This is a genomic window from Legionella cardiaca, assembly GCF_029026145.1.
In the GTDB taxonomy this organism is placed as follows: Bacteria; Pseudomonadota; Gammaproteobacteria; order Legionellales; family Legionellaceae; genus Tatlockia; species Tatlockia cardiaca.
The window spans coordinates 2,235,415-2,293,085 of record NZ_CP119078.1 but is presented as its reverse complement, the minus strand read 5'-3'; the positions used below and the strand labels follow the sequence as shown (position 1 = coordinate 2,293,085).

Genomic DNA, 57,671 nt, shown 5'->3' with positions numbered 1-57,671 from the left:
CGCATCTTCAATCTTTTTAATTAATTTACGCTCTCTGTCACGAGTTCTTAGTTCAAGACTAAATTCCTCTTCTTGACTAGCTCGGTCTGAAGGATCAGGAAAATTAGCCGCCTCGTCCTTCATATGAGTCACGGTTCTGTCGACTTCTTCCATAAGCGATTGGCGCCAGGCAAGCAAAATTTTCTCAATATGAGCAAGTTGCTTGTCATTCATATACTCTTCGCCATCGGTTTCCTGGTAAGGAGCGATTCCCATACTGCTAACGGCGTCATTTTTCACTTTTAATATACTCTCGTTGTTAGAATCGATTAATTGTCCTGGCATCTATGCCTCCTGCTATTGCATCCTCTCAACAAGCCGTTATGGCATGCGATCGAAAACCGCTAGGTATATCAAAAATCAAGCTGACCATCAACTAATTATTCGTCTACCACCAGTGACCCGGTCATTACCTTGCCAATCTTGCCAAGATTGAATCTCAACATACCCATAATGTTTAAGCATAGACGTAACTGCAGGTTTTTGATCAAAACCATGCTCTAATAATAATAGCCCGCCAGGCTTAAGCCTAGCAAGACTATGTTTAATAATATGTTTTAGCGCCGTAAGCCCGTCCTCACCACTGACTAAAGCAAGTACAGGTTCAAAGCGAACATCACCCTCGACTAAATGGGGATCATTAGCTGCAATATAAGGGGGATTAGCCACAATTGCATCAAAAACTTGTTGTGTAGTTATTTTTTCAAACCAATTAGAATGATAAAAACAAATATTTGTCATGGCTAATCGTGCTGCATTTTCTTCAGCAGTTTGTAAGGCATTTTGGCTGCAATCACAAGCTGTTATCTGCCATCGAGGGCGTTCTGATGCACAAGCAAGAGCAATAGCTCCACTACCCGTGCCCAAATCAAGAACATGCGCTCCTTCTTTATCGCTAAGCAGAGTCAAAGTTAATTCAACTAGTAGTTCGGTTTCGGGGCGAGGAATTAAGGTATCTTCGCAAACTTTTAAAGGTAAAGACCAAAACTCTTTCATGCCTGTTAAATAAGCAATGGGCACGCCTTGCACGCGTTGTGAAATGAGGCGTTGAAACGTTTGCCATTGAGCTTGAGTTAATATTACTTCTGGATGAGCATAAAGGAAGGTACGATTTTTCATTAACACATGGGCAAGTAAAATCTCTACATCCAGGCGGGCACTGCTACTATGTGGGGCAAGTTGTTTTAGGGCTTGCTCAAGAGCATCCTTAATCTCCATCATGTTGACCCAGTTCAGCAAGTAATTCTGCATGGTGTTCGCGCTGCAGTGCGTCAAGTACTGGCGCTAAGTGACCCTCCATGATATCAACAAGTTGATACAAGGTGAGATTGATTCGGTGATCCGTAAGGCGACCTTGAGGAAAATTGTAAGTGCGAATGCGTTCAGAACGATCACCAGTACCTACCAATAATTTACGGGTTTCCGCTTGCTGCTGGCGTTGTTTACTTTGTTCGGCATCTAGAAGTCTTGTTTTTAATAAAGCCATGGCTTTAGCGCGGTTTTTATGTTGTGACCGCTCATCCTGGCATTCTACAACAATACCAGTGGGTAGATGGGTGATACGAATAGCTGAGTCGGTCTTGTTAACGTGCTGACCACCAGCTCCGGACGAGCGATAGGTATCAATGCGTAATTCATCGCTACTGATTTCTACATCGTCAATTTCTTCTACTTCAGGTAAAACTGCGACAGTACAAGCCGACGTGTGTACCCGACCTTGCGATTCGGTTTCCGGGACTCGTTGTACCCGATGAGCACCTGATTCAAACTTTAATTGAGAATAAACGGCCTGCCCACTTATACGGGCGATAATTTCTTTATAACCGCCATGTTCTCCATAACTGGCACTGATAATTTCCACCTGCCAGCCCTGCGCTTCAGCATAACGGTGATACATACGAAATAAATCACCGGCAAAAATTGCCGCTTCGTCACCGCCGGTGCCTGCACGGATTTCTAGATAAACATTACAAGTGTCATCTGGATCTTTAGGAATCAAATGCCATTGTAATTCTTCATCCAGCTGCGCGACATTCTCTTTCGCGTTATCAATTTCTTCAGAAGCCATAGCGGCTAATTCTTTATCATCTCCAGCAAGTAATTCCTGTAGAGAATTCACATTGTCACGAGCCTGTATATAAGTGTTATAGCAATTGGCTATAGGCTCTAATTGTGCGTATTCTTTTGATAAATTTTTAAATTGATTTTGATCGGCAATGACAGAAGCTTCAGAAAGTAAGCGACTTACTTCTTGAAAGCGTTCAAGCATTTGCTCAAGTTTTAATTCAAGAGATTTTTTCATAAGAAGACTGGGTCAATAGAAGGATTAAACAAATATTGCGCTAAATCAAGCAATTCTTCACGACCATCCCAAGCGACTTGACGTAAGCCAACGGTAGGATGATGTGTTAATTTATTGACCAGGCGCGCGCAAAGCTCATTCAAGACTATGTCTTGACTATGACCGGCCCGCAATTTACCTTGAGCTCGCTCTAATTCCTGCTGAGCTAAATTCTGCATATAGTTGCGATAATCACATATTAAGTCTTTTGCACGCAGGGAGCGATGCCAACGGATAAAATTATCAAGCTCGCTTTCAATAAGTTGTTCGGCTTGAAGTGCGGCTTCACGACGCTCATCCATTCCCTTTTCAATCATTAATTGTAGATCATCAATGTTATACAGGTGTACGGCATCTAACTCGCCCACGTCAGCTTCAATATCTCTTGGAACGGCTAAGTCTAAAAAGAACATAGGCGCCCCCTCTCGTTTAGTTAACGCATGCTCTACTAAACTTTTATCAATAAATGGCAGTGGGCAGGCAGTGGCTGAAACGACAACATCAGCCTGAGAAAGATATTGAGGAATATCGCCAATAGCCAAGGCTCGACCGGCAAAAGCTGCTGCCAATTGTTTGGCATTTTCATTCGTGCGGCTGGCAATTAAAAAATCCTTAACACCTTGTTTATGTAGATATTTAGCTACTAAGGTGGAGGTTTCTCCTGATCCAATAATAAAAACCTTTAAGGTTTTGTAATCAGTAAATAATTTCCCAATGAGTTGTACGGCTGCATAGGCAATGGAAACAGGATTACTACCAATACCACTACGATTTCGTATGCGTTTACAAGCACTAAAAATATACTGAAACACATAGCGTAAATTGGTTTTTACTGTACCTAGTTTACAGGCGTGTTGATAGGCCTGTTTCATTTGCCCGAGAATTTGAGGTTCACCAAGCATCATTGAATCCAGGCCACTGGCTACACGCAAAGTATGACGGATGCCATGATGCCCATGGTGAACGTAAAGATAAGGTGAAAGTAATTCTGGAGCTAATTGATGTTGGTTAGCAAGCCATGGTGCCAGGCTTTCAGGTTCATCTGTATCGCAATAGATTTCAGTACGATTGCAGGTTGATAGAATAGCTGCTTCGTTGACTGTAGGCAGCTCCACGAGATTATGAAGCAAGGCCTCTTGCATAGAAAGAGGCAGCGCAACTTTTTCACGCACATCGAGTGGGGCAGTTTTATGATTTAGTCCGCAGGCAACAAACACCATAAAGTTTTTCAAATCGCAGCAAAATAATCATGGAATTGTAAACTATTCACGTTAAAATTTACAGGATTTACTAAAAACACTCCCCCGACAAAGCAAAAAAATCTGTTATGTAGCACAAACAGACAACCATCTATCAAAATTCACTACCATATCGGGCAGATCCCTCGCACAGATTAAGACAGATCGCTATCATCAGCTATACTGAAATTAGTTTTAATTGTTATAAAGATTCATAATTTATCATAGTCAGTGTGAGTTAAGTGGTTTTATGATTATTAAAACTCAAGTCCTTTTATTTTTAGCCGCTAATACTCACAGGCACTTTGCTCAGGAAAGATTATCCTGATAGGGATTTGCAAATGGATATCATTTTTCAAGGCCAACACAATAGTGAGGAAGCTGCTGAGAGTTTATTAACTGTGCTGCGCCTGTTCAAAGAGCGTTATAATATTGGTCAATTTCGAGAAATGCATCTAACTGTGACCTTAGTAGATGAGAATGGGGATGATGTGGAGCTTGTAGACAGCGAAACTTCTCGTGCTTATCGCACCTTTGAAGTTTATAGAAAAGGTTTTGAACTGGGTGGCAGAAAAGGACATCCTATGCTGCATTTGGTGGTTGATAATACACGCTAAAGGGAGTGTTTAATGTTATGGGCCTTGCTTGCAATTCTACTGACACTCATTTTGGTTGTTGGTATTCATGAAGCAGGTCATGCCTTTGCAGCAAAAATTTTTGGTGTAAAAATTCAGAAAATCTCAATCGGTTTTGGAAAACCCTTACTGACTTGGAGAACAAAGTCAGGCCTGCAGTTGGTGTGGTCTCTTTGGCCCCTAGGAGGCTATGTTCAATTGCTTAATTCCCGCATTCAGCCTGTTTCTCCTGAAGAATCTGCATTTTGTTTTGATAAAAAGCAAGTATGGATGCGCTGTATAATTTTAGCTTCAGGTGCACTGGCAAATTTAATTACAGCATGGTTGGCATTTACTTTAATGTTTATGATTGGTTATCAACAAACTCCTGCGCTGGTTCAGGCGGTAGAAGTTGAAAGTCTGGCTGCCAAGTCGGGGCTTAAAGCAGGCGATCGTTTTGTTAATTTGGGGGGACAAGAGGTTAATTCCTGGCAAGAAACCGGAATGCGCTTGATAATGGATCTTGGCAAAAAAGAGGTGCCAGCTTTAGTAAAAGACAGTAGCGAAAATATACATAAAATAAATTTGGATTTGAGTCAATGGCGCTATAAAAGAGGCGATCGTTCCTTGTTGCAGGGGCTAGGTATTGAACCAGAATCCTCAACTGAAAAAGAATGGGTGCAAGGCCAATCGGTAGGGGTAGCTTTTTATCATGCGGTAACGAAGTCATTACAACTTTTATCCTTCTTTTTAGTCATGTTAAAACAATTGCTGACAGGCATGATTCCTTTTGCTGTTCTCCTTGGTCCAATTGGTTTGTTTAGCGCTTCCGTAACCTCTTTCTTTCAGGGGGTGCCGGTGTTTTTGTATTTTATTGCTAATTTCAGTCTTGCAGTAGGACTCTTGAATTTATTTCCCGTTCCAGGCCTTGACGGAGGGTCTATTGTTTATGCCCTGATAGAAAAAATACGCGGTAAACCAGTTTCAATCGCGATGGAGGTTTTACTGCATCAATTAGCCGTAATTTTTTTCGTTATATTACTTGTGCAGCTAATCTTAAATGACGTACAACGTTATCTCCATTAATCTTTAATTTTCATGTTCTAAGTAGTCGCACGTGCACAACACCAGACGTCAACGTGAGCAACTCCTTGTTTTTTGAAAAGTGTGGCTAACTCGTTGACGGTATTGCCGGTAGTTAATAAATCATCTACTAGTGTAATATGTTGGTAGCTGTTTGCTTTTACTTCAAAAGCATGACGTAAGTTTCGGTGGCGTTCTTTCCTGTTTAAACTCATCTGTGAGGGCGTGTGTAAAATTTTCTTGCAAAGTGTAAGCTCGTAAGGAATTTGTAAATGTTTTGCAAGTCGCTTGGCAAGTTCTGCAGCCTGATTAAATCCACGTTCCTGTAGTTTTTTAGAATGTAGAGGTACAGGGACCAAGCATTCTGTTTTGAGCGCAGTTTGAGGTAAAGCATCAATCATTAATTTCACCAGGAAGCCACGAAGAAAAAGTGCCCCATTATATTTATATTCATGTAATAAAGTTCGTAGAGGTTCTTCAAAACGATACATTGTAAATGTACGATCAAAAGCCGGTTTGCTTTTGCTGCAGCGACCACAGACTAAAAAACTGTCATCAGATAATGGGAGAGCGCAATAGCTACAAGCTGGGCCAAGTTGCTGTAAAAGAGAAAAACAAGCGCGACAAGCAGCATAAGGATCGCGGTGATATTGATAACAAATAACGCAGACAGAAGGCAAACGTAACATTTGTGTTATACTGGCCAGTGTGTGACGCACGACGTTGGATTTCCTGTAATTTACTATTCCTTTTCCATGATGAGTCTGAAAGTAGAAATTTGCAACACCTTTAATAAACATGCAATCGAATACGAACAAGCAGCCAAAATTCAGAATGAAATTGGCCAGCGCTTATTTGAACGATTGGATTATTTGAAAATCAATCCGCGCTATATTCTTGATTTAGGTTGTGGAACAGGGCTTTTTACTCTGCAATTAAAAAAGAAGTACCCGAAAGCTGAAATCGTTGGTTTAGATTTGGCCAAAAATATGCTGTTTGAAGCGAAAAAAAAACAAGGGTGGTGGCGTAGCAGTAAATGGTCTTTGATTAATGGTGATATGACGTTATTGCCCTTTGCAACAGGAACTTTTGATCTGGTTTTTGCTAATCAAACAATTCATTGGGCACAGCCCCTGGATACGGTTATTCGCGAACTTAACCGTGTGATGAATAACCAGGGTTGTCTTATGTTTTCCACCCTGGGGCCTGATACGTTTAAGGAATTAAAACAAGCATGGTTGGTTGTAGATAACCATGCTCACACCAATGAATTTGCAGACATGCATGATGTTGGTGATTGCCTTTTAAAAGAGCGATTCCTTGATCCTGTAGTTGACATGGAGTTAATAACTGTACATTATGAAAATTTAAAGAAATTATTGCTTAATTTAAAAGCACAAGGGGTGCGAAATATTAATGAGAAGCGCAATGGGGGATTAACCGGAAAGGATTCCTGGCAAGCTTTTGAAAAGGCTTATCAGGTAGCGTGTACGAAGGAAGGTAAGTTCCCTCTTACTTATGAAGTTGTTTACGGGCACGCTTGGAAAGGTGCGCAGCGTCTTGTTGATAAAGGCACAGAAACGTTTATTCCTATTTCGCGTATTCAGCGACAGCCGGATGCAGATAAATAAAAAATTATAGAGAAGATCTCTTAACCCCCAGCAAAATATGTTTAAACTAACTGGGGTGTTTTTTGTGTTTTATAAAGCGCTATAATTTAATTGATCCAGATTTACTATCGACCAGTATCTAGGAGTTTTTATGGAATTTGTCAGCCGTTATGTTTCTCATCAACCCGATGCACAGGGTATGATAAATTATTCCGATGAGGAACATCGCATTTGGCAATTACTCTATGAACGTCAGATGAAAATTATTCCAGGCAGGGCCTGTGATGAGTTCGTACATGGATTATCAAGTCTTGGTTTATCGCCCAGTGGCATTCCACAATTACCGGATGTTAGTCGTCATCTCAAAGCATTAACAGGCTGGGAGGTGGCACCTGTTGCTGCATTAATCTCTGCACGTGAGTTTTTTCAATTATTGGCGGAAAGACGTTTTCCTGCGGCTACCTTTATTCGCTGTGAAGAAGAAATTGATTACGTCCAGGAACCAGATATTTTTCATGAGATATTTGGCCATTGTCCAATGTTAACGGATCCTGTTTACGCTGATTTTGTTTGCAACTATGCGCGTAGAGTACTTAGCTTACCTGAGGAGGAATGGCCTCTTCTTCAACGTCTTTTTTGGTTTACTGTCGAATTTGGATTGATTAAGACGTCCAAAGGTTTGCGTGCCTATGGTGGCGGTATCTTATCGTCAATTAGCGAAACTCCTTATAGTGTAGAAAGTGATGTGGCAATGCGTGTTCTTTTTGATCCCGTTGTTGCCTTTCGTATGCCTTATCGTATTGACATGTTACAGCCAGTGTATTTCGTGATTGATGATTATCAGATGCTTTACGATTTTGTCGAAGCGGATATTGTTCAGTTTATCGAACGAGCCAAAGCATTAGGAGAATATCCCCCTCTTTTTCCCGTGGATAAAAATAATCCTAATATTCATATTCTGGCTTGTTAGCTTAGAGCAGGAACTGTTAATTTCCTTTAATCGTCTATAATCAGGATAGACATTGCTATTCTTTGCTGTTTCATTGTTTTTTCGTAAAAACTCTAAGATTCAACAAGGTTTGGAAAATTAACAAGAAAACACGCTAATGAATGATTAAATCAGCACCAATTGTAATGCCTGATTAGTCTTGCTAATATCGATGCATGTTTTGTGTTCATTGGCTGTGGTCAAGGAGCATCGTTTGATAAAAGTTCTAATTGTTGATGACCATGCCCTGGTAAGAATGGGTATTCGACGATTACTTGAGGATCTGCCTGATGTAGAGGTAGTAGCGGATGCAGAAAGTGGTGAGCTTGCTTTGGCATTGGTAAAATCTCACAAACCCGATGTGGTATTGCTCGACATGAAAATGCCGGGAATTGACGGCTGGGAAGTGACAAGGCGTCTTAAAAAATCTAATCCTCAGGTTAAGGTAATTGCGGTAACAGCGATGTGTACCGAACCAATGCCTACCCGTGTTTTACAATTAGGCGCAATGGGCTACTTGACGAAAGAATCAGGTGCTGAGGAAATGGCCGCAGCTATTCGCAAAGTAGCCCGCGGTGAAAAATATTTAAGCGCTGAAATTGCTCAGAAGATGGCAATTAGCAGCCTGGAAGCCACTCAAGAATCTCCTTTTGATTTGTTATCTGAGCGTGAAATGCAGGTTATGTTGATGATTACCAGCGGTATGACAGTTCAGGATATAGCAGATCGATTGTTTTTAAGCTCTAAAACTATTAATGGTTACCGTTATAGAATGTTCGAAAAACTGGGAATAAAGAATGATGTAGAGCTTACTTTCTTGGCAATGAAGCATCGTGTTATTGAACAGCCTAACGATGCATTGCATGACGAGTAACTAATCTTTAGGAGCAGACCTCTTCAAGGAAGATACTCGAGAGGCTTATATTTTCTGTTGAACTCATATTGAATGTTGTCCGTGAATATGACTGCAAATGATTTAAGTGCATTTATAGCTAATCTTACCAGCGAGCCCGGGGTCTACCGAATGCTGGATGAGGAAGGCACTGTTTTATACGTGGGAAAAGCCAGCAATCTTAAAAAGCGGGTTAGTAGCTATTTCAATAAACAGAATGCAGGTGCTAAAACGCGTTCTCTGGTAAACCAGATAAAATCGATAGAAATCAGTATTACTCGAAGTGAAACAGAAGCATTGTTATTGGAAAGTAACTTAATTAAAACCCTGCGTCCCAAGTACAATGTGCTATTGCGTGATGATAAATCATATCCCTATATTCATGTCAGCAAGCATACTTTTCCACGTATGGAACTTTATCGCAGTAAGAAAAAGCCAAAAAAGGGTGAATTTTATGGTCCCTTTCCCAGTGTTGCTGCAGTGCGTGATACGCTCGGTACAATTCAGAAAACGTTTAAAATTAGAAATTGTAGTGACAGTTATTTTAATGTGCGTTCCCGCCCCTGCTTGCAGTATCAGATTAAACGTTGCAGTGCCCCGTGTACGGGTTATATTTCTCCGGAAGCGTATAAACAATCAATCCAGGATGCAACACGATTTTTACAGGGTAAATGCCAGCTTATTCTTGATGATTTAGAAAAACGCATGGAACAAGCAGTCGCTCGCTTAGCGTTTGAAGAAGCCGCTATTTTTCGTGATCAAATAAAAAGTTTGCGTTTGGTGCAGGAACAGCAAAGTGTCGTTCAGTTGCGTGGTGATGCTGATGTTATAGCCATTGAGGCACAGCCTGGGTTTGCCTGTGTTCAATGTGTGACGATACGCGATGGTCATGTTTTAGCGAGTCAAAGCTTTTTTCCCTCAGTGCCACAACGTACTTTTGTGGAAGAGGAAGAAGTAGAAAATGATTTGTGGCAGCAAGTGTTTGAAGCATTTATTGCTTTTTATTACATTGATAACCCAGAACGCATTCCTGCACTTATTATTACCAATCAACCACTTTCTGACAGTGAAGCATTACAAGGAATGTTAAGTGAGTTACGAGGAAAATCATGTCTAATTCAAACAAAGCCGCGTGGTGTAAAGGCTCGTTGGTTAGATTTTGCAATTAACAATTTGCGTTTGTCAGTTGCTGACCATGTGGCTTCTTCTGCAACGCTATCAAAGCGATATGATGCGCTTGCATCTCTGTTGCAACTGGAAGAAAAAATCACTCGGATGGAATGTTTTGATATTAGTCATACGCAAGGCAAAGAAACGGTGGCTTCTTGTGTGGTTTTTGATGCGGAGGGACCTCGTAAGAGCGATTATAGACGTTTTAATATTCAAGGTATCACTCCTGGAGATGACTATGCCGCGATGGAACAAGCTATTACTCGACGATTTAAACGATTGGTGCAAGAGCAACGTTTACCCAATATTTTGATTATTGATGGTGGTAAAGGCCAAGTTACCACAGCCCAACGAGTTTTTGATTCGTTACAAATTGATAATGTAATTTTAGTGGGTATTGCTAAAGGACCTGATAGAAAAGCAGGGTGGGAACGTTTAATTTTGGTGACTGAAGAAAAGGAAATTAGCTTGCCTGCTGACTCACCCGCCTTACATTTATTACAACATATTCGTGATGAAGCGCACCGCTTTGCAATTACAACTCATCGTAAAAAACGCCAGCATGCCAGTTTTGAATCCTCTCTTGAATCAATAGAAGGCGTGGGACCTAAACGTCGCCAGGCGCTCTTACGTCGTTTTGGAGGCCTACGTGAGTTAGCTCGCGCTCCTATTGATGAAATTGTTAAGGTTAGTGGTATTAACGCCGAACTTGCCAATCGAATTTACCAACATTTTCATTCTTAATTCAATCCTCAGTCGGTTATCTTTCAGGCAACTACGCCGTTTTCAGAATGACAGATTTCGTTGTTTTATTACTAAACTTATTCACTAGTTGACCGAAATAGCATCTAGAAGTAATGATTTTTGAAATTTAAGCATGCTTCTTGCATCACAAAAATTACTTGAAAGATTAGGGGATCACGATGAAAAAATTATTAGAAGTGATTGCACTGATGCTACCAGCATTCTTAGTCAATGCAAATACTTATTTTGGTACTGGACTTTGTGCATACCCACAATATGAATGTATTAAGATAACTAGCGGGCAAACATGGGAAAAGCTTTTTCCCGATGAGCAACAACGGGATATTGTTCAGCGTCTTAATCGCACCTATAACAATCTTTGGGCTGGTAAAGAAATTGTTGTGCCCCGTAATCTGGCTCAAAAAACGCTTTTTGATTTTTCTCCCTTTCCTTTAAAAATTGAGGCAGATGGTGAGAAACAGATTATTGTTGACCAGGATAAACTTGCTTGGGCAGCATATGATGCAGATGGACGCTTAGTTAAGTGGGGTCCAATTTCATCTGGTAGCGATAAATGTTCAGACAATAGTAGCCGTACTTGCAGAACTATTACTGGAATTTTCCACTTTTTTAGTAAGGAAAATGAGAAATGCCGTTCCAACGTTTTCCCTATTGGTCGAGGTGGAGCAAAAATGCCTTACTGCATGTATTTCCATAAAGGATTTGCATTGCACGGTGCTCAAGATATTCCAGGATATCGAGCCAGTCATGGTTGTGTCCGCATGTTCACTCGAGATGCTGAATGGATGAATCATAGTTTTGTTGAGTTATCCAATGAGAAAAATCATTTCATGGGTACAAAAGTTATCGTCCGCCCGATTATGGCTCCAAGTAAGTGAGGAAAGAAATGAAAACAAAAATTAAAAAAACGCTGAATGGTATCTTGTTAGTATCTTTCTTGTACTCAGGGGTTAATAGTGCATTTGCTGCGAAAGTGTCAAAGGAAGCAGAAGATACCAGAAATCCTCTTGGTTGCTATGATACAGGTTATCAATATGATCTTAAAACACTCCATCTGTATCCAGGAAAGTCAGGAGAGAGACAATCGATGTATTTTCTATTTAATACATTGAATCAAAAGGTTAATCTGTATCAAATGCGTGACGATGAAAGTTCGCGTTCGATGTATTTAAACCATGCAATCAATGCACGGCAATGGGCAGTTTTATCAACAAGCGAGAAAAAAGTTAAATATATTTGCACTGTCCCTGACGGCAAAGAAGAGTATGGCAAAATTGTGGATTGCGCGGATGCTGTTCGCGTCTGTGAATACACGAATGTACGCTATGGATTAAACAATCGCGGTAATTATTGGATAGTAAATAGTAATACAAGAGGTGGCGCAATAAATGAAGTAATCCATTATGGCATTATTCCAGCGCAATAAGCCGCTTTAAGCGGTAACAAAATAAAGAGGGGAATTACCATGAAATCATTCGTCCCATGGTTTTATCTGGTTGCAGCTACCGGTAGTCAAGCAGTGTATGCTGTTAGTGGTCTAGAAGCTTACCGTCAAGGCAATTATCCGTTAGCGGCGCAGACACTCATTAATCAACCAGATAAAGATCCCGTTGCCAATTATTATTTAGGCAGGATGCGCTTATATGGTTATGGTGAGTTAAAAAATAATACCCTGGCTTTACGTTATTTTGAACAGGCGGGCGAGAAGGGTGTTTTACCTGCACAATTACTCCTTGCCCGATATAACCTGATCCAGGCTAATGATCCTGAGAAAGCATTGTATTGGTTTAAAAAAGCTGCTGCTTTGGGGGATATGAATGCACAAATGTATTGTGCAGCGGCTTATTTATTTGGCTTTGGCACCAAAGAAAACTCGGATATGGGCAGACGTTATTTTATTGATGCTGCTAAACGTGGCAATGCGATTGCTCAAACCACATTGGGAGAATATTTCCTTGAAAGTCGTGATTCTAGAAATAAGAAACTAGGTGTTATTTGGTTGAATAAGGCCCTTGAACAAGGAAATCCCAGGGCCCAGTTGAAGCTTGCCGAATTATATCTGGCGGGTGGAATAGTGGCTCGAGACGATGTGAAAGCCCAGGATTTACTGGATAAATCGGCAGCACAAGGGTATTTACCCGCCATGATTAAATTGGGTGCATTGGCTGCACAACAAAATGATTTAGAGAAAGCAAAAGCCTGGTATACCAAAGCGGCAACAGCGAATGATACACAGGCAGAAATGGCATTAGCTAATTTATATTTGGATGCAAAGGGCAAACTTTATAATCCTAAAACCGGCTTTATGTGGATGCTGCAAGCCGCGCAAAATGGCTCTGCTCAAGCACAAGAGGCATTGGCGACCATGTACAAAGACGGCAATGGAGTAACTGCTGATGCTAAATTAGCAGAGTTGTGGCAGCAAAAAGCAAAAGAGACTGCAACTAAGAAGGGACAAGCAAATGCTGGTGTTGAGGTTTCACAGTGGCTAAGTAATGGTAAAGCAAGTGACTTTAATATTGAAGGTTATCGCTTAGGCGGTATCTACAATGGTTGGAAAAACCAACAAGCTTTAAAGGAAAACAATTATAATCCCGCACCTCAAATGGAAACCGTCACTCGGGCAGAGCTGTATAAACCTAATTTTGCGATGATCCAACCGAAAGAAATTGCAATTACCGATTACTTTGATGTGATTGCTCCAGCCTTGAATCCAGACCAAACGGCCAAAATTGAATTCCCTCGTTATCCATTAGACCCACAAATTGAAGCATTACAAAAAAATGAAGCATTAGCTCTAAAACATTCGCCAAGAGCGTCTATGGTTGATGAAGGATTGCCTTATCCTCTATCCGAAGAGCCCCAACCCTTTGACTATTTCGGACAAATGTTGCAAGGATGGCAACAACAGGCTAACTACCAGGCGGCCTTGAGTGAGCTTTATGGGAAAGCCATTTTAGGTGAGTCAGCAGCCCAATTTGAATTAGGGCAACTTTATCACTATGGGGTTGTTGTCGCTAAAAATATTCCTCAGGCAATCACTTATTATCAATTGGCAGCTTTACAGCAAGATGTTCGTGCTGAATACAATTTGGGCATTCTATATTTAAGTGGTTTAACGGATCCAATTGATTATAACCAGGGACTTAACTGGCTAACGGATGCGGCATTTAAAGGAAATGTGAATGCACAATTTGTGTTAGCTAACATTTATGAAAAAGGATTTAAAGATCCAGCAGGAAATATGGTTATTCAACCTAATCCTCAACAAGCAACAGCAATGTATTACCTTGCTTCCTCGAACCATTACGGTCCTGCCGAATACCGCTTGGCTGAGTACTTAGTGAAGCAACCAAAAGGAAGTTTAAGCGTTCTGGCACAACAAAATCGGACAAAACTTATTAAACGTCTCTACGAAGGTGCGGTGCATGAAGGCGTTGCGGAAGCGAACTTACCATTAGCTTTTTATTATGCGATGGATGATGATAGTAAAAAGCAACTTCGAGCGTTTGAGGTAGCCAAAAAAGAAGCGAAAGCAGGAAATAATTATGCAGCCCTTCTTTTAGGTATTATGTTTGAAAGAGGGATTGCCGTTCCCACTAATGATGTTGAATCCTTGTATTGGTATCAACAAGCAGGCTTAAACCCTGTTAATAACTTTATTTTAGGAACCTATTATACGCAGGGTAGTGGAGTTGCTAAAGACTTGCAAAAAGGTAAGGCACTATTACAGCAATCTGCCGATGCAGGTTTTTCATATGCGAATCTTAACCTTGCTGTGTTAAAACATGATTCAAATGAAGATTTTCTCCCTGAACTTGATAAAGCCAGGCAGCTGGGTAACAGTACAGCAGGTTTACTGCTTGCTGATTACTATTTAGCTCAGGCGAATGATCCAGAAAAAATTCAGCAAGCCAAAGACATTTATCAGTACTTTGCCGAGAAAGGAGATAAGGAAGGACAATTAAAACTTGCATTTCTTTATGACCAGGGTTTAGGAGGACAAGTCGATGCGGAACTCGCTGCGAAGTGGTATAACGCTTCTGCTGAGCAAGGCCAGCCTGTTGCTCAATTCTTACTTGGTCGCCTCTATCAACTGGGTAAAATAGGAGTTACACCTGATTATGAAGCGGCAAAAAAATGGTATTCAGCTTCACAATCAAATTACTCGCGTTCAGCAGTCGCTCTTGGATTCATTTACGATACTGTGGATGATGATTATCAAAATGCCTTAAAGAGCTATGAATTAGCAACCAAAAAAGATGATAAGGTAGGGCAATACAATTTAGCCTTGATTTATGAAGATGGTAAAGGGGTTCCCGTTGATAATACCAAAGCCAAGGTTCTTTATGCTAAAGCCGCGGAATTAGGACACAAGGAGGCAATGACCCAACTTGCTGAGTTCTATTTTAATGGTCTTGCAGGAAAACGCGATGAGCAACAGGCTTTACAGTGGTATAAAAAAGCAGCCGCTTTAGGTGATAGTGATGCGCTGTATCAGTTAGGTTTACTCTCTGAAACTGGTGTGGCAACCAAACTCAATTTCACGGATGCAGTTAATTATTATCAAGAGGCGGCAAAAAAGGGAAATGATAAGGCAAAACTTGCTCTCGCCCGTATGTATCAATATGGACTAGGTGTTGTGAAAGATAGCCAAAAAGCAGCGGAACTCTATATTGAGTTGGCTGCAAATAATAATGCGTATGCGCAATATCAGTTAGCCTTATTGTATCTTGATGGGGCACAAAAAACTGAAGAGGGCAAACGCTTATTGCAACAGGCAAGTGAGAATGGTAGTCAGCAGGCGCGTAAAGTTTTGCAATGGTTAGAAGCCCAACAACAAGAGCGATTGAGTTTTATTGAGCCAGTTGTGATTAATCAAGCGCCTGTTTTAGCGGGACAATCTGCAAACTTGATGTATTTCGATGCCTTGAGTGAATGGAATCGCGGGGACGAAACGTTATCACGCATGATTTTAGACAGGATAATGAATCAATTTCCGCAATATATTCCGGCTAAGCGTGCCTATGAGCAATTAAATCAGGAAATTATTACTACTTCACCTGTTAATTTAAGCGCTTCTGAGTAATAGCTTGTTTTGATAAAATGCTTACAGCGAACTGTAAGCATTTTACTTTTTAATAATTTTAAGGTGTGTCTCGAGTCGATCTATTTATGCAAATTATTATTTTAGAATGATTCATAATTTCTTAACTGCAAGAACTGAGGAAAATTTAATTGATGAAAAAAGTATTGATTCTACTTCTGGCAGGTTTGTTGGCAGGATGCTGGACGACAAAATCAGGCCAAAAGTCGGGTGTGATTGTTAAAGTAGCTAAAGAAGGAAAGTATTGGGGGACTTACGAAGGAGAACTGATCCGCGGCGGACTTGAGGATGCAAGTGGGGCTACTGGGCGTGAGTTTCACTTTACTCTGGGACAGTTTAAATCTGAACTGGTTGAGAAAGCTGAATTAGCCATGCAGAACAATAGCCATGTAATCATTTTTTATCATTGTGAAGAATTTGTCATGCCTTGGCGTGGTGAAACCAAATGCTTTGTGGACGATATTAAAATTTTGCAGACGAAGCCTAAGACAAGCAGCACAGAATAAACTTAGGCCCCCTTCCTGTAAAATCAGATTTATAGCTGCCTCATTGCAAAAAACTGGGATAAAAAATATCCCAGTTCAATAACTCAGGTTTAATTAATTAATAGATAATTTTGAACCCTCTATTAGTTCTGCTTCTTTTTCTTCAATTGCCTTAATAGCACTGGTTCTTCCCCAGGCGCCGGTAAAAATTGAATTATTGCGATGCTCGTAAAATAGAGGTAAGTTTTTAGCCTTACCTAATATCTCTAATTGAGTATGAGTGTCTGATGCATTTATTTCGCTGAATAATGTATTTAAAGCTAATTTTCTAAATTCTTCTACGGTAGCGCGCCAGGAAGCGGTATTTTTTATACCGAAAAAGCTGTCTAAGCGCGGATTGCGGTGAGTGTTTAAATCGTTAATATTTTTCACCACATCATAAAGCTCACTAAGCTCTGCTACCGGCAAATTTCTCCTTTTAATTTCGCGAAGAAGAATTTCTTGCTTTTCAGATTTTGTTATTCCCTCACCGATTGCTCTAACAATTTCATTTATCTGATTTTCCGTAGCATGTGCAGTAGTCTCCTTAAGGGTGCTGGTATTCTTAGTTGAGATGTTTTCTAATTGTTTTGAGGTCAAATAAACCACATAAAAATTATTATCAGCTCTTACAGTTTTTGCTTTTCTGTCTCTTGCCGTTATTCCCTTTGCGAGTAAGCCCCGGCTGAATTGATCTGCCGCATCTTTACTTTTAAACGATACTTTATAATTTTGACCTTGTGGGAAGAGCCATGGTGTTTCACTCAGTTCTAAGTGACTGGCTATTTTCTGGGCAGTATCTTTTAAATCAATTTTGGTTGCTCTTGTAGACGTTTTGGCTTCAGTAACTTTTAATGATGGTACCTGGCTTAGTTGTCTGGCGGTTAAAAAAACCACATAATAGTTGCTGTCTTTTTGCACGGCTTTAGGTTTACCGCCTCTTCCTTTGATATCATTATCGCTTAATAGTTGACTAAAATTTTGCGCAGCGTCTTCTTTTTTAAAGGATATCTTGTAATTTTCGCCAACCTGAGAAATCCAGGTGGTCTCTTTAATTTTTAAATGATTATTAATTTGAGCTGCTAAAGAACGTACATCGACTTGGGGAGATGGTTCTTCAGCTGATTTCTTAAAGCTACTTTCAGGTGGAATCTCTAATGTCGGTATTTGCTGCCATTGTTTGGCAGTTAGATAGATAACATGATATTGATTATCTTTTTGCACTGTTTTGGTTACCCCGTGCTTACCGACAATGCCATTTGCTGTTAAAATATCTTTGAATCTATTGGCCGTGTTTTTATCTTTAAAAGAAATTTTATAATTTCCTTGGCTTAAAAAGACCCAGGGGGTTTCCTGCAACTTTAAGCGCCCTTGAATGTGAGTTTTCGCAATAGTTCCCAAATCAACTTGGGGAGATAGTTCTTCAGCTGATTTCTTAAAGCTACTTTCAGGTGGAATCTCTAATGTCGGTATTTGCTGCCACTGTTTGGCAGTTAGATAGATAACATGATATTGATTTTCTTTTTGCACTGTTTTGGTCATTCCGTGCCTACCAACAATGCCATTTGCTGTTAAAATATCTTTGAATTTATTGGCCGTGTTTTCATTTTTAAAAGAAATTTTATAATTTCCTTGGCTTAAAAAGATCCAGGGAGTTTCCTGCATTTTTAAGCGTTCACCGATGTGAGTTTTCGCAATAGTTCCCAGATTGACTGTAGCATTAGTATCCGTAGTAAACTCTTTTTTTGCATCTAAAGAGGGTACTTGCATTAACTGCTTCTTTGTCAAATAGAGCACATGATATTGACGATCTTGGGTTATTGTTAATGGCATCCCATATCGATCTACAATGCCATTTGCCTTTAAAAGTTGGCTAAATCGTTGAGCATCTTGCTGCTTTTTAAACGAAATTTTAAAGTTATTTTTTTGTGCGGAAATCCAGGTGGTTTCTTTAATATTCAAGTGATCATTAATTTTCTCGGCAATAGATTTTAAATCAAGTGTATGCGAGGGAGAGACATTCTCAGTTACAGCATCTTTTGAAGAGGCGGTCCCTTGTCGTAATTTCTTGCGTTGAGAAAATTCTAATTGGAATTTCTTTACCATTGGTTGGTTAAATTCAGAATGTAAGAACACCAAATCTGATTGCTGAGCCATTTGCTCTTCAAGAGTTTTAGGATTTTCGTGGGTATAAAATCCCCCCACAGTGCGATCACTACCGGGGTTTAAAAGAATGACCTCTTCATGATGCACTTGCTGTCGCTCTTGGGCATAAAGCATCATATCTTCATGAACAATAGGTTCAATGAATGGGTTATTTTGTGAAAAGTTTTTAAATTTTTGTTCGGTGATAGCGGCATCGTGATCACCTGCCCATACAATCCAGTCAATTTTCATTTGATGACGAATAGCTGCTTCAGCAAAAGCTTTATACATTATCTCTCTTGCTTTTGTTTTTGATGCAAAATCAAGTGTCTTAATATAAACACCAATGCCAAAAGAAGGCATAATCAAGCGTTCTTGGCCACTTTTTTTGGCATTACCAACAATAAAGTCAGCGATTTTTTTGCATTCATTTTCATAGGGAATTACTTTTAATTGACGGTTGCTCACTCCACCTGTGGAAAACTCATCTAAATCAGCTTGCGAAGTGCCCATAAGATTTGGGGCGCACGCCGTGATAACTGGAATTGTTGTAGGTACTTCAAGTTGACTTCCTAAATAAAAATCAACGGGTCCATAGACTAGTCTATAACGACTTAAACGCCGATTTGCTGGTTTAATTTTATCTGCTTCTGGTGCAAAAAAGGCTAATTCTTCGGAGGTATAGTGAGCTGACTTTAAGGGTTTGTAACCGATACGCGTGGTCTCAAGTGCCTTGTCCTCTTCAATATCAAGAAATTCGTCAAGAAAGGAAATGGATTGCTGTGCTTGTAACTGCTTAATTCGCATTAAACGGGCTTGATCCTCAGGCTGAGGCTCATTTTTAATAAATCGATGAATAAAATTCATCTGTCTAGAATAGTATTCCAGATAAGCTAATTTTTTAGTCATATAGAATGTATAGTTTAATTAACTGATAGAAGAATAGTTCTAATACATTAAGGAACTATTAAAATTTTGTGATTTTGAGCAAATTTGTCTTGCACAAGATAATTTGCTCAAAAAAAAAAAGATATCAATTTGTAAGAGGAAGCGTTAATTGCGGCGCTTCTTGTGGATTATAAGTTCCTTTCATGGAAATAAACTGTTGAATAATCGATAATGTTAGCTTCGATCGCCTATCCGAATTTTTAACATAAAAGTAATAGTCCTTATAATAAACACTTACATACGCATCTTTAGGTGCTTGTTTTGAAGAACAGACGGTCATCATTGAGCTCAAGACTTTAGACCAATCAAATTCGCGTGAACCTCTATCTCTTGTTATTTCTACCCATCCTTTACGTTTGTGTTCTTCTGGAACTACAACACTATGAGATAACATAGAAATAATCCCTAAAACTGAACGGGTTTGGATAAAGACAGCATTACTTTGAGCCGGTGGAAATGTCTCTGTGAGAATTAGTTCTTGTGGTTGTCCTGGTATGTGAAGTAATTTGCGAATTTCTCTCGCTTCAGAGGAATGAAGACCTTCTGGTGTCAAATAGAAGGAATAGTGCTTATCCTTTTTGTGATTAACATAATAAAAACCGATTTGATTTTTTAAACGTAATGAACGAATCAAATAAATGATGCGTGAAAAATCCTTATACTGCGGGATTATTGTTGAATCCGGAAACGTTGCGTCTCCTACATTGAGAACATTACCCATACGCTTGATAACAAGTCGCATTAGTGCGCTGATCTCTTTGGTATCCCCATAGCTCATTAAATAAAGTTCATTAAGCGTAATTGGTTGTAATACTAATTTTACAAACCCGGAACTTTCTAACGGTATGTAGCTAATGGTTGGGGCATCTCTGTAACCTGCCGCAAGCTCAGACTGCAAAGTTTGGCTGCGATAAAGCAAATTATCGGAAAACCAGGAGCCGTTACCGACGGCATTAACCCCTATGGCATATTGGCCAGTAATATTACTTATCTTTAAAAAATAGTTAGATTCTAAATAGCGTGAACGGACAATATTAAACAAAATTTGTTTTGTATCAGAGAGTTGCAAGGTTTGATTATAATCCATTCGATCTTTGCCAATAACGTGTGGCCCTAAATGTGTGCAACCTACGATTAGCAATATGAAAAGGGCAATGAAAGGAAGTCTGAACAACATAATTCCATTTAACTCTGTTAACTATTTGTTATCCCTATAATAATTGGAATTTGACCTAAAATACTATGATCTTTTTAAAATTAGTATAATCAAGTGAAATTGTTATCCAATAAGGACTCTAATGGTGGCAATGTTTCAGGAAATGAGCAATGAAAATAATTGAGTATCTAGAAGCAGGTTGCTCCATCCGCAAACTTTAAATACAAGTATTCCTAACTATCAGGAAAGCAAAGGATGAATTTAATTTAAAAACCGAACCGGAAATTCCGGTTCGGAGTATTTACGGACTAGAGCGACGGAAAAGACAGAATTAAGCAGCCATTCCCTTAACACGGGCAATTAGGCGACTTTTAATACGAGCGGCTTTATTTTTGTGAATTAGGCCTTTACCAGCAGCTTTATCAATAATAGGTTGAGCTTTAGCATAGGCAGCACGTGCGGCTTCCAAGTCACCTGCTTCAACCGCTTTAATAACGTTTTTAACGTAAGTGCGATACATAGAACGTGCACTGGCGTTATGTTGACGCAGTTTTACGTTTTGACGGGCACGCTTGATCGCTGATTTAATATTTGCCACTTAAAATCTCCACTCGTTTCAGATGTCACAAAAGATGACGATCATGCACAATGTGTTAGAATTTGTCAATATAGACAGGGAGTAATAGTACTTCTAACTAAATAAAAAATTATAGTCTAAAAGTGATGATATAAAATTTAGCCCACGATGTTTTCTAATAGCAAAATACATAAAAAGCCTATAAAGAAACAAGCTGTGATAAAGGGCGTCTCAATGTCATGTTCATGAGCTTCCGTCAGCAATTCTTCTGTTACTAGATAAAGTAATGCTGCAACGCCGAAAGCGAGAATTCCTTCAGTGATTGCATTGGGTAGTTGAGAAAGAACGAGAGCCCCTGAAATACTTCCAAGAGGAATTAATAATGCAAGCAGGATAGTTATAGCAAATCTAATTTTTACGGTAACGGCTCGCTTGCCCAAGGTTGCTGTGGTGGAAATACCTAAAAAAAGAACTTCCATCGCTAAGGCAACGGCGATTAATAAGCCGCCTCTGGTTCCTGTAAGAAAAGCAATCCCAATCAATATTCCATCAATAAATAAATCAATGCCAACAGCACTGATTAAACCAGGTGAAATTCCTGTATCGCCAGTTTCACGTTCAGCTAACTTATTGGCAAAGATTTTGAGGAGGAGCATGCTTAAAACCCCACAAAAAAAACCAATAACCAGCGGTAAGGGTGCAGATTCGGAACCTAGTTTGGGTAATAGTTCTTTGGCAACGGCTGCAAATACAACACCTGCTGCAAAATGCTGGGTCGCGCTGGTTAATTTGTCACCGGGTTGATAAATGGTAGCGATTGCACCACCAACAATCATACTAAAACCTGCAAGAGTAGAATAAAGTGCAATATTAATCATTGAGGCTGCCATGAAAATCCTTATCCCTGTTAATTATTAGATTCGCCACTCAATATGGGAATGGAGAAGATCTTTTTTGAATTTACCGGATTTTAATGAAGAAGTCTTTAAAACAGATGGGATTTAGTGGTGTATAGCCTTTGTAATGAATCTTTTTCTCTAAAGTTATAAAAATTTATCTTGCAAGGGTATATCATAGAGCATTCCTTATTATTTTATTTGTACCATGTCTGCGATTGAAACAATGATACCTAAACGACAAAGTCTTTTGCGTTCTACTACTCTTGTGTCAGCGATGACACTCATATCCCGCATGGTAGGGTTTATTCGTGATATGTTAATTGCCCAATTGTTTGGTGCACAGGCGGGAATGGATGCGTTTTATGTCGCATTTAGAATACCTAATTTTATGCGTCGCTTATTCGCAGAGGGCGCCTTTTCCCAAGCCTTTGTTCCTGTGTTGGCAGAGTATCAACAACAACGTCCTTTTGCCGAGGTGCGGGAATTTATTGGACGTGTTTCTGGTCAATTAGGCGCGGTCCTTTCCCTGGTGACGGTGATTGGTGTGTTAGGGGCACCAATAATTATTTGGTTGTTTGCCCCTGGATTCGGTGAAGAAAGTACACGTTCAATTCTTGCAACAGAAATGTTGCGCTTAACCTTTCCTTTTTTGATGTTAGTCTCTTTAACGGCAATGGCTGGTGCTGTTCTTAATACTTATGGTTATTTTGGCGTCCCGGCATTTACTCCCGTATTACTAAATATTAGTATGATTTTGGCCGCACTTTATTTATGCCCTCGTATGGAACAGCCTGTAGTTGGCTTGGCTTGGGGCGTTTTAATTGCTGGAGTTGCGCAATTGTTGTTTCAACTTCCATTTCTTTACCAACGCCGTTTATTAGTAGTACCGAAATTAGGTCGCAGTGATCCAGGTGTTAAACGCGTCTTAAAATTAATGATTCCTGCTTTATTTGGCGTTTCCATCGCGCAACTTAATTTAATGGTGGATTCGATTTTTGCTTCCTTCCTTAAAGTGGGGAGTGTGACTTGGTTGTACTACACGGATAGATTAACGGATTTCCCACTAGGTGTTTTTGGTGTGGCTATTGCCACTGTTATTTTGCCCCATCTGTCCAGGCGTCATGCTGAACAAAGCAGTGAAAAATATTCGCGAGCTTTGGATTGGGGATTACGTCTGCTTCTATTAATTGGCATTCCTGCAGGTCTAGGCTTGGCAATGTTTTCTATGCCATTAATTGCAGGTTGTTTTGCTTATGGCAAATTTACAGCCACTGATTTAATTCAAACACAAAAAAGTCTTATAGCGCTAGGCTCGGGAGTTCCTGCTTTTATGATGGTGAAGGTTCTTGCTTCGGGTTTTTATGCACGCCAGGACATCAAAACACCGGTCAAGGTCGGCGCTTTGGCCATGGTGGTGAATAGTTTCTTATGTTTACTACTGATATGGTCTTTAGCACATGCAGGTCTTGCTTTAGCATCTTCTTTGGCAGGTTATGTCAATTGTGCTGTATTGCTTGTACTGCTCGTGCGTCGTGGAATTTATCGACCATCACCTGGTTGGTTAAAGTTTATTTTGCAATTATTCGTTGCTAATTTTGCCATTGGGGCTTACTTATTTGTAATGGTTGGCGATGTTAATTTTTGGTTAACAAAATCACCTGTCGGTCGTGTATCATTGCTGCTTGGACATGTTATTGTTGCAGTCATTATTTATTTAGTTAGCTTGTGGCTGGTTGGCATGCGCACAGCTCAATTTCGTGGTCAAATGAAGGAGTAGTTATGTACGCACAAATGTTTTATGAAACCTCGCCTGACAAAGGGACCCCCCTATTTTTGATTGACCAGACACAATGGGAACAAGGCATAGAAACGCGCACTCCTGCAGAGAATAATTTTTTTTCATTGCAGCAGTTTAAAGCCAGGGCAGGAGAGGTTTGTCTTATCACCAATAGCGATGGTTTATTAATAAAGGCTTATTTAGGCACTGGAAACAATGAAGAGGCTTTTGCACTTGCTTGTGCTGCTTTGCGATTACCCACTGGATGCTACCTGCCTCAGAAAGAGCTATCACCAAGTATTAGCGTTGCCTGGGCTTTAGCGCAATATCGATTTACTGACTATAAAAAACAAGAAATCACCCCCAATATTTTAGTGGTTAATGAAAAAAATTTACCGGCTATTCTTGCTGAAACCAATGCAATTTTTTTAGTAAGGGATTTAATTAACACGCCTACAAATAATTTAGGACCAGAAGAATTAGCAATCGTTGTGGCAGATCTTGCCAAAGAAAATCATGGTACTTTCCAGCAATGGGTGGGTGATGAACTTATTAGCAACAATTTTCCCGCCATTCATGCGGTTGGACGTGCTGCAGCCAAAGCACCACGCTTGCTCTGTTTAACTTGGGGGGATGAGTCTCATCCTAAAGTTACTTTAATTGGTAAAGGGGTATGCTTTGATAGCGGGGGGTTAGATATTAAACCTGCTGCTGCCATGCGTCTAATGAAAAAAGACATGGGTGGCGCTGCGCATGTAATAGGGTTGGCACAATGGGTGATGAAACAACAGCTACCCATTCGACTGCAGATTTTTATTCCTGCTGTCGAAAATGCAATTGGTCCTGACTCCTTTAGACCTGGTGATATTTTAACAATGCGTAACGGTTTAACTGTCGAGATAGATAATACAGATGCTGAAGGACGTTTAGTTTTAGCAGATGCTATCGTTAAGGCCTGTGAAGAACTCCCGGAGTTGCTTATTGATTTCTCAACACTTACCGGGGCCGCACGAGTTGCTGTAGGAACGGAGATTGCAGCGATATTTAGCAACGATGATCAATTATCTCAAGGGCTGTCAGAGTCGTCCAAGGTAAACAATGATCCCATTTGGCGTTTACCTCTTTTTTCCGGTTATAGCAGTATGCTGGACTCTAGCTTGGCTGACATGGCTAATTCGAGTCCCTCTCCTTATGCTGGTGCAATTACTGCCGCTTTGTTTTTACAACGCTTTATACCTTCTTCCATTTCCTGGGCTCATTTTGACATTATGGCTTGGAATATCTCGTCTAAACCGGGTAAACCAGAGGGTGGTGAGGCGATGGGGTTACGAACTGTTGCTCATTATTTGGCGAATAAGTACGGTAAATGAGAAAATAATTTATTTTCTTAAGTGTTTCAGAATGTTAACCAACTGTAGGTTGGGCTGAAAAGCCCAACAAATTTTAGCACGGCTTGTTTGAAGAATTGTTGGGCTTAAGCAGCCCAACCTACGTGGATATTTTGCATAATGCCCGTTTTTGTTTTGCACAGGCAATAATGTATTAAACGGTTAAGCTATCTCGTGAGTATGCAATTCATATTGCTTTGCTCGGTATTCTTTATAATTCTTACGACTGAGTTCTTTAGCGGCCTCGTTGTTAACGACAATTTCCATAATACGCTTAAAGCGTGCATGAAAAACAGGAATTTCAGGGCTTAAATTCAGCAAAATATCATTAAATCCGCGGGGTTCGCTTTGATAGCCAATTTGAATAGGGGGCGGTGGTTCAGGCCCTTCTCCCTGTAGATTATGAGGAATAAAACTATTATCTTTAAAAGTCCACAGTAATTCATCAAAATGGTGTGCTTCCTGTTGATTGCCACAATAGGTGAAAACGCGATGGCCACGTAAATAAGCTTTCTCAAGGAGACGACAAGCTAAAAGCCAACGAGCCGAATCTTCCTGACTAGATAATAAATAAAAATCAACGCGAATTAGTGACATGGCGTAACAACTGCATAAGTAAAGGAACAGGACGTCCGGTTGCCTGACGTTTTTTACCTGAAACCCATGCGGTTCCAGCAACATCTAAATGAGCCCAGCGATATTTTTTGGTAAAGCGAGAAAGAAAGCAAGCTGCTGTTATAGCGCCTGCTGCTCTATCAAATGAAGCATTGATCATGTCCGCCATAGGGCTTTCCAGGGCTTCTTGGTAGGCTTCATCTAAAGGTAGGCGCCAAGTCTTCTCGCCGCTATCTTTGGCGGCAGCAAGAATTTGAGAGGCTAACTCTTCATCTTCTGTCATAAAACCGGTTGTGATATATCCCAGGGCTATAATCATTGCTCCCGTCAAAGTGGCAATATCAAGGACCAAAGCAGGTTTAAGTTGTTCCGCATAGGTTAATGCATCGGCTAAAACCAGTCTACCTTCCGCATCCGTGTTTAAAATTTCGACAGTTTGTCCTGACATGGTGGTAATAATATCACCAGGTTTAATGGCTGAACCACTGGGCATATTCTCTGCGCTGGCAACCAGGCCGGTGAGGTTGAGAGGTAGTTTTAAGAGAGCACAAGCTTTTATAGCACCAAAAACACTGGCTGCACCACACATGTCATATTTCATCTCATCCATGGCGTTGGCAGGTTTTATCGATAGCCCTCCAGAATCAAAGGTAATTCCTTTACCTACAAGGACAATAGGTGGCGCATCACCTCCACCACAATAACTTATTTCAATGAGACGTGGCTCTTGGACACTACCTTGCGCAACGGCCAGTAGTGTTCTCATACCGAGAGTTTGCATCTCTTCAGGTCCAATAATTTTCGCGCTTAAATGTTCATGCTGGCCTGTTAATTCTAACGCTTGCTCTGCTAAATAGGTGGGCGTACAAATATTGGCAGGTAAATCTGCAAGAGTCCGTGTGTATTTGACTCCTTCTGCGATGCCTTTGGCTGTTTGAATGGCATTAAGAGTGGCGCCTGCTAAATGAAATTGAACCGATTCAAGCTTATTTTGCTTATTATTTTTGGTTTTAAAAGCTAATGATTGATAAAGCAATGCATCGATCTGCAAAAGCATTTGTTCTACTTGCCAATCGGCATCACGTCCAGCAACCTGCGGCAGATTAATGGTTGCCGTGGTAATACGCTGTTTAATGAGTATTGGAACAATGTCGTTGATACGTTTACTTAAATTTTTTGCATCAAATTCTTTCTTCTTTCCGCAATTTAATAGCATTAAACTATGGCCATCAAGCTCTGCCTGCCATAACCAATCACCAGTTTCAGTCAACTTGGTAAATACACGATTAATGAAGCCGGCGTATTCTTTTTCCAAAGATTTAGCAAAATCATTGATATCGGCATCTGCAAATAACCCTAAAACCAAGCATTCACTGGCTTTTAGGGTAGGCGTCTCGATAAGTCCATAATTCATTTTTACTTCCTATCTTGAGCAAAAACTGTTAGTTTACCTAGGGTCATTCTGCAATTCTACTATAAGGATGATAACGACAAAACCCGATAATCGAATATAATCTTGCAAAATGCTGCCTAATTAATGTGAGTTTGTCGTCTAGAAAAGGCAAAAGCGGATAGACAATTCATTTTAACCAATAGAGATAACCCCGTGTTGATTTTTCGTTATTTGGCCAAAGAAGTTTTTGTGACATTAACTGCTTTGACGGCGATATTATTACTGATTTTTATGAGTAATCAATTCGTGCAGTACCTTAATCGTGCTGCTGCAGGAAATATTCCCGGAATGATTATCATGAAGTTGATGATGTTAGAGTTGCCTAACTTGATGGGGTTATTACTCCCACTGGGTTTTTATATTGCTTTGCTAATTGCTTACGGACGGTTATATGCAGAAAGTGAGATGACAGTTCTGCAGGCATGTGGCTATGGTCCTTCGCAGCTGCTAAGGCATAGTTTCATTATAGCAACCGTTGTTGCTGTAATCGTGACTGTTATTATGATATGGGCAAGCCCTGTAATTGCTACTGAGCGGGCTAAATTAATGCGCACCACTGGAGTACAAACATTAATTCAAACCATTGTCCCTGGCCGGTTCCGTCAGGTTTCGAATGGTAAACAAGTATTTTATGTTGAATCAATGAGCCGCAGTCATACCAAAGCTCAATATGTATTTCTTGCTCGCCAAGTCATAAAGAACCAGATTACTCAATGGGATATTCTGTGGGCTGAGCGTGCTTTTGCACAAACTGATCCCAAAACTTACGAAGATTATATTGTGCTGCAACAAGGCAGTGAATATGAAGGTCTTCCCGGACATGCAGATTTTCAAGTCGCCCGCTTTGAGGAATATAAAGTGAGATTACCACATCCTGTGATCTCCGTGCAGCAAGACATTCGTACGGCGACTACCTCAAGCCTTCTTCCTTTGGCAAATCCGGATTTACGCAAAGCGGCGGAATTGCAATGGCGTTTGTCAGTTCCTATCATGGTATTTACATTAACTTTAGTTGCTGTGCCTTTAAGTCGTGTGAATCCTCGCTCAGGAAAATATGCAAAACTATTACCCGCCATCGTACTTTATATTATTTATGCGAATTTTATGTTTGTCTCACGTGATTGGATCATCGCTGGCAAGATTCCTTTATGGATTGGCGTGTGGTGGCTGCATTTATCTGTCGCTCTACTCGGTCTATTTTTAATCTGGCGTAATCAGGTCAAGCTATCATGAAGCTTTTAGATCGTTATATTGCGAAAACAGTTCTTGGAGCAATTGGTTTAGTTACACTAATGCTTGCTGGTTTGCAAATTTTTATTCTTTTCGTCAATCAGTTGGATGATATTGGTAAAGCTGATTTTGGAATTCTCCAGACTGCAGCTTATGTCTTTTTACAAATGCCTTACCAGGTTTATTTATTTTTTCCTTTGGCCAGTTTATTAGGCTGCTTAATTGGTTTAGGTATTATGGCTAATAACAGAGAATTAGTTGTAATGCGTGCTGCCGGGATGTCTATCGGGCAGGTGACATTGGCGGTATTAAAGGCTGCTTTTATTGTCATCATTTTAGTAACAATTATAGGTGAGACAATTGTACCCAGGCTGGCACATTGGGGAAATGATCGAAAGATGCAGGCTTTAAGTGGTGGACAAACGTTAAGAACTGCGCATGGGATTTGGTTACGTAATGGCACTGACTTTATCGCGATTGGTACGATCCTTGCGAATAACACCTTGGATAATGTATATCAATTCCGTTTTGATGCTGCACATCATATGCGTCTTGCTCGCAAAATTGCCAAAATTACGTTTGTGAATAACCAATGGACTGCCTATGATATCGCAGAGACGGTAATTGGTGATGACAAAACAATTGCCAGAAAAATCCCACAAATGCCTTGGGATGTGGCAGTCAAACCCAGTATTTTGTTGGTCAGTAGTAATGAACCTGATGAGATGAGCTTGCATGAGATACGTCAATATGTGCGAGTGCAAAAACAAAATCATCAAAATGTTTTAAATTACCAGTTGGCATATTGGCAACGCTTAATGCAACCATTAACGACCGCAGTAATGATGATTTTAGCAATCCCATTTATTTTTGGACCCTTGCGCTCATCCACTATGGGCTCAAAGCTTCTTACTGGTGCAACTGTTGGTTTTGGTTTTCATATTATTAATCGCTTTTTTGGTCCTATAAGCCAGGTTTTTCAATGGCCAGCTGAGGTTGCTGCCATTGGACCTACTCTGCTATTTGCCTTATTAGGGATTTATCTGATGCGCCGAGTCAAATAATGGTTATTTTTCGTCATATACTAGAGATGATATTAAATCCTTTTCTTCTTTGCTTGTTATTGTTTGCCCTATTTTTGGGATTATTATGGGTATATGGCAACAATCGTTTCGTACGTTGGGGATTGATGTCTGTGTTTGTACTATTTTTAATTTTCAGTACAGGATGGCTGCCCCAGACGTTGACGCAGCATCTGGAAAATCAATATCCAGCAGTTATTAAAGTTCAGCCAGACATTCATTGGGTGGTGGTGCTAAGCGGCGGGCAATCTGAACTAGATGGCAGGCCAGTGAATGCCTTATTAAATTCAGCAAGCATTAAAAGATTACTGGAAGGGGTGAGACTATATCGCCAATTACCACAAGCCAAATTATTACTTTCAGGTGGTGGGTATGGTTTTGAAAGACCAGAGGCGTTACGACTTGCCCAGATAGCTTCCTGGTTCCCCATCCCGAAAGCGAATATTGTCTTGGAAACCACGTCCATTAATACGGCCGATCAAGCTAAAGCACTCAAGGCTATTATCAAAGAAGAACCCTTTTATCTTGTTACTTCTGCTATTCATATGCCGCGTTCAATGGCACTTTGTCTTGCACAAGGGTTACATCCCATAGCAGCACCTACAGATTATACTCATTATTGGAACGATGAACGTTGGGGAAAAATTTACCTGCCGAATCCCTATAATCTCTTCTATTTAAGTATTGCAATGCATGAGCTCTTGGGAAGTTTTTGGGCAAAATTGCATCATTATTATGCCATAAACCAAGCGCTGTGATTCTGTATTGGGTCTTTCCCGCGTAGGCGGGAATCCATAATTCTGTTGTATCTTGCAGAATAGACTCGCCTGCGTGGGAAAGACGTAAATAGGGCATTATATAATTAAAGATGTGCTTGTCTTTAGTTAACTTGATTACAGATAAAGTCGTTAGGGAACACCACCGAGATATTGTCACCCGAATTATTAAAAAATAGGTTGCCCCCTTTCAAAGTGCATTCTCCGATAGAAGATCTGATTACGCCGATGGATGGTGTTGAGTATGCTGTGGCACTGATATTGTAAGCAAAGAAGCATGCTATGCCGTCGATAATTTGCGGCGCGCTACCTCCTCGAACTGTTAGCGATTTACTTGAGCCGTCATTATTAGCAGGCGTAATATTAAAAGCGACATTCTGGGTTAGTTGCACAGGAGGTGTTGCTACGGCAACCTCGACTTTACAAGACAAATCATTCTCAGCATATGCAGAAACAGAGGGTAAAATGCAGGCAAGTGTAGAGAAAGATAAAGCAAATAATCTATGAAACATAGGTAAGCCTCACTGGTTATAGTAATAATTTATCGATTTTCTATATTAATATACCATTCTTACGGCCTTAGGCTATGCATTTGTGTGATTCTAAATTCATCTGCTTGCTCTTAAAGACAGTATCTTTTTTATAAAAAAGTTCCCATCAGTAAGTGTCTAAATATATCCTTTAAAATTTTATAAAAATCAAATGGATAGACGGTTTTTGGGTAATTTTACCCATTTCTTATTTTGATCAGTTTGTTCAAAATAATGCGAAACAAAATCTTGCTAATGCTTATTTAACTTTTTTGAGGTCCCTATGCCAATTACAAATTTTGAAACTTTATTAAAAGATGTATTAATGGGGACGATAAAGCTTTAATGCAATGGGAACAATATACAAGGGATGAGCAATTTAATGAAGATGAAATAGAGCAGGCACTCCTGGTTGTTAACCAAACACTAGGTGATATTGATTCACCTCAAAGAAGCCATGATTTGTATTTAAGAGGTTTATGGCATGAAGAAGGGATTGGTGGCGATACGAAATATGATGAAGCCATTAGACTTTTTAATGAAGCTATCGAACTAGGGAATGCTAATGCAATGAATGCACGTGGTTATATGCATCTGTATGGTTTAGGTGGTGAAGTAGATTACCTCAACGCTATTAAGCTTTTGGAAAAGGCCATTTGGCTAGGTAATGCTAGTGCAATGAATAATCGTGGTTATATGCATATTGAAGGCTTAGGTGATAGGAGTAACTATCCCGCAGCCATTAAGCTTTTGGAAAAGGCCATTGGACTAGGAAATGCCAGCGCAATGACTAATCGTGGTTATATGTATGAGGTTGGCCTAGGTGGCGAGAGAAATTATGATGAAGCGATTAAGCTTTATGATGAGGCTATTGAACTGGGGAGTTCTTTTGCGATTTACAATCGCATTCATATGCATGAGCAGGGTTTAGGCGGCGACGTAAATTATCCACAAATTGTTTGTTTATATAAAAAATTACCGGAAAGCAGAAAAAGTCGAATAGATATTTTTAGAATAATGCTTGCTGATTTAAAGAGTGATGAATTAAATAAATTATGTGCAAAAATAGATGAGATGATTCAATATGGAAGTGATCTTGAACATGATAAAGCATTCAAAGTGTTGGCTCATGCTTACGACTTAAAGGATAAATTGGAGCTTTTTCTTTTGAATTCTTATGAGAAAAAACCAAGCCATGAAGAAGTGTCCATGTTTAAAGAAGAGTTTACCCAATTACTTCATAGCAAAGACAAAGAAATGGAGGCGCATAGAGAGGCGTGGAAACCCATCATTGTCAATATTCTCATTGCATTTACTGGAATTGGATTTGTAGCACTGCTTGCGAAAGTAGCAGCACATGCTATTGCAAGTTATAGCAATAAAACCAATTTTTCTTTAAATAGAGCGTGTTTCTTTGCTAAAACACATTCACAAACCTTGATTGAAGAAATTGAGCAAGCAAATGATTGGACTATTATTGCAGGCAGTGGAAGTAGCATTTGAGAATCTGAATCGATAATAGCGTAATCCTATACGAAGAAGTTTGACGCTAAATTAAATTAGCCAGGTGTCGCGAACAAGTCGTTGTATCTGGCTGTGGGCTCTGAAGAATAGATTATTAAAAATATATCTTCGTCAAGACTGTTTTTTTATTTTTTATTTGTTAATATGTTCGACCGCAGATCTGTTTTTGTAATTTACTACGACCTGTGGATATTTATTCAATCAATCCGTTATTCTTTCCTTCTTTTTCCCTGCGGCTATACCTGCTGTCCCTTTACTGGAAAGGACTAACTATTATTTATTTGGAAAGAATCTAACTTTTCTTATCCACAAAATCTGTGGATAAATCTGTGCATACCTTGTCAAATACCTTAAAGATTTAGTAGTTAGATAGGTGTTTAGGAATGCTTCAACCTATTATTGGAATTTATGTTAGAGCTACGCTATGACTGCATTTAATCTTAATAGCTATACTGAGAAAGCTTTCAGCCAATTCATACTGGAGGGAACCTGCGTTGAGAACATTGAGTTTCAAAATTGCCAATTTAAGGAGTGTAAATTTCTTGGGGTTACTTTCAGCAAAGTTAAATTTACTGACTGCGATTTTGAGTCCTGTGATCTCTCGCTGTCAAAATTTCCAGGGTGTAAATTTTCAGAAGTCTCATTTAAACATTCTAAACTCGCGGGAATAAATTGGACCGAATTGAGCTGGCCATTGGTAAAACTTACAAGCCCGCTTTATTTTTATGAAAGCAATCTCAGCCATTCGAGCTTTTTTGGACTTATACTTTCTGATTTAATTATGGAAGGTTGCAAGGCTCATGATATTGATTTTAGAGAAGCCAATTTGAATCATGCGAGCTTTGTAGGAACTGATTTACAAAATAGTTTGTTCATGCATACAAATTTAAAGCAGGCTGATTTCACAAATGCCATCAATTACAGCATAGATATTCACTGTAACACGGTAACCAAAGCAAATTTTTCCTTTCCAGAGGTTATTGCCTTGTTAAATCATTTAGATATAAAAATTAGTGGCTGGCCTAATGAAGATAAAATATAAAAATTAATATATTGGCTAATCAGCATTGCAGAAATTGCTAACTCATCCCATATAGATAATGTAAATCCTCTTCTTGCTCGAAATCAGAAGTATTAAGATCAGTTACCCTTGAGAGAGGTATAAATTCAGGTAATTGACGAGAGATAACACCGATAAGTCGATTATTTTGGTCATATACTTCTTCAGTACCAGGTATTTTTAAAGTTTCTCTTTTAGTAGAAATAATATCCGGCTTTTTATAAAAGAAAGTATTATTTTCTGTATTTTTCTTGGGCATATATTTCTGTTAGGTTATGCAGCATAATCAATAAGCGCGATATTATTATAAATTTAAAAACAAGTATATTTATTGAATTGGATGACATTTGAGTTTTTAAAATGTCATCATGTTTATAATAAAAACACCTATTTCAAAATTTGCGCTATTCTTAGTATTGTACAGTCTTTGTTATAGGAAAAATTATGAAAAAGTCTCAAAAATCCTCAAAAAAACAAAACAAAGAAAAAATACAAGAAGAAAATCTGAAGAATATTTCTGGAGGTAGTGGGTCTACACAAGGGAGATTTGGCAATCCCTTTCCAGGGCTTTCTGGTAATCCAACTCGAAGAAGATAAGCTGGGCTTCATATAAAATTACTGTTTTATGTGAATTTGAAGACAGTAAAATCACCGCTTGATCAGAAAAAAATATTCTCCAATATCTGAGTGGGTATAATCTTTAAGCAAAAATCGGTAAACTAGGCCACTTTTATCTTTTTAGTAGTCAATATGCCTAAACGAACTGATATTCAATCCATTCTTATTCTTGGTGCAGGTCCCATTGTCATTGGTCAGGCTTGTGAATTTGACTACTCAGGAACCCAGGCAGTTCGTGCTCTGAAAGAAGAGGGCTATCGTGTAATCCTGGTTAATTCTAACCCGGCAACCATTATGACTGATCCTGAGCTTGCTGATGCCACTTATATCGAACCTATTCAGTGGCAAGAAGTAGCACGTATTATTGAGAAAGAGCGTCCTGATGCTCTCTTACCAACGATGGGTGGACAAACAGCACTGAACTGCGCTTTAGATTTGGTACGCGAAGGAGTACTGGCTAAATTTTCAGTTGAAATGATCGGCGCTACGCGTGAAGCGATTGATAAAGCTGAAGATCGCGAAAAATTTCGACAATTGATGAAAAAAATTGGTTTGGAAATGCCTCGCTCGGCGATTGCTCATAGCCTTGAAGAGGCCTTTCAGGTGCAAGCACAATTAGGCTTCCCTGCAATTATTCGTCCTTCATTTACGATGGGAGGAAGCGGCGGCGGTATTGCTTATAACCGCGAAGAATTTGAAGAAATATGTTCACGTGGTTTGGAATTATCCCCTACGCATGAGTTATTAATTGATGAGTCAGTGCTTGGGTGGAAAGAGTATGAAATGGAAGTGGTGCGTGATAAAAATGATAATTGTATTATTGTTTGTACTATTGAAAATTTCGACCCTATGGGCGTGCATACTGGCGATTCGATTACGGTGGCACCGGCCCAGACATTAACCGATAAAGAATTCCAACGCATGCGGGATGCGGCTATTAAAGTTTTAAGAGCGGTTGGCGTTGATACTGGAGGCTCCAATGTCCAGTTTGCTGTGAATCCTGAAGATGGGCGTATGCTGGTCGTAGAAATGAATCCGCGTGTATCGCGTAGCTCTGCTTTAGCGTCCAAAGCAACAGGTTTTCCTATCGCTAAAATTGCTGCAAAACTGGCAGTGGGTTATACCCTTGATGAGCTTGATAATGAAATAACTGGTGGTAAGACACCCGCGTCATTTGAGCCGAGCATCGATTACGTAGTGACCAAAATCCCTCGCTTCAATTTTGATAAGTTCCCGCAAACATCAAAAACGCTAACGACACAAATGAAGTCCGTGGGAGAAGTCATGGCCATTGGTGCTAATTTCCAGGAGTCCTTGCAAAAAGCAATTCGCGGCCTGGAAATTGGTCGTTCAGGATTAGAACCTTTGTTTAAGAGAAATGGAGATATGGCACGCCTGCGTGGACATTTGCGTGAGCCAACACCTGATAGGTTATGGTACATTGCCGATGCATTTCGACACGATTTATCACTCGAGGAAATCCATCAGGAAAGTAAAATAGACCCTTGGTTCTTAATGCAAATTCAAGAATTAATTTTGTTAGAAAATACCATTCAAGGGCAATCAATTCATGAGATTGATAAGTTAACAATGCGACAATTTAAACGTCGCGGATTCTCTGACGCTTATATTGCTCATCTGGTTTATTGCAGTGAAGAACAAGTTAGAGCACACCGTTTGGAGTTAGGGGTTACGCCGGTTTATAAGCGCATTGACTCTTGTGCGGGTGAATTCCCGAGCGATACAGCCTATCTGTATTCTTGCTATGAGACCACTTGCGAAGCGAATCCTAAGACAGATAAGAAAAAAGTCATGATCTTAGGTGGTGGACCTAATCGCATTGGTCAGGGAATTGAATTTGATTATTGTTGTGTACATGCTGCTATGGCCCTAAGAGAATCTGGCTATCAAACCATTATGGTGAATTGCAATCCCGAGACTGTTTCTACCGATTTTGATACGTCTGATCGCTTATACTTCGAACCTGTAACACTTGAAGATGTGTTATCTATTGTTGCTGTTGAGAAGCCTGAGGGGGTAATTGTTCATTACGGCGGTCAAACACCACTAAAATTAGCTCGTGAACTTGAAGCAAATGGTGTCAAGATCATTGGCACTTCTCCTGATGCTATTGATCAAGCCGAAGATAGAGAGCGTTTTCAAAAACTGGTGACAGAACTTAACTTACATCAGCCAGCAAATGGTACGGTACGCAGCGAAGCTGAAGCTATCGAGTTGGCAAAACGTATTGGATATCCTCTGGTTGTAAGACCTTCCTATGTTCTTGGCGGCAGGGCAATGGAAGTTGTTTACCAGGAAGAAGATTTGCGCCATTACTTGTCCTATGCAGTGGCAGTTTCTAATGATTCACCTGTTTTACTGGATAAATTTTTAAACGATGCAATTGAAGTTGATATTGATGCAGTCTGTGATGGGGAAGATGTTTTAATAGGCGGCATCATGGAGCATATTGAGCAAGCGGGAGTTCACTCCGGTGATTCCGCCTGTACTTTGCCACCATTTAGCCTGAGCGTTGTTGTGCAACAGGACTTAATGGAACAAATTCGCCAAATGGCATTAAAATTGGGAGTAGTTGGTTTGATTAATGCCCAGTTTGCAATACAGGCTGATGATATCTATGTTCTTGAGGTTAACCCGAGAGCTTCGCGTACTGTTCCTTTTGTTTCTAAAGCGACAGGGCTGCCACTTGCAAAAATTGCCGCGCGCTGCAAGGTTGGCCAAAGTTTGAAACAACAGGGTTTAAGCATGCATTATCCAATGCCGGCATTTTACTCAATCAAGCTGCCAGTATTTCCTTTTATTAAATTTTCCGGGGTTGATTCCATTTTAGGCCCTGAAATGAAGTCAACCGGTGAAGTTATGGGTATTGCTAGACGCTTCGGACAAGCTTATGCTAAAGCACAATTAGGTGCGAGTTGTAACATCGTAAAACGACGACGAGCTTTTGTATCCGTGCGTGATGCTGATAAAGCACGTGTGGGCGAAATCGTGAAGCGCTTAATTCAATTAGGATTTGAGATTATCGCAACTCGAGGCACAGCACTGGTGTTACAAGCAGCAGGTATTGATTGCCGACGAGTATTTAAAGTGGCTGAGGGAAGGCCTCATGTGGTAGATTTTATTAAAAATAATGAAATTGATTTCATTGTAAATACCACAGAAGGCAAACAAGCAATAGCTGACTCGTTTGCTATCAGACGCAATGCATTACAGCATAAGGTTAGTTATACTACCACCTTATCTGGAGCAGAGGCTGCGTGTTTGGCTATGAAATATGAGGATCGAGAAACAGTGACTCGATTACAAGATTTACACTAGAGGTGGATATGCAAAAGCATCCAATGACAATCCAAGGCGCAGAGGCGCTGAAAAATGAGTTGCATCGTTTAAAAGTAGTAGAGCGACCGCGAATCATTGAGGCAATAGCAACTGCCCGTGCACATGGTGATTTAAAAGAGAATGCTGAATATCATGCTGCGCGTGAACAACAAAGTTTCAATGAAGGACGGATCAAGGAATTAGAGGCGAAGCTTTCCAATGCGCAAATCGTTGATATTAGCAAATTACCAAACAATGGAAAGGTTGTTTTTGGTTCAACCGTTCACATCTGCCATTTAGAAACTGATGCTCAAATTAGTTATCAAATCGTGGGCGAGGACGAAGCAGATATTAAAGTTAATAAAATTTCTTACAGTTCCCCTATCGGTCGAGCGTTAATTGGAAAATTGGTTGATGATACGGTTGTTGTGCAAACACCGGGTGGGCCAGTTGAATACGAAATTGTTGGGGTCGATTACGAATAACCTATTAAAATCAGATACACTTCCTAGGCACCAAATCAATTGTGCCTAGGTTTCAATAAATTAATCGTTTTGCTTCCTTCCTAGCAAGCGCATAGGTTTGCCGCTCATGATATATTCTTCAATAAACTCAAGACTTAGATTTTTAGTTTCTGGCATGTATACATAAGTATAAATAAACCCCAATAAGCAAATAAATGCATACATCAGAAAAGTATATTCTATTCCCAGTAGATGAAACAAAATGGGGAAACTAAAGACCACAATACCATTAAAGCCCCAATTACTAACTGATGATAATCCCATTCCGGCACCACGAACATGCAAAGGGAAAATCTCAGCCATAGCAATGTAAGGAATAGGTCCAAGACTAATTGCAAAAGAGATAATATAAAGAGTCAGACAGCTAACTGATAAATAGGCTAACCAGGCTACCTTATGGTAAGAGAAGATTCCTATAATTGCCAAACTTAAACAAGTACCGGCAAAACCAAATAGCAGTAATTTTCGTCGTCCAACCTTGTCCACGTACATGACGGCCAGAATCGTGATAAGCATATTTACCAGACCAATGCCCATGGTCGCGAGAATTTGTCCTGAAGCACTGGAGAAGCCTAAATTTTTAAAAATTTCTGGCGCGTAGTAAATAATGACATTAATACCACTTAATTGTTGCAGGCAAAACAGCATAACCCCGAGGATTAATACAGGGAGCAAGGGTTTTTTTAACAGTAAACGCCAGCTACTTTGTTTGGGTTCGTGAGATAAAGTGGTTTCAATTTCCGTTAATTCTTGCTCAACCTGCTCTCCTTTACGTAGTTTTTTGAGAGCATCGGTGGCTTCTTTTCGTTTACCCTCACTTAAAAGCCAGCGTGGGGATTCAGGCAAAAACATGACACCAATAACAAGAATTAGCGCTGGTATCATACTAGAGGCAAACATCTCTCTCCAGGAGCCGCGATCAATTAGAAGAAAGTTAACCGTGTAAGCACAAACAATTCCAATGGTAATTGCCAGCTGGTAAATGGCAACCATTGCTCCACGAAGATGAGCAGGTGCCGTTTCAGCTAAATACAAGGGTGTGGTTACTGCAGCAACACCTATAGCAATTCCCAAGATGAAACGGGCGACAATCAAGACCCATTCAAAATCAGCAAAAGTAGCACCCAGGGCCCCTATAAAAAAAAGAAACCCTGCAAAGGACAGACACCGTCTTCGACCTAAATGTTTAACTACGCGAGACGCAAGTAATGAACCAATAAGCATTGAGCCAAATAGGGCACCAAAGGGAAGAGCAGAGGTCATCATTCCAATTGATGTATGGGACATTTGAAAGTATTGTTTAATCAGCTCAAGAGAACCCGCAATAATCCCTTCATCGTAGCCAAATAAAAAACCTGCCACAGAACCAATAATTGCAACCAGCCAAGCCATATTGGACGTCCTTAATGTAATTAATTAAAAAATTTTTGTCCACCAATAAAATTGGTAAATCTCCTCCTATACTTAACTTACAATCAAGTGTAATTGCAAGTGAAACCATAATGTTAGTTACTGGAAAACTGATGGTGGATATGTTGGCACTACTGGCGCCGAAGCATTACTACGGTCGTCGCGTGATGACTTTAATTCCCGAACTTGCTTGTTTCATTGCTGAAAATTACCAACTACAGCAAACATTGGCTAATCTTGCTGAAAAAACCGATTTCGTAACGACTCATCAATTGCATTGGTCTCAACTGAATAAAAATGAAAAGAAGGTTATTAATAGTTTTTTTGATTATCTTTATTTTACTTCACCACAATTTTTAAAGGATGCAGGGTGACGGATAAAATTTATGATTGCTGTATTGTTGGTACAGGTGCTGCAGGTGGTATTCTCGCTCATCGTCTGGCTATGGCGGGTCTAGAGGTGGTCTCTGTTGAACAAGGTGATGCGCTTGCAGTGGATTATTTTACGGACAAAAATCCACCAGGAATCAAAAAATGGTATGGCATAAAACCTAAAACCACTTTTCCACCTCAAGTTGCGGATGCCTTATTCATTCATGATTTGTTTGCTGATTATCGCAGTCGTTCAAGCAGTAAACAATCAGAAGCGGTATTTCGTCAATTTCAGATTTATGCACTCAGTGGATTACAGAATTTATGGAATGCCGTGTCAGTTCGTTTTAGTGAAGAGGACTTATCCCCTTGGCCTATTAGCTATAATGACCTGGCTCCCCATTACTCAGCTGTGGAAAAGCGTATCAAGGTTTGTGGGAGCCAAGAGGGTATTCCGGAATTACCTGATGGCGAATATATTCCGCATAAACCACTTCGCCCTGCAGATCATTTGATAGTTAATGCCGTTAAGCGTCTGAATTGGCCGGGTTGCCATGCTATACCCAATCGTAAAGCTATTGAAACAAGGGTTGAGAAGTCAAACCATTGTATAAGCACGGGAATTTGTACATTTGGTTGCCCCACTGGTGCTGTCTATAAGTTTTCCGCCAGATTGTTACCAGAAATTCAAAATTTGCCTAACTACACGTTGATTCTAAATGCCAAAGTAGTACGCTTAATTCGCAATGAGCAAAATAATGAGATTAATTCTCTTGAGTATCTTTGCCTTAAATCGAAGGAAAGAAAAAAACTTCATGCACGCCTATTTATACTGAGTGCTGGTGCGATTGAAACCCCTCGTATTTTATTTAACTCCCATGACACCAGCTATCAGCAAGGTTTAGCTAATCAAAGCGGCACTCTAGGGCAATATCTTCAAGATAACCCCAAAGTAGTTCAGGCAACTTCCCTATACAAGTTATGGTTTAGCAAACGTCCGGCTGACATTGGTTATGGTGATTTGCTAATTTTAACAGGTCAGGCGTCTATCAAAAAGCAAGAATCATTTCGTTTTATTGGGCACTCAATATCGGCACCCCCTGACGTGCCTTATTATCTCTCTGATATACGATGGGTACCTAGAACGTTGCGTCCTTTTATCGTTAAGATGATGTTTCACTCTTTTGTAACATTGGGATTATTCTGTGAGGGGGACTTAATGGCCTCTAACTGTGTCACCCCTTCAAAAGAAGTTGATTGTTATGGTGTACCACAAGTCGATATACATTATAGCAGTTCAGCAACGACAATAGCCCGCATGAAAAAAATGGCGGAATTTGGACGTAAAGTATTACGGCGAGCTTCAGCAACTCATATCGTTGAAGATTTTAGTAATGACGGCACTGGAATTCATTATGCTGGTACTTGTCGAATGGGATTAAACGAGAATCTTGCTATTGTTGATGCAAACCTCAAAACCTTTGAACATAATAATTTATATCTTTGCGATGGGGGAGTAATCCCTCATTTGCCCGATAAACATTTGACACTAACTATTATGGCTTTAGCTGACCGATTGGCAAGTCATCTAATTCGTGAGCTTGGGACAAAAGGAGATTGAAATGAGCGAAGAAAAACCAGTGAGAACAATACCTTTGCCCTGGGAGTTTCCTGGCGCCCACTGGATTAACGAAGAAGAACATCGTTTGGTGAATGAAGTCATTGCCGCCCATAGTCCTTTTCGTTATTACGGCCCTGATTTGCAACATATGGTGGAACGATTAGAGGCATCATTTTGCAAGCAAATAGGGGTTAATTTTGCTTTAGGGGTTAATTCTGGAACGGCTGCTTTACATATTGTTTTGGCTGCATTTGGAGTAGGGCCCGGTGATGAGGTATTAGTCCCTGGCTATATGTGGGTCAGTTGCCTTTCAGCAATCGTGAGACTTGGTGCGATTCCAATTCTCGTAGATATTGATGCAACGTTCTGTATGGACCCTAAAGACTTGGAACAGAAAATAAGTTCTCGCTCAAAAGCTATTTTATGCGTCCACATGAGTGGAGCATCCGGTTATATCGATAAAATTGTCGAACTTGCAACCAAACATCACCTTTATTTACTGGAGGATTGTGCTCAGGCAGCCGGCGCATTCTATCATGGGAAACCCCTTGGTAGTTTTGGCGATGCCGCTATTTTCAGTTTTCAGCTCAACAAAAATATGACCAGTGGTGAAGGTGGGATGATTGTCTGTAAAGATCAAAATCTTTATCAGCGCTGTTTTGCTATTCACGATTTAGGATACCCTCGAAATGATGCAGGACGTCTTGATACCCAACATGAAGCATTTCAACTGTGGGGTATAGGTGCGCGAATGTCTGAACTGACTGCTGCATTCGCCTTAGCCCAACTAAGTAAACTTAGTGCAATTACGAAATCAATGCGTACATCAAAATGGCGAATACGTGATGCTCTCAATAATATTGAAGGGCTATCTTTTCGTGAAATTCCTTCACCAGCAGGCGACTCAGGCCCATTTCTTATTACGGTCTATCCAACCCAGTCTTTATGTCACGATTTTACCGAAAAATTGCGACATCTTGGCATTAAAGGTCAGCCTGGAAGTTTAGCTTGTATTACCATGCGGGAATGGGGATTACATTGGTATTTTAATAATGCCAGTCTGGTTCATAAGCGTGCTCTAAGTGAGGATGGTTTTCCCTGGACTCATCCAAAAAATGATTTTTCTCGGGAAGTTAGTTATCAACGAGGCACTTTACCCATGTGTGATGACATGCACGAGCGAGCAGCTTTGCTGACTATTGCTTCTAATTTATCGGATGAAGATTGTGAAGAAATTATAAAGGCATTTAAGATTGCTGCTAAACAGGTTCTGGCATGAGAAGAAACATAAAGAGGGCAAATTGGTACTTATTAGGAATATTTGCAATCGCTGTTGTTTCAGGAATTTTGGTTGGTTATGGAACAGCAGTTATTGCTGGTGCGCTACCTCTTATCCAGGCGCAACTAAGTCTGGATGCATGGCATCAAGGCTTATTGGTTGCCATAGTTTTAATTGGAGGCTTTATTGGTTCACTACTATGTGGACCCATTATTAATGTTTCAGGACATAAAAAAACATTCCTGTTAGTAGCGATAATTTTTATTGTTGGCTGTCTATGGAGTGCTTGGGTAGATACTTTCTGGCCATTGTTTTATGCGCGACTCTTAACCGGGTTGGCTATTGGTATGGCGACTGTTGTAGGCCCCATGTATGTTGCTGAAACTTCCCCTCAAGATTTGCGTGGTTTTTTAGTTGGCAGTGTACAGTTGGCGATTACTATTGGTATTTTGTTGGCTTATTTAAGTAATTATTATTTTGCAGCGACAAGTAATTGGCCTTCCATGTTCGCTATTGGAGTTTTTCCCGCATTTGCTTTATTGATTATTATTTACCTGCAACCGGAAAGTCCACGTTGGCTATTATTAAAAAATCGCGTAGAAGAAGCAAAAACAGTATTTAGGGAGCTGCATGGGATAGCTTGGGGAATCGCTGAATCGACAACGGTTAATCCGGAAATACCGACCTCAATGAAAGCACTGATAAACCCCTTAATTTTGCCAGTTGTCTTATTCGCATCAGGTCTATTTTTTTTTCAAAATTTAAGTGGTATTGATGCCATTTTGTATTACGCTCCAGCCATTTTTCAGCAAAGTGGATTTAGAAGTTTGCAGGGCAGCTTACAAATTGCCATTTTGCTGGGGATTATTAATATTGTTGCGACTTTATTATCAATGTGGTTACTGGATCATGTGGGACGCAGGCCAATTCTTGTTTATGGATTATTATTGATGAGTTTAAGTCTAGTTGGATTTAGTTTATTACAGCATTATGTGGTTATTTATCCTGCAATAAAATGGCTCTTGGCTTTTATGCTTTTAGTATTTGTGGCTTCTTTTGCTTTAAGCATGGGACCTATTCCTTATGTTCTTATGTCAGAACTTTTTCCAACACAATTAAGAACGTCAGGAATGGCTATTGCTTCAGCAACTGCCTGGGGAGTAAACGCGCTGGTAACCTTTGCCTATCCCTTAGTGGTAGAAACTATAGGTATTAGTCGATTATTCCTCGGTTTTGCTTTTGTTTGTATGCTGGCGTGGATTATAAGTATAATTTTTTGTCCAGAAACTAAAAATCAATCATTGGAAGATATCGAAGCAAGACTTCAGGCTGGAGTGGGGATACGACAACTAGGAGGTTAATAAGACAGCAAAGCTCTCTTATTAACCTTATAAGAATCATTAAGGCAAATGATAAAAAGGATTGGGTAATTTAAAGCCCTTTTGCATATACCCTCCTTCGATGTCGCTATATTGATCACCGATAGAGGCAACAATTGTATAGCCTTGTTTCGTAATAGATTCTCTAGCCTTTGTTTTAAATGGTTTGATAGAGGATTGATTATAACTGTCTGGGCGAAGGTAAAGACCGCACCAATTTTTAAATCCTGCACGTAGGAGATTTGTTCTTGTTGCATTTAACTCAGACATTCTTCTCCCGGTAACAAAAAAGACTCGCACGCCATTTTTGCGGGCATCATTATAAAGTGCCAGCATGGGGAGAATAGCAGGTGAGTTCGCCGCTAATATTTCTTGATGAATCAGATTAGTATCACCAACAAAGTCACGCTTAATCATTTTGTCGTAATTACTGATACTGGTTTCGTCAATATCAAGAACAATCGCTAGCTTTTTTGGATGAACCTGACGCTTATTGATGGTTGCTTGTTTGATAATATAATCATGGGCCTCGGCAATAACTTTGGCCAATTCTTTTTCATAAAGGCCCGAATCGTGGTAACTCTTAATTTCTGTCTTAAGTAGACTTAAATTATTGGGTTCACTAAAGGAGGGAAAGGTAAAAATTAATAGGCAACTTCCGGCGAGTAAAGTTTTAATGATGGCTTTAATGGTTCCTTTCATTATTAGTCCGCAGATTCTTAAAAAATGGGTTAATATTTTACCCTAAAAAATATGCTTGTCAATTAGTCAACTTGCTTATGTATTGCATTTCCTCAATAAAGCTGCTATTTTTCAAGGTTCACTTTTGCAAATACCTGTCTTTAAGAACGCAATCGTGCTCCAGGTGAAAGCACTCTCTTTTCTTTAGAGAATATTATGTCTCAGCCATTAATTAATATTACGCGAAAACAGGCATTAATTTTTGCTTGCTTTTTAGTTCTTTATGAATTTTTAACCTACATTGCTAACGATATGATTATGCCTGGCATGGTTCAGGTTGTTAATTCTTTTCACGGACCAGAATCTGCAATTGCCACGTCGTTAACTGCCTATATTTTAGGTGGAGCCAGTCTGCAATTATTTCTCGGTCCTATATCCGATCGGTATGGTCGTCGTCCAGTCATGATATTTGGCGCTATATTTTTTGTTATATGTACTATATTAATTGCTTGCTCAAATTCGATTGATCAATTTCTTTTAGCGCGATTTTTCCAGGGAATGGGGCTTTGTTTTATAACCGTTATTGGTTATGCAACATTGCAAGAAATTTTTGCAGAAATGGATGCCGTTAGATTAATTGCCATTATGGCAAATGCGGCCATATTAGCGCCTTTAATTGGTCCCCTATTAGGTGCAATATTTGTTCATTATTTTAGTTGGCGCTTTATTTTTGTCATTATTGGCGCGTTTGCTCTTTTCGCATTATGGGGATTATGGCGTTATATGCCGGAGCCTGTAGGTCAAATTAAGCATAATGGTGAAGAAATTAAGCGGATTTCTCTATCGCCAAGAGTTGTCGCGCAAAATTATAAAAATTTAATAGCAAATCCTTCGGTATTTTTTGGGTCAGCGGCATTAGGGCTTGTTGGTTTACCCTGCATTGTATGGATTGCTTTAGCCCCTGTTATTTTAATCAAGGATGCTCATTTATCAGTGATAGAGTATGGTGTATGGCAAATACCTCTATTTGGAGCAAGTATTGCCGGCAACTGGTTTTTACAACGTCTGACACACAAAGGTTCACTTAAGAAAATTTTACTTATAGGATCAATGCTTGTCGTATTGAGTCTTTTGCTGGTGTTAATTCTGCCTTTGTTAATTAGCGATTATTTTTTATGGCTAATGCCTGGATTGATTGTTTATTTTTTTGGTTTAGGCGTTGTTGCTGCGCCACTAAGCAGACTAATTCTTTTTTCTACACCGGTTGGCAAAGGGACCACCTCCGCTTTTATGAGCATGTTGGGCATGCTTATTCAGGCAGTAGGTATTGAAATAGCTAACTATTTGTATGCTACACACAATAATATACTTTTCGGTCTTTACTGTGCACTCGCAGGTATTATCTATCTTCTTCTGCTTGCTGGTACTTTTCTCTTTGCTAAAGAGCAAACGACGTTTATTGAGTGACATGCATTTCTTCTACTTTGTAAAGATCTCGAAAATTTCTCTTTTTAATTTAGCTTCAGTGTAATGAGCTCAAAGAACCGAGGTGTATAAAGGACTAATAGCGGATATAACCATTTATCTAAAAATAAAAAAATGTTAATAATCAGCATTTATAACTAAAATTGATTAAATTTTGACTGTCTATACTTAAGTTTGTCTATATTAGACAAAAATTAAGGAGACTATTATGAACAGGGATGAAAACCAACGTACAAATCAAAGTCAGCAAAACCAACACGGCCAACAAGGTCAAAGAATGGGTCAAAACCAGGATGAAAAGAAACAAGCTCCTGGCCAAGGTGGTCAAAAACAAGGTCAGCAACCTGGCCAAGGCCAACAAGGAGGCGGCCACTCCGATCAAGGAACTAATCGCTAATACTTTTGACCACTAGACGGCTAGCCGTCTAGTGGTTGCTTATTTTCTGCAAAAATGATCAAACGCAATTTCAATACATCAATTTCTAAGCATAATTAATTCAATTCTTGAACATCGTTACTGGTGTTATTCGACCTAGCTCATCTTAAGTCGAGGTGTAATTAAAATGATTAAATTGGTTAAAGTTTGTCATGTGGCAAATGGTGGGCTATAATTAAAGCGTGGGAAGATGGAGCTGCTGCTCTTATCTTTCTGCTGCAAAAACCACCTGTAGGTGGTTTTTGTTTTTCTGATTCATCAATGGATTAATAGCATGGAAGTATTCTATGAGTGATTTTAATATATTCTTTTTTTGCTCAATAATTAATTTTATTGTTTGCACATAATTAATTTATAACGATAAGGATGTTGATATGAAAGCAATTTGCTGGCATGGAAAGAAGGATATTCGGGTGGAAAATGTTCCTGATCCTGAGATTGTTAATCCTCAAGATGCAATAATTCGTGTCACTGCTACTGCTATTTGTGGCTCTGATCTTCACCTTTACAATGGCCTAATGCCTACTATGGAATCGGGAGACATTTTAGGTCATGAGTTTATGGGGGAGGTAGTTGAATTAGGCTCGCGCAATAAAAAGCTAAAAATCGGGGATAAAGTAGTCGTTCCTTTCACTATCTCTTGCGGTAAATGTCATTTTTGTAAAAAGAAACTGTACGCCTGCTGCGAACTCTCGAATCCGAATGCTGAAATGGCGCGTCAACAAATGGGGCAAACTCCTGCTGGTATGTTTGGTTATTCGCATTTACTGGGAGGATTTTCAGGTGGTCAGGCCGAGTATGTAAGAGTACCATTTTCAGATATAGGGCCTATTAAAGTGCCTGAAAATATTCCTGATGAAAAACTTTTGTTTTTATCTGATATTTTTCCAACAGGGTATATGGCAGCTGAAAATTGTGGGATTCAAAATGGGGACACTGTTGCTGTCTGGGGTTGTGGGCCTGTGGGTCAATTTGCGATTCAAAGTGCCTGGATGTTTGGTGCAGGCCGGGTTATCGCTATCGATTGTGTCTCTGAACGTTTAAAACTAGCAGAAAAACTAGGCAATGCTGAAACCATCAACTTTAAAGAAGAAGATGTATTTGATGCTTTGATGGTTATGACAAAAGGTTTGGGGCCGGAGCGATGTATTGATGCAGTAGGCTGCGAGGCCCATGTCGGTCCAACGTTTGATTCTATTATCGATAGAGTTAAACAAGCGACTTATCTTACCACGGATAGAGCGCACGTTTTAAGAGAAGCAATTCAATGCTGTGGGAAAGCAGGCACAATTTCTATGCCTGGTGTCTATTTAGATACTTTGGATAATATTCCCTTTGGTGCTGCAATGAACAAAGGATTAACCTTTAGAATGGGGCAAACTCATGTTCAACGCTATTTGCCTATTTTGCTAAGAAAAATTATTGAAGGCAAAATTGACCCTTCTAAAATAATAACCCATCGAATTAAATTAAAAGCTGCACCAGAAGCGTATAAAAATTTTGAAGCCAAAGACGATGGCTGTATAAAAGTTGTCATGACACCTTAGGAGACATCAATGAATATTTATGAATATTTAAAAATGGACCATGATAAGGTAGACCATTTATTTAAGTTGTTTGAAGATTGCAAGTCCAAAAAACGCGAACAAGAAATTGCTGCGTTGATATCTCGAGAATTGTTAGTTCATGCTCATTCTGAACAAGAAACATTCTACAGGGCTCTGGCCCAACATCCCAAAACAAATGAAATCGCTCTTCATGGAGAAAAAGAACATCGAGAAATAGAGGAGCAGATTCAAGCTATTAATAAATCCTCAGAAAAACACTTTAAAGACGCAGTTTTAAAATTAAAAGAAATTGTTGAGCATCATGTGAAAGAAGAGGAAGGGGAAATATTTCGTAAAGCGAAAAGCGTGATTTCTGATAAAGAAGCAATGCTTCTTAAAGAAAAAATGCATTATTTGAAAGGTAAGTTTTTAATCTGGTTGGAAAAGAGGGAAAAGGAACTATTAAGAGCTGAGAAAAAAATAGAATACACCAAATCTAAACCTGTAAAAAATACCAGTCGAAATTCTTCAAGAAGCGAAACCAGGCTTCATTAGCAAAACGCTAAAATTCTAAAAAGCTTAAGTCGCGATTGCTTTTAAAAGAAAAGCAATCGCGCAGAAAATAATTGTAAAAATTAGTATAACACGTTCAGAAAAAAGTCATTTTTCATCGCTTCAATAATATTAGATGTTATTTCAAAGCATTGGCTAATCCTTGCAAAATAGAGTATTATTCGTGTTTGCTTCAAATAGAACCATTTTGGTACTATATTAAGAGTAACAAAATAAGACTTATTTAGTACTAGATTATTTGATGTGGGGGTGTTATGCTGCGCATCAGCAAATTGGCTGATTATGGAACAGTTGTAATGGTGTATCTCGCTAAGCACGCACAAACGCTGTGCAATGCTCGGGATATTGCATTGCATACCCATTTAACAGTGCCTACAGTCAGCAAAATATTGAAACGTTTAACTGCAGCGCGATTATTAACGTCTGTGCGTGGTGTAGCTGGTGGTTATCGCTTGCAACGATCTGCATCGGAGATTTCGGTGGCACAGATTATTTATGCGCTGGATGAGCAACGCGGTTTAACAGAATGCAGTTTGCAGCCTAATGAGTGCTCTTTGCAGGGAGTATGTCATATTCAAGGTAATTGGCGGTTAATAAGCCAGGCCATAGAAACCGCACTGGATAGTGTGAGTTTGGAAATGCTGGCTAGACCAACACTCCAGGCGATTGAAATAGACCGCATCAAGCAGTTGGCAAGCGGAGTTAGTAATGGCTAAAAGCAGTGAACAAATTAATTCCCTACTTGAAAGGGAATACCAACATGGTTTTGTGACAGACATTGAGGTAGATACCTTTGAGCCTGGTTTAAACGAGGACATTATTCGTCGTTTATCAGCTGTTAAAGGCGAGCCTGAATTTTTATTAGAGTGGCGTTTAAAGGCATTTGAATATTGGCAAACAATGCCTCATCCTGAATGGTCTAGTGTTCACTATCCACCCATCGACTATCAAGCGATCTCTTATTATTCAGCACCAAAAAGCAAAAAAGATGCGCCTAAAAGTCTTGATGAAGTGGATCCAGAATTATTAAAAACTTATGAAAAACTGGGCATTCCTTTAAAAGAACAGGAATTGCTTGCAGGTGTAGCAGTGGATGCGGTATTCGATAGCGTCTCTGTTGCGACAACATTCAAAGCAAAACTGGCGGAAGTAGGGGTTATTTTTTGTCCTTTTTCTGAAGCTGTACATAAGTACCCTGAGCTACTTCGCCAATATTTAGGCTCTGTTGTTCCTTATCGCGATAATTTTTATGCTGCTTTAAATTCAGCAGTATTTAGCGATGGCTCTTTCGTTTATATTCCGAAAGGGGTTCGTTGCCCGATGGAATTGTCGACTTATTTTCGTATTAATGCCGCATCAACAGGCCAGTTTGAGAGAACATTAATTATTGCGGATAGCGACAGCTATGTTTCTTACCTAGAAGGTTGCACGGCTCCTATGCGTGATGAAAATCAACTCCATGCTGCTGTTGTTGAGCTGGTTGCTTTAGATGGCGCTCAGATTAAATATTCAACTGTGCAAAATTGGTACCCAGGAGATAAAGAAGGTAAAGGCGGTATTTATAATTTTGTAACCAAGCGCGGAGCTTGCCGAGGCAAACGTTCTAAAATTTCTTGGACACAAATAGAAACAGGTTCAGCAATAACCTGGAAATACCCCAGTGTTATTTTACAGGGTGATGATTCGGTGGGTGAATTTTATTCCGTGGCGTTGACTAATAATATGCAACAAGCGGATACCGGTACAAAGATGATTCATCTGGGTAAAAATACCCGATCTACCATTATTTCGAAAGGAATTAGTGCTGGTCGTGCACATAATGCTTATCGTGGGTTAGTAAGAATTGCCCCCACAGCAACGAATGCTCGTAATTATACTCAGTGTGATTCCATGTTAATGGGAAGCGAATGTTCAGCTCATACATTTCCCTATATTGAAGTTAAAAATCCAACAGCACAGGTTGAACATGAGGCAACTACCTCGAAAATTAGTGAGGAGCAGCTATTTTATTGTCAACAACGAGGTATTGATACAGAAGATGCTGTGTCGATGATTGTTAATGGCTTTTGTAAGCAAGTCTTAAAAGAATTACCTATGGAATTTGCGGTGGAAGCCACGAAATTATTAGGTATTAGTTTGGAAGGGGCAGTAGGTTAATATGTTAACAATTGAGCAATTAAATGTCGCAATTAATGCGCAACCCATTTTAAAAGGGATCAATTTAGAGGTAAAACCTGGTGAAGTTCATGCTATCATGGGTCCTAACGGCTCTGGTAAAAGCACTTTGTCAAAAGTTTTAGCTGGGCATCCTGCTTATGAAGTCACTGACGGGAAAATTAATTATCTGGATAAAGACTTATTACCCTTGTCTCCTGAAGCGCGTGCTCAAGCCGGCATTTTCATGTCCTTTCAATATCCAGTGGAAATCCCAGGGGTTACTAATATCAATTTTCTCAAGGCCTCAGTAAATGCTGTGCGTAAAGGCCAAGGTAGAAAAACACTCGATGCAATTGAGTTTTTAAGTTTTATTCGTGAAAAATGTCAGCTATTAGACATGGATGAAAGCTTTTTATATCGCAGCATTAACGAAGGTTTTTCTGGTGGTGAAAAGAAACGCAATGAAATCCTGCAAATGTTAGCGCTTGAGCCTAAACTTGCGATTTTAGACGAAACAGATTCTGGTTTGGATATTGATGCTTTGCGAATCATTTCACAGGGTGTAAACGCAATGCGTTCCCCTGAGCGCGCGATTATTTTGGTGACTCATTACCAACGACTATTAAATTACATCGAACCCGATTTCATCCATGTATTAGCCAATGGTCGTATTATTAAATCGGGTGATAAGTCATTAGCCCTTGAGTTAGAAGAAAGAGGGTATAGCTGGCTTGAGGAGATGGAACAGGCATGAGCGAAATCCTTGATTTTTTTCAAAAGCAAGCTAAAGAAAGACTGTCGACTATTCCCTGGATAGCCGAGTTACAAACGAAAAGTTTGCAAGAATTAAGTGACTATGGTTTTCCTAATCGTCATCATGAAGATTGGAAATATACCGTCGTGGATGCATTGTTGCAGCAGCAATTTAGTGTACTCAAAACTCACGAGGCGGTAGAAGTTGCCAAATCAGATTTGCCCTTTAAAAATCAAATTATTATTCAAAATGGCCTAATTTTGGGCTTAGACGAGCTGGCCAAGCAATTGCCTGCTGGTGTTTTACTCCAACCTTTATCTCATGCCCTAACGCAGCATGAAGACAAATTAAAACCCTATTTTGATAAATTAGTGAAACATGAACATGGTTTTCATGCATTAAATACGGCACTTTGGCATACAGGTGTTGTAATTTATGTTCCGGCAGGAGTTTCTATTGAGGAGCCAATTGTTCTCTCACATTGGCAAGATAAAGAGCAAGCTTTGCATGCTCGTCACTTAATCATTATGGAGACAGGGAGTCAGGCCACCATTATTGAAGAGTATCGCGGTGCTGAAGGAACTAATTATTTTACAAATACAATTACTGAAGTACGAACGGCACCTCACGCCAAGTTAACACATTACAAGCTTCAGCGAGAGAGTAGAACCGCCTACCACATTGGTCAAATCTCCGTTCGACAGGAAAGAAATAGCCAATTTGATAGTCACTCTTTAAGCCTCGGTGGCAAATTGGTTCGTAGTGATATTAATTTATACTTACAAGAAGAAGGCGCGAAATGTTTGATGAATGGTATTTATGCACCCACAGAAGGCCAGCATATTGATCACCATACGATAGTTCACCATTTAGTACCTAACTGTCAAAGTGAGCAAGATTACAAAGGTATTTTAGCCGGTCGTTCACGAGCGGTGTTTAACGGTAAAGTAATCGTTGCAAAAAATGCTCAACATACGCAAGCAAAACAGCAAAATAAAAACTTATTGCTATCAGCGCAAGCTGAGATTGATACAAAACCACAATTAGAAATTTTTGCTGATGATGTGGTTTGCACCCATGGGGCAACAGTAGGACAATTAGATGAAGATGCTTTATTCTACTTGGCGACCCGGGGGATTAACAGGCAGGAAGCGAGTAGTTATTTAATTCATGCGTTTGCTGCTGAAAATTTACGTTTAGTTCCTCATCAAACACTTGCTGATTGGATGGGAGCTTTATTGAATCAGCAATTGAGGTAATAGCTATGAGTACAGCGACAGCTTTAATTGAAACACTGGATATCGCAGCCATTCGCAATGATTTCCCGGTCCTGGGACAAAAAATCAATGAATATCCACTGACTTATTTAGATAATGCAGCGACAACACAGAAACCACAAGCAGTGATTGATGCCATCACGCGTTATTATGAACATGATAATGCAAATGTACATCGGGGTGTTCATGCATTAAGCGTACGAGCTACCCAGCAATTTGAAGCAGTGCGTAATAAAGTACAACGATTTATTAATGCTAAATCCGCGCGCGAATGTATTTTTGTGCGAGGGACAACTGAAGGTATTAATTTGGTTGCACAAAGTTTTGTAGCCCCAAGAATATTGCCGGGTGAAGAAATTTTGATTACTCATATGGAGCATCATTCTAATATTGTGCCCTGGCAAATGGTTTGTAAAAAAACAGGTGCTCGTTTACAAGTAGCGCCTATCTCATTTGATGGTGATGTTTTATTGGATGAGTTTGAAAAGAAATTAAATGAAAATACAAAATTTGTAGCTATTAATTATGTTTCGAATGCTTTAGGAACCATTAATCCAGTTAAAAAAATGATTGAAATGGCCCACGCTTATGGGGCTTTGGTTCTTTTGGATGGTGCGCAAGCAACAGCTCATTTACCTATCGATGTACAAGCTTTGAATTGTGATTTTTATGCTTTATCGGGTCATAAAATGTATGGTCCTACAGGCATCGGTGTCTTATGGGGAAAGGAAAAATTACTTGATGATATGGCACCGTATCAAGGTGGCGGTGAAATGATTAATTATGTCACCCTGGAAAGCACAGACTATGCTCAGCTTCCTCATAAATTTGAAGCAGGTACGCCTAATATTGCGGGTGCCATTGGTTTGGGTGCTGCCATTGATTATTTATGGTCTCTAGATATGGAAGCGATTGCTGCCTATGAAGCTCATCTGCTGGATTATGCGACCCTCGCTGTGCAATCTGTAAAAGGATTTAATATTGTGGGAACGGCTAAGCAAAAGGTTCCTATAATTTCCTTTGTTCATGGAACTATTCATGCCCATGATATTGGCACGATTTTGGATGCAGCAGGAATAGCCATTCGGAGTGGTCACCATTGCACGATGCCACTAATGGATTTCTTAGGTGTTGCGGCAACAAGCCGAATATCGTTGTCTTTTTACAATACAAAAGAAGAAATTGATCGGTGCATAAAAGCGCTGCACAAAGTAAAAGAGGTGTTTGCATGAGCCTGGAATTGCGCGAACTTTATCAAGAAATCATTATTGATCATAATCGCAACCCACGTAATCACCACATTATGGAGAATGCGAGCACGCAAGCGCAAGGATTTAATCCTTTATGCGGGGATAAGCTAACGGTGTATATAAAGTTGGAAAATAATCAAATTACAGACGTTAGTTTTGTAGGTTCTGGTTGTGCAATTTCTCAAGCTTCCGCTTCATTAATGACAGACGCCTTAATCGGAAAAACAATGGACGAAGCTCATGAATTATTTCATCGTTTTCATACGATGATAACCAGTGATGAAGAGCAGGCTGTATCCTTAGATAAATTAGCTGTCCTTGCGGGCGTAAAAGCCTATCCTGCCAGGGTTAAATGTGCCACATTAGCCTGGCATACTTTGGAGGCCGCACTCAATAAAAGTAAGGAAACAGTTAGTACGGAGTGAGGGTGATGTTTGGTTTTAAAAAAAAACAGGATAACGACGTTTTGAAAGAACAGGTCATTGCAGCGTTAAAGACAGTATTTGATCCAGAAATTCCAGTGAATATTTATGATCTGGGATTAATTTACGATGTTGCTATTAATGAAGAGCAACATGTGCATATCCAAATGACATTGACAACACCTGGTTGTCCTGTAGCTCAAACTTTTCCAGGGACTGTGGAACAAGCTGTGAATCAAGTGGAGGGAGTCAGCGATTGTACGGTTGAATTGGTTTGGGACCCACCATGGACCCAAGAGCGTATGACCGAGGCTGCACGACTTGAACTTGGAATTTTTTATTAATATGAATGAGTTACTTTGGTTCCCCTCGGCATCGATTGACGTCTTGCGCAAACGAGCGTACTTGTTATCCAAAATTCGCAGTTTTTTTCAGGAAAGAGGTTATCTTGAAGTTGAAACACCCGTGATGGGGCGTTTCGGTATTACGGATGTCTATCTATCAAATATTAAAGCGACTTTCCGTAAAGAATCTTATTGTTTGCAAACCTCTCCTGAATATCATATGAAGCGCTTATTAGCTGCTGGTAGCGGTCCTATTTTTCAATTGGCCCGTGTTTTTCGAGATGATGAATTAGGACGATGGCATAATCCAGAGTTTACTATGTTGGAGTGGTATCAATTAGGTATTAATCACCATCAACTTATGGATGAAATGAATGATTTATTGCAAATGATTCTGCAATGTGAACCGATGCTTAGAAAAACCTATCAACAGAGTTTTCTTGAGGTTTGTGATTTTGACCCGCTATCAACTACAGTTCCTGAGTTACAAAAAATAGTAAAGTACTATGAGTTGGATAATGTCCTGTCAGCCGATGAACAAGATCAGGATCAATACCTGTTTCTATTGATGAGTCACGTTGTGGAACCTGCGCTTGGTCAAGAAAAAGTGCCGGTTGCTGTCTATGATTTTCCACCCTCTCAAGCAGCATTAGCCAAAATTAATCAAGGTGTCGCTGAGCGTTTTGAAGTATATTTTAAGGGTGTGGAGCTAGCTAATGGCTTTCATGAATTAACAGACGCTAACGCACAGGCTCAGCGATTTAATCAGGACTTGACCATTCGTCAACAACAAGGCTTGCCACTTCCTGAACCTGATAAGTACCTGTTAGAAGCCTTACACCATGGTTTACCAGCTTGCAGTGGCGTAGCACTTGGGGTTGACCGCTTATTGGCTTTAGCGCTCGCACAAACAGAAATTGCAAAAACGTTGGCTTTTGATTTTGCAAGAGCCTAGGCAACTCTCCATGTATAGTATCAATTCCCCCTCTCAACGCCTCTATTAAATCGAAGATGAGCCTTTTAATATAAAATTAATATAAATTTTATACAATGTAGGCTAACAAAGTACTTGTAATTAGAGAAGTGTCTGATGTTAACTGAAGAACGTTTGCGCCTTGCGATTGCTGAAGGGAATGTAGAACAATTTAAATACACCATACAGCATGCAGATCTTGAAACACTTACTGCAATTGACAAAGAAGGTAGAACCTTAGGGCATTATATTGCAAGGTTTAATCAGCCAGCCATGATGGAAATTTTGATTCAAACGCTTGAAAGCATAGATCGTACAAGTCTTTCTACTTTGGAGTATGGCGATTCTAATGATTTTACCGTTTTAGAGTATTGCTATTTGTATTCTGCTCCAAAAATTGTAGGGTTATTGGCGATGGCGAAGCCTCTGGATAGATCAGAACAATGTATCCTCGATAAAAATTCTGAACGACTAAAAAGTGCAATTCTTCGTATGCGTCTCAATGCTAAAATAAAAAATGCCTTATTTGCTGCTGCTGCAGGAGAGTTTTCTGCCTTCGAACTTATTATAAAAGAGCATGAGAAGGAGTTTTCCTTATACCGTACTAAAGAAGGCTGGTCTTTTTTACATTTTGCAGCCTTTAACAACAATATTAATTTCTGTATATCTTTTTTAGAAAAAAATGCAGTTAAAGCGAGTATAGAAGCAAAAGACAATAATGGAAATACTCCTTTTCTGGTTGCAATAGAGCGCAATTCACCGAAGCATCTTGAATATTTTTTAGAGATAGGCTGCGATATTCATTGCAGAAATTATCATGGAGAAAATGCTGTTAGCATTGCCGCTAAATTTGGACAGTTGATCACTGTAAAATATTTACAAGAAAAAGGTGTTGATCTTTTTGCAGTAAATGATCAAGGTGAAAGCGCATTAATGTTGGCGGCTAAACGTGGTTATTTTCATGTGGTTTCATTTTTAAAAGACACAGGTGTTCCCGCAAATACAAAGAATAAGAAAGGAGATTCCGCTTTTACTGCGGCATTAGAGTCAGGTTTTATCGATATTGCCAAGCTATTGATAGATGTCAGCACCGTTGAAGAGTTAAATGCAGCACTATTTGCAGCAATCCTCCGAGGAGATTTATCAACCACAATTTGGTTAGTAACCAATGGCGCTTCACTAACAACAAAGAATGCGGAAGGAAATACACCTTTTCTTGAGGCATGCATGTACGGCCACTTACCCATTATTAAGCTTTTTCTGAGTTTAGATATTCCCTTTACTAAAGACGAAAATGATAATGGAGAGAATGGATTATATCTTGCAATTCGAAATCGCCAGAAAGAAATTGTTCAATATTTTATAGAAGATCGCGTTTTTTCATTCCCACAAAATAATAAACAGGGACAAAGTCCACTACTTGCTGCTGCAGCAAGTAATGCAGCAGATTTAGTCGAATGTTTCCATGCTGCAGGTTATCGACTGGATGAGCAGGATAACGAAGGAAACACCGCTTTGCATCTGGCTTTTGCATCAGAAAAATACGGGGTAGTGGCTGAGTATTTTTTCTCGAATTGTCCCCTAATAGTCAAAAAAACAAATGCAGAAAGAAAAACTCCTTTACACATGGCAATTAAATATAAAAAAAATCATTACTTACCGTTACTAGTTAAATTCCATTCCGATTTGGAAGCTTGTG

51 protein-coding genes and 2 pseudogenes (2 of these 53 only partly in view) are annotated in these 57,671 nt (G+C 39.7%); 38 read left to right on the top strand and 15 right to left on the bottom strand.

Translation table 11 applies throughout. The features are described 5' to 3' along the window. The 4 genes and pseudogenes from dksA to hemA all read right to left on the bottom strand — a co-directional run. On the bottom strand, positions 1-324 hold the 5' portion of the coding sequence (dksA, locus tag PXX05_RS09770; RefSeq protein ID WP_338034417.1) for an RNA polymerase-binding protein DksA. Its footprint begins 153 nt before the window's first position; the window shows 324 of its 477 coding nt (coding positions 1-324); the start codon lies at positions 322-324; the stop codon falls past the left edge of the window. An 87-nt stretch (positions 325-411) separates the two neighbouring features. Next, positions 412-1,260: a peptide chain release factor N(5)-glutamine methyltransferase gene (prmC, locus tag PXX05_RS09765; protein WP_275088040.1), complete on the bottom strand. Its 849-nt coding sequence runs from the start codon at positions 1,258-1,260 to the stop codon at positions 412-414. Next, complete coding sequence (prfA, locus tag PXX05_RS09760; RefSeq protein WP_275088039.1) at positions 1,247-2,341, bottom strand: peptide chain release factor 1; 1,095 nt, start codon at positions 2,339-2,341, stop codon at positions 1,247-1,249. The genes prmC and prfA overlap by 14 nt, the downstream gene beginning before the upstream one ends. Next, a pseudogene (gene hemA / locus PXX05_RS09755) lies at positions 2,325-3,600 on the bottom strand (glutamyl-tRNA reductase). Before hemA ends, prfA begins: the two are co-directional and overlap by 17 nt. Before the next feature lie 359 nt (positions 3,601-3,959). Here hemA and PXX05_RS09750 point away from each other — a divergent pair. Together PXX05_RS09750 and PXX05_RS09745 are read left to right on the top strand one after the other, a co-directional pair. Continuing rightward, entirely contained in the window at positions 3,960-4,235 is a 276-nt protein-coding gene (locus tag PXX05_RS09750; RefSeq protein WP_275088037.1) for a hypothetical protein, read from the top strand. 12 nt (positions 4,236-4,247) lie between these two features. Beyond that, positions 4,248-5,318, top strand: coding sequence for a M50 family metallopeptidase (locus PXX05_RS09745; protein WP_275088036.1), 1,071 nt, complete (start codon positions 4,248-4,250; stop codon positions 5,316-5,318). A gap of 17 nt (positions 5,319-5,335) precedes the next feature. Here the strand turns inward: PXX05_RS09745 and PXX05_RS09740 are convergent, their stop codons facing one another. Then, the gene (locus tag PXX05_RS09740) at positions 5,336-6,034 is read right to left on the bottom strand and encodes a ComF family protein (RefSeq protein WP_275088035.1); all 699 of its coding nucleotides are present in this window, start codon (positions 6,032-6,034) and stop codon (positions 5,336-5,338) included. Between the two features lie 39 nt (positions 6,035-6,073). Between PXX05_RS09740 and bioC the strand changes: the two genes are divergently transcribed. The 8 genes from bioC (at position 6,074) to PXX05_RS09700 (ending at position 16,353) form a co-directional block, all read left to right on the top strand. Further along, positions 6,074-6,946, top strand: coding sequence for a malonyl-ACP O-methyltransferase BioC (bioC, locus tag PXX05_RS09735; RefSeq protein WP_275090491.1), 873 nt, complete (start codon positions 6,074-6,076; stop codon positions 6,944-6,946). A gap of 130 nt (positions 6,947-7,076) precedes the next feature. Then, complete coding sequence (gene phhA / locus PXX05_RS09730) at positions 7,077-7,895, top strand: phenylalanine 4-monooxygenase (protein ID WP_275088034.1); 819 nt, start codon at positions 7,077-7,079, stop codon at positions 7,893-7,895. Positions 7,896-8,127: 232 nt separating this feature from the next. Continuing rightward, complete coding sequence (gene letA / locus PXX05_RS09725) at positions 8,128-8,787, top strand: two-component system response regulator LetA (RefSeq protein ID WP_275088033.1); 660 nt, start codon at positions 8,128-8,130, stop codon at positions 8,785-8,787. Between the two features lie 87 nt (positions 8,788-8,874). Beyond that, positions 8,875-10,719 carry an excinuclease ABC subunit UvrC gene (gene uvrC, locus PXX05_RS09720; protein ID WP_420844581.1) on the top strand — a complete coding sequence of 615 codons (1,845 nt, stop codon included), beginning with the start codon at positions 8,875-8,877 and terminating at the stop codon, positions 10,717-10,719. Between the two features lie 179 nt (positions 10,720-10,898). Further along, positions 10,899-11,618, top strand: a complete 720-nt coding sequence (locus tag PXX05_RS09715; protein WP_275088031.1) for a L,D-transpeptidase — start codon at positions 10,899-10,901, stop codon at positions 11,616-11,618. 8 nt (positions 11,619-11,626) lie between these two features. After that, positions 11,627-12,166 (top strand): endopeptidase IV, encoded by a 540-nt coding sequence (locus PXX05_RS09710; protein WP_275088030.1) that lies wholly within the window; start codon positions 11,627-11,629, stop codon positions 12,164-12,166. 39 nt (positions 12,167-12,205) lie between these two features. Next, on the top strand, positions 12,206-15,829 hold the full coding sequence (locus PXX05_RS09705; protein WP_275088029.1) for an SEL1-like repeat protein: 3,624 nt from the start codon (positions 12,206-12,208) through the stop codon (positions 15,827-15,829). A gap of 152 nt (positions 15,830-15,981) precedes the next feature. Beyond that, on the top strand, positions 15,982-16,353 hold the full coding sequence (locus tag PXX05_RS09700) for a hypothetical protein (RefSeq protein ID WP_275088028.1): 372 nt from the start codon (positions 15,982-15,984) through the stop codon (positions 16,351-16,353). A gap of 93 nt (positions 16,354-16,446) precedes the next feature. Here PXX05_RS09700 and PXX05_RS09695 read toward each other — a convergent pair whose 3' ends face one another. From PXX05_RS09695 to PXX05_RS09680, 4 genes are all read right to left on the bottom strand, one after another. Further along, the gene (locus tag PXX05_RS09695) at positions 16,447-19,425 is read right to left on the bottom strand and encodes a hypothetical protein (RefSeq protein ID WP_275088027.1); all 2,979 of its coding nucleotides are present in this window, start codon (positions 19,423-19,425) and stop codon (positions 16,447-16,449) included. A gap of 124 nt (positions 19,426-19,549) precedes the next feature. Further along, entirely contained in the window at positions 19,550-20,551 is a 1,002-nt protein-coding gene (locus PXX05_RS09690; protein ID WP_275088026.1) for a hypothetical protein, read from the bottom strand. Positions 20,552-20,951: 400 nt separating this feature from the next. Beyond that, positions 20,952-21,218, bottom strand: a complete 267-nt coding sequence (gene rpsT / locus PXX05_RS09685) for a 30S ribosomal protein S20 (RefSeq protein ID WP_275088025.1) — start codon at positions 21,216-21,218, stop codon at positions 20,952-20,954. A 137-nt stretch (positions 21,219-21,355) separates the two neighbouring features. Next, positions 21,356-22,087, bottom strand: coding sequence for a ZIP family metal transporter (locus PXX05_RS09680; protein ID WP_275088024.1), 732 nt, complete (start codon positions 22,085-22,087; stop codon positions 21,356-21,358). Between the two features lie 214 nt (positions 22,088-22,301). Between PXX05_RS09680 and murJ the strand changes: the two genes are divergently transcribed. Further along, positions 22,302-23,873 (top strand): murein biosynthesis integral membrane protein MurJ, encoded by a 1,572-nt coding sequence (gene murJ, locus PXX05_RS09675; RefSeq protein ID WP_275088023.1) that lies wholly within the window; start codon positions 22,302-22,304, stop codon positions 23,871-23,873. A 2-nt stretch (positions 23,874-23,875) separates the two neighbouring features. Next, entirely contained in the window at positions 23,876-25,243 is a 1,368-nt protein-coding gene (locus tag PXX05_RS09670) for a leucyl aminopeptidase family protein (protein WP_275088022.1), read from the top strand. A gap of 180 nt (positions 25,244-25,423) precedes the next feature. Here PXX05_RS09670 and PXX05_RS09665 read toward each other — a convergent pair whose 3' ends face one another. After that, positions 25,424-25,858 (bottom strand): DNA polymerase III subunit chi, encoded by a 435-nt coding sequence (locus PXX05_RS09665; protein WP_275088021.1) that lies wholly within the window; start codon positions 25,856-25,858, stop codon positions 25,424-25,426. Continuing rightward, the gene (locus PXX05_RS09660) at positions 25,839-27,290 is read right to left on the bottom strand and encodes a leucyl aminopeptidase (RefSeq protein ID WP_275088020.1); all 1,452 of its coding nucleotides are present in this window, start codon (positions 27,288-27,290) and stop codon (positions 25,839-25,841) included. Before PXX05_RS09660 ends, PXX05_RS09665 begins: the two co-directional genes overlap by 20 nt. A 192-nt stretch (positions 27,291-27,482) precedes the next feature. Here PXX05_RS09660 and lptF point away from each other — a divergent pair, with 192 nt between their 5' ends. The 3 genes from lptF to PXX05_RS09645 are packed head-to-tail and all read left to right on the top strand — an operon-like array spanning position 27,483 to position 30,399. Beyond that, positions 27,483-28,562 (top strand): LPS export ABC transporter permease LptF, encoded by a 1,080-nt coding sequence (lptF, locus tag PXX05_RS09655; protein WP_275088019.1) that lies wholly within the window; start codon positions 27,483-27,485, stop codon positions 28,560-28,562. Continuing rightward, on the top strand, positions 28,559-29,623 hold the full coding sequence (gene lptG / locus PXX05_RS09650) for an LPS export ABC transporter permease LptG (protein ID WP_275088018.1): 1,065 nt from the start codon (positions 28,559-28,561) through the stop codon (positions 29,621-29,623). Before lptF ends, lptG begins: the two co-directional genes overlap by 4 nt. Next, positions 29,623-30,399: a YdcF family protein gene (locus tag PXX05_RS09645; protein WP_275088017.1), complete on the top strand. Its 777-nt coding sequence runs from the start codon at positions 29,623-29,625 to the stop codon at positions 30,397-30,399. The genes lptG and PXX05_RS09645 overlap by 1 nt, the downstream gene beginning before the upstream one ends. 122 nt (positions 30,400-30,521) lie before the next feature. On the opposite strand, the gene PXX05_RS09640 is transcribed toward PXX05_RS09645, so the two are convergent. Beyond that, complete coding sequence (locus PXX05_RS09640; RefSeq protein ID WP_275088016.1) at positions 30,522-30,929, bottom strand: hypothetical protein; 408 nt, start codon at positions 30,927-30,929, stop codon at positions 30,522-30,524. Positions 30,930-31,292: 363 nt separating this feature from the next. Here PXX05_RS09640 and PXX05_RS09635 point away from each other — a divergent pair, with 363 nt between their 5' ends. From PXX05_RS09635 to PXX05_RS15150, 3 genes and pseudogenes are all read left to right on the top strand, one after another. After that, positions 31,293-32,450: a tetratricopeptide repeat protein gene (locus PXX05_RS09635; protein WP_275088015.1), complete on the top strand. Its 1,158-nt coding sequence runs from the start codon at positions 31,293-31,295 to the stop codon at positions 32,448-32,450. Positions 32,451-32,895: 445 nt separating this feature from the next. Next, positions 32,896-33,051, top strand: a pseudogene (locus tag PXX05_RS15155) (pentapeptide repeat-containing protein); the annotation flags it as partial. A 201-nt stretch (positions 33,052-33,252) separates the two neighbouring features. Further along, entirely contained in the window at positions 33,253-33,513 is a 261-nt protein-coding gene (locus tag PXX05_RS15150) for a pentapeptide repeat-containing protein (protein WP_420844648.1), read from the top strand. 37 nt (positions 33,514-33,550) lie between these two features. On the opposite strand, the gene PXX05_RS09625 is transcribed toward PXX05_RS15150, so the two are convergent. After that, positions 33,551-33,790: a hypothetical protein gene (locus tag PXX05_RS09625; RefSeq protein ID WP_275088013.1), complete on the bottom strand. Its 240-nt coding sequence runs from the start codon at positions 33,788-33,790 to the stop codon at positions 33,551-33,553. A 185-nt stretch (positions 33,791-33,975) separates the two neighbouring features. Between PXX05_RS09625 and PXX05_RS09620 the strand changes: the two genes are divergently transcribed. The 3 genes from PXX05_RS09620 to greA all read left to right on the top strand — a co-directional run bounded on the left by PXX05_RS09620 (position 33,976) and on the right by greA (position 37,973). After that, positions 33,976-34,128, top strand: a complete 153-nt coding sequence (locus tag PXX05_RS09620; protein WP_275088012.1) for a hypothetical protein — start codon at positions 33,976-33,978, stop codon at positions 34,126-34,128. 153 nt (positions 34,129-34,281) lie between these two features. After that, the gene (gene carB, locus PXX05_RS09615; protein ID WP_275088011.1) at positions 34,282-37,488 is read left to right on the top strand and encodes a carbamoyl-phosphate synthase large subunit; all 3,207 of its coding nucleotides are present in this window, start codon (positions 34,282-34,284) and stop codon (positions 37,486-37,488) included. An 8-nt stretch (positions 37,489-37,496) separates the two neighbouring features. Beyond that, a complete protein-coding gene (gene greA / locus PXX05_RS09610) occupies positions 37,497-37,973 on the top strand; it encodes a transcription elongation factor GreA (protein WP_275088010.1) in 477 nt (158 codons plus the stop codon). Between the two features lie 60 nt (positions 37,974-38,033). Here the strand turns inward: greA and PXX05_RS09605 are convergent, their stop codons facing one another. Then, complete coding sequence (locus tag PXX05_RS09605) at positions 38,034-39,404, bottom strand: sugar porter family MFS transporter (protein WP_275088009.1); 1,371 nt, start codon at positions 39,402-39,404, stop codon at positions 38,034-38,036. A 35-nt stretch (positions 39,405-39,439) separates the two neighbouring features. Here PXX05_RS09605 and PXX05_RS09600 point away from each other — a divergent pair, with 35 nt between their 5' ends. From PXX05_RS09600 to PXX05_RS09585, 4 genes are read left to right on the top strand one after another with little or no spacing between them, the layout of a single operon-like run. Continuing rightward, the gene (locus PXX05_RS09600; protein WP_275088008.1) at positions 39,440-39,796 is read left to right on the top strand and encodes a hypothetical protein; all 357 of its coding nucleotides are present in this window, start codon (positions 39,440-39,442) and stop codon (positions 39,794-39,796) included. Beyond that, positions 39,793-41,415: a GMC oxidoreductase gene (locus tag PXX05_RS09595; RefSeq protein WP_275088007.1), complete on the top strand. Its 1,623-nt coding sequence runs from the start codon at positions 39,793-39,795 to the stop codon at positions 41,413-41,415. The genes PXX05_RS09600 and PXX05_RS09595 overlap by 4 nt, the downstream gene beginning before the upstream one ends. 1 nt (position 41,416) lies before the next feature. Continuing rightward, entirely contained in the window at positions 41,417-42,694 is a 1,278-nt protein-coding gene (locus PXX05_RS09590; RefSeq protein ID WP_275088006.1) for a DegT/DnrJ/EryC1/StrS family aminotransferase, read from the top strand. Then, entirely contained in the window at positions 42,691-44,055 is a 1,365-nt protein-coding gene (locus tag PXX05_RS09585) for a sugar porter family MFS transporter (RefSeq protein ID WP_275088005.1), read from the top strand. The genes PXX05_RS09590 and PXX05_RS09585 overlap by 4 nt, the downstream gene beginning before the upstream one ends. A 39-nt stretch (positions 44,056-44,094) precedes the next feature. Here the strand turns inward: PXX05_RS09585 and PXX05_RS09580 are convergent, their stop codons facing one another. After that, the gene (locus tag PXX05_RS09580) at positions 44,095-44,775 is read right to left on the bottom strand and encodes an HAD family acid phosphatase (RefSeq protein WP_275088004.1); all 681 of its coding nucleotides are present in this window, start codon (positions 44,773-44,775) and stop codon (positions 44,095-44,097) included. 195 nt (positions 44,776-44,970) lie between these two features. On the opposite strand from PXX05_RS09580, the gene PXX05_RS09575 reads away from it, so the two are divergent. The 13 genes from PXX05_RS09575 to PXX05_RS09515 form a co-directional block, all read left to right on the top strand. Continuing rightward, positions 44,971-46,221 (top strand): MFS transporter, encoded by a 1,251-nt coding sequence (locus PXX05_RS09575; protein ID WP_275088003.1) that lies wholly within the window; start codon positions 44,971-44,973, stop codon positions 46,219-46,221. 226 nt (positions 46,222-46,447) lie between these two features. Further along, a complete protein-coding gene (locus PXX05_RS09570) occupies positions 46,448-46,636 on the top strand; it encodes a hypothetical protein (protein ID WP_275088002.1) in 189 nt (62 codons plus the stop codon). Positions 46,637-47,049: 413 nt separating this feature from the next. Beyond that, the gene (locus PXX05_RS09565) at positions 47,050-48,222 is read left to right on the top strand and encodes a zinc-dependent alcohol dehydrogenase (protein ID WP_275088001.1); all 1,173 of its coding nucleotides are present in this window, start codon (positions 47,050-47,052) and stop codon (positions 48,220-48,222) included. A 9-nt stretch (positions 48,223-48,231) separates the two neighbouring features. Next, positions 48,232-48,777: a hemerythrin domain-containing protein gene (locus PXX05_RS09560; RefSeq protein WP_275088000.1), complete on the top strand. Its 546-nt coding sequence runs from the start codon at positions 48,232-48,234 to the stop codon at positions 48,775-48,777. Between the two features lie 272 nt (positions 48,778-49,049). Continuing rightward, the gene (locus tag PXX05_RS09555) at positions 49,050-49,511 is read left to right on the top strand and encodes an SUF system Fe-S cluster assembly regulator (protein WP_275087999.1); all 462 of its coding nucleotides are present in this window, start codon (positions 49,050-49,052) and stop codon (positions 49,509-49,511) included. Further along, a complete protein-coding gene (gene sufB / locus PXX05_RS09550) occupies positions 49,504-50,952 on the top strand; it encodes a Fe-S cluster assembly protein SufB (protein WP_275087998.1) in 1,449 nt (482 codons plus the stop codon). Before PXX05_RS09555 ends, sufB begins: the two co-directional genes overlap by 8 nt. Position 50,953: 1 nt before the next feature. Continuing rightward, complete coding sequence (sufC, locus tag PXX05_RS09545; protein WP_275087997.1) at positions 50,954-51,706, top strand: Fe-S cluster assembly ATPase SufC; 753 nt, start codon at positions 50,954-50,956, stop codon at positions 51,704-51,706. Next, the gene (sufD, locus tag PXX05_RS09540; RefSeq protein ID WP_275087996.1) at positions 51,703-52,965 is read left to right on the top strand and encodes a Fe-S cluster assembly protein SufD; all 1,263 of its coding nucleotides are present in this window, start codon (positions 51,703-51,705) and stop codon (positions 52,963-52,965) included. Before sufC ends, sufD begins: the two co-directional genes overlap by 4 nt. Positions 52,966-52,970: 5 nt before the next feature. After that, complete coding sequence (locus tag PXX05_RS09535) at positions 52,971-54,215, top strand: cysteine desulfurase (RefSeq protein ID WP_275087995.1); 1,245 nt, start codon at positions 52,971-52,973, stop codon at positions 54,213-54,215. Beyond that, complete coding sequence (sufU, locus tag PXX05_RS09530) at positions 54,212-54,658, top strand: Fe-S cluster assembly sulfur transfer protein SufU (RefSeq protein WP_275087994.1); 447 nt, start codon at positions 54,212-54,214, stop codon at positions 54,656-54,658. Before PXX05_RS09535 ends, sufU begins: the two co-directional genes overlap by 4 nt. A 5-nt stretch (positions 54,659-54,663) precedes the next feature. Beyond that, complete coding sequence (locus PXX05_RS09525) at positions 54,664-54,999, top strand: SUF system Fe-S cluster assembly protein (RefSeq protein ID WP_275087993.1); 336 nt, start codon at positions 54,664-54,666, stop codon at positions 54,997-54,999. A 1-nt stretch (position 55,000) separates the two neighbouring features. Then, on the top strand, positions 55,001-55,954 hold the full coding sequence (epmA, locus tag PXX05_RS09520; protein WP_275087992.1) for an elongation factor P--(R)-beta-lysine ligase: 954 nt from the start codon (positions 55,001-55,003) through the stop codon (positions 55,952-55,954). Positions 55,955-56,089: 135 nt separating this feature from the next. After that, positions 56,090-57,671, top strand: partial view of an ankyrin repeat domain-containing protein gene (locus tag PXX05_RS09515; RefSeq protein WP_275087991.1) — the 5' portion only. 1,031 nt of this gene lie beyond the right edge of the window; only the first 1,582 of its 2,613 coding nucleotides appear in the window; the start codon lies at positions 56,090-56,092; its stop codon lies off the right edge, out of view.

Excerpts from the sequence above, each read along its gene's own strand:
- uvrC (WP_420844581.1), top strand. The coding sequence starts at position 8,875 with ATGACTGCAAATGATTTAAGTGCATTTATAGCTAATCTTACCAGCGAG.
- PXX05_RS09640 (WP_275088016.1), bottom strand. The coding sequence starts at position 30,929 with ATGTTTCATAGATTATTTGCTTTATCTTTCTCTACACTTGCCTGCATT.
- PXX05_RS09585 (WP_275088005.1), top strand. The coding sequence starts at position 42,691 with ATGAGAAGAAACATAAAGAGGGCAAATTGGTACTTATTAGGAATATTT.
- PXX05_RS09605 (WP_275088009.1), bottom strand. The coding sequence starts at position 39,404 with ATGGCTTGGCTGGTTGCAATTATTGGTTCTGTGGCAGGTTTTTTATTT.
- carB (WP_275088011.1), top strand. The coding sequence starts at position 34,282 with ATGCCTAAACGAACTGATATTCAATCCATTCTTATTCTTGGTGCAGGT.
- PXX05_RS09570 (WP_275088002.1), top strand. The coding sequence starts at position 46,448 with ATGAACAGGGATGAAAACCAACGTACAAATCAAAGTCAGCAAAACCAA.
- PXX05_RS09580 (WP_275088004.1), bottom strand. The coding sequence starts at position 44,775 with ATGAAAGGAACCATTAAAGCCATCATTAAAACTTTACTCGCCGGAAGT.
- bioC (WP_275090491.1), top strand. The coding sequence starts at position 6,074 with ATGAGTCTGAAAGTAGAAATTTGCAACACCTTTAATAAACATGCAATC.
- PXX05_RS09750 (WP_275088037.1), top strand. The coding sequence starts at position 3,960 with ATGGATATCATTTTTCAAGGCCAACACAATAGTGAGGAAGCTGCTGAG.
- PXX05_RS09680 (WP_275088024.1), bottom strand. The coding sequence starts at position 22,087 with ATGGCAGCCTCAATGATTAATATTGCACTTTATTCTACTCTTGCAGGT.
- PXX05_RS09690 (WP_275088026.1), bottom strand. The coding sequence starts at position 20,551 with ATGGATTATAATCAAACCTTGCAACTCTCTGATACAAAACAAATTTTG.
- PXX05_RS09700 (WP_275088028.1), top strand. The coding sequence starts at position 15,982 with ATGAAAAAAGTATTGATTCTACTTCTGGCAGGTTTGTTGGCAGGATGC.
- PXX05_RS09665 (WP_275088021.1), bottom strand. The coding sequence starts at position 25,858 with ATGTCACTAATTCGCGTTGATTTTTATTTATTATCTAGTCAGGAAGAT.
- PXX05_RS09560 (WP_275088000.1), top strand. The coding sequence starts at position 48,232 with ATGAATATTTATGAATATTTAAAAATGGACCATGATAAGGTAGACCAT.
- PXX05_RS09620 (WP_275088012.1), top strand. The coding sequence starts at position 33,976 with ATGAAAAAGTCTCAAAAATCCTCAAAAAAACAAAACAAAGAAAAAATA.
- sufU (WP_275087994.1), top strand. The coding sequence starts at position 54,212 with ATGAGCCTGGAATTGCGCGAACTTTATCAAGAAATCATTATTGATCAT.
- sufC (WP_275087997.1), top strand. The coding sequence starts at position 50,954 with ATGTTAACAATTGAGCAATTAAATGTCGCAATTAATGCGCAACCCATT.
- PXX05_RS09745 (WP_275088036.1), top strand. The coding sequence starts at position 4,248 with ATGTTATGGGCCTTGCTTGCAATTCTACTGACACTCATTTTGGTTGTT.
- PXX05_RS09565 (WP_275088001.1), top strand. The coding sequence starts at position 47,050 with ATGAAAGCAATTTGCTGGCATGGAAAGAAGGATATTCGGGTGGAAAAT.
- PXX05_RS09715 (WP_275088031.1), top strand. The coding sequence starts at position 10,899 with ATGAAAAAATTATTAGAAGTGATTGCACTGATGCTACCAGCATTCTTA.
- PXX05_RS09525 (WP_275087993.1), top strand. The coding sequence starts at position 54,664 with ATGTTTGGTTTTAAAAAAAAACAGGATAACGACGTTTTGAAAGAACAG.
- PXX05_RS09555 (WP_275087999.1), top strand. The coding sequence starts at position 49,050 with ATGCTGCGCATCAGCAAATTGGCTGATTATGGAACAGTTGTAATGGTG.
- PXX05_RS09670 (WP_275088022.1), top strand. The coding sequence starts at position 23,876 with ATGTACGCACAAATGTTTTATGAAACCTCGCCTGACAAAGGGACCCCC.
- PXX05_RS15150 (WP_420844648.1), top strand. The coding sequence starts at position 33,253 with ATGGAAGGTTGCAAGGCTCATGATATTGATTTTAGAGAAGCCAATTTG.
- greA (WP_275088010.1), top strand. The coding sequence starts at position 37,497 with ATGCAAAAGCATCCAATGACAATCCAAGGCGCAGAGGCGCTGAAAAAT.
- sufD (WP_275087996.1), top strand. The coding sequence starts at position 51,703 with ATGAGCGAAATCCTTGATTTTTTTCAAAAGCAAGCTAAAGAAAGACTG.
- PXX05_RS09710 (WP_275088030.1), top strand. The coding sequence starts at position 11,627 with ATGAAAACAAAAATTAAAAAAACGCTGAATGGTATCTTGTTAGTATCT.
- lptG (WP_275088018.1), top strand. The coding sequence starts at position 28,559 with ATGAAGCTTTTAGATCGTTATATTGCGAAAACAGTTCTTGGAGCAATT.
- epmA (WP_275087992.1), top strand. The coding sequence starts at position 55,001 with ATGAATGAGTTACTTTGGTTCCCCTCGGCATCGATTGACGTCTTGCGC.
- PXX05_RS09575 (WP_275088003.1), top strand. The coding sequence starts at position 44,971 with ATGTCTCAGCCATTAATTAATATTACGCGAAAACAGGCATTAATTTTT.
- PXX05_RS09705 (WP_275088029.1), top strand. The coding sequence starts at position 12,206 with ATGAAATCATTCGTCCCATGGTTTTATCTGGTTGCAGCTACCGGTAGT.
- PXX05_RS09625 (WP_275088013.1), bottom strand. The coding sequence starts at position 33,790 with ATGCCCAAGAAAAATACAGAAAATAATACTTTCTTTTATAAAAAGCCG.
- PXX05_RS09695 (WP_275088027.1), bottom strand. The coding sequence starts at position 19,425 with ATGACTAAAAAATTAGCTTATCTGGAATACTATTCTAGACAGATGAAT.
- prmC (WP_275088040.1), bottom strand. The coding sequence starts at position 1,260 with ATGATGGAGATTAAGGATGCTCTTGAGCAAGCCCTAAAACAACTTGCC.
- phhA (WP_275088034.1), top strand. The coding sequence starts at position 7,077 with ATGGAATTTGTCAGCCGTTATGTTTCTCATCAACCCGATGCACAGGGT.
- prfA (WP_275088039.1), bottom strand. The coding sequence starts at position 2,341 with ATGAAAAAATCTCTTGAATTAAAACTTGAGCAAATGCTTGAACGCTTT.
- PXX05_RS09535 (WP_275087995.1), top strand. The coding sequence starts at position 52,971 with ATGAGTACAGCGACAGCTTTAATTGAAACACTGGATATCGCAGCCATT.
- PXX05_RS09590 (WP_275088006.1), top strand. The coding sequence starts at position 41,417 with ATGAGCGAAGAAAAACCAGTGAGAACAATACCTTTGCCCTGGGAGTTT.
- PXX05_RS09660 (WP_275088020.1), bottom strand. The coding sequence starts at position 27,290 with ATGAATTATGGACTTATCGAGACGCCTACCCTAAAAGCCAGTGAATGC.
- sufB (WP_275087998.1), top strand. The coding sequence starts at position 49,504 with ATGGCTAAAAGCAGTGAACAAATTAATTCCCTACTTGAAAGGGAATAC.
- PXX05_RS09645 (WP_275088017.1), top strand. The coding sequence starts at position 29,623 with ATGGTTATTTTTCGTCATATACTAGAGATGATATTAAATCCTTTTCTT.
- PXX05_RS09635 (WP_275088015.1), top strand. The coding sequence starts at position 31,293 with ATGCAATGGGAACAATATACAAGGGATGAGCAATTTAATGAAGATGAA.
- murJ (WP_275088023.1), top strand. The coding sequence starts at position 22,302 with ATGTCTGCGATTGAAACAATGATACCTAAACGACAAAGTCTTTTGCGT.